Source organism: Hydrogenophaga sp. RAC07 (assembly GCF_001713375.1).
In the GTDB taxonomy this organism is placed as follows: domain Bacteria; phylum Pseudomonadota; class Gammaproteobacteria; order Burkholderiales; family Burkholderiaceae_C; genus Hydrogenophaga.
The window spans coordinates 1,682,493-1,738,771 of record NZ_CP016449.1 but is presented as its reverse complement, the minus strand read 5'-3'; the positions used below and the strand labels follow the sequence as shown (position 1 = coordinate 1,738,771).

General features: G+C 65.5%; 53 protein-coding genes, 1 tRNA gene, 1 other RNA gene and 1 pseudogene (2 of these 56 cut by a window edge). 31 read left to right on the top strand and 25 right to left on the bottom strand.

From position 1 onward, the window contains the following. Positions 1–1,209: the 3' portion of an amino-acid N-acetyltransferase gene (argA, locus tag BSY239_RS08135; RefSeq protein ID WP_069046398.1), read on the top strand. The gene continues 132 nt to the left of window position 1, outside the view; 1,209 of the gene's 1,341 nt are visible here — the last part of the coding sequence; its start codon lies beyond the left edge, outside the window; it ends in the stop codon at positions 1,207–1,209. Positions 1,210–1,224: 15 nt separating this feature from the next. Here the strand turns inward: argA and BSY239_RS08130 are convergent, their stop codons facing one another. Beyond that, positions 1,225–1,746, bottom strand: coding sequence for a disulfide bond formation protein B (locus tag BSY239_RS08130; protein ID WP_236944191.1), 522 nt, complete (start codon positions 1,744–1,746; stop codon positions 1,225–1,227). 54 nt (positions 1,747–1,800) lie between these two features. Beyond that, positions 1,801–2,574, bottom strand: a complete 774-nt coding sequence (locus tag BSY239_RS08125) for a ferredoxin--NADP reductase (protein ID WP_069046397.1) — start codon at positions 2,572–2,574, stop codon at positions 1,801–1,803. Between the two features lie 247 nt (positions 2,575–2,821). On the opposite strand from BSY239_RS08125, the gene BSY239_RS08120 reads away from it, so the two are divergent. Further along, entirely contained in the window at positions 2,822–3,097 is a 276-nt protein-coding gene (locus BSY239_RS08120) for an oxidative damage protection protein (RefSeq protein ID WP_069046396.1), read from the top strand. Between the two features lie 31 nt (positions 3,098–3,128). Beyond that, positions 3,129–4,328: an FAD-dependent oxidoreductase gene (locus BSY239_RS08115; protein WP_069046395.1), complete on the top strand. Its 1,200-nt coding sequence runs from the start codon at positions 3,129–3,131 to the stop codon at positions 4,326–4,328. On the opposite strand, the gene BSY239_RS08110 is transcribed toward BSY239_RS08115, so the two are convergent. Next, complete coding sequence (locus BSY239_RS08110) at positions 4,315–5,115, bottom strand: hypothetical protein (protein WP_069046394.1); 801 nt, start codon at positions 5,113–5,115, stop codon at positions 4,315–4,317. The two genes, BSY239_RS08115 and BSY239_RS08110, sit on opposite strands and share 14 nt — an antisense overlap. A 164-nt stretch (positions 5,116–5,279) precedes the next feature. Between BSY239_RS08110 and BSY239_RS08105 the strand changes: the two genes are divergently transcribed. The 13 genes from BSY239_RS08105 to BSY239_RS08045 all read left to right on the top strand — a co-directional run bounded on the left by BSY239_RS08105 (position 5,280) and on the right by BSY239_RS08045 (position 15,829). Next, positions 5,280–6,071 carry a sulfite exporter TauE/SafE family protein gene (locus BSY239_RS08105; protein ID WP_069046393.1) on the top strand — a complete coding sequence of 264 codons (792 nt, stop codon included), beginning with the start codon at positions 5,280–5,282 and terminating at the stop codon, positions 6,069–6,071. 28 nt (positions 6,072–6,099) lie between these two features. Next, the gene (locus BSY239_RS08100) at positions 6,100–7,875 is read left to right on the top strand and encodes a nitrite/sulfite reductase (RefSeq protein WP_069046392.1); all 1,776 of its coding nucleotides are present in this window, start codon (positions 6,100–6,102) and stop codon (positions 7,873–7,875) included. 11 nt (positions 7,876–7,886) lie between these two features. Continuing rightward, positions 7,887–8,276, top strand: coding sequence for a DUF934 domain-containing protein (locus BSY239_RS08095; RefSeq protein WP_069046391.1), 390 nt, complete (start codon positions 7,887–7,889; stop codon positions 8,274–8,276). Positions 8,277–8,296: 20 nt separating this feature from the next. After that, on the top strand, positions 8,297–9,046 hold the full coding sequence (locus BSY239_RS08090) for a phosphoadenylyl-sulfate reductase (RefSeq protein ID WP_069046390.1): 750 nt from the start codon (positions 8,297–8,299) through the stop codon (positions 9,044–9,046). Next, entirely contained in the window at positions 9,043–10,002 is a 960-nt protein-coding gene (gene cysD / locus BSY239_RS08085; protein ID WP_069046389.1) for a sulfate adenylyltransferase subunit CysD, read from the top strand. Before BSY239_RS08090 ends, cysD begins: the two co-directional genes overlap by 4 nt. Continuing rightward, on the top strand, positions 10,002–11,327 hold the full coding sequence (locus BSY239_RS08080) for a sulfate adenylyltransferase subunit 1 (RefSeq protein ID WP_069046388.1): 1,326 nt from the start codon (positions 10,002–10,004) through the stop codon (positions 11,325–11,327). Before cysD ends, BSY239_RS08080 begins: the two co-directional genes overlap by 1 nt. Positions 11,328–11,449: 122 nt before the next feature. Continuing rightward, positions 11,450–11,779 (top strand): ferredoxin FdxA, encoded by a 330-nt coding sequence (gene fdxA, locus BSY239_RS08075; RefSeq protein ID WP_069046387.1) that lies wholly within the window; start codon positions 11,450–11,452, stop codon positions 11,777–11,779. Between the two features lie 5 nt (positions 11,780–11,784). Next, positions 11,785–12,846 (top strand): NAD(P)/FAD-dependent oxidoreductase, encoded by a 1,062-nt coding sequence (locus tag BSY239_RS08070; RefSeq protein ID WP_069046386.1) that lies wholly within the window; start codon positions 11,785–11,787, stop codon positions 12,844–12,846. Positions 12,847–12,918: 72 nt separating this feature from the next. After that, a tRNA-Asn gene (locus BSY239_RS08065) sits at positions 12,919–12,994 on the top strand. Between the two features lie 71 nt (positions 12,995–13,065). Further along, a complete protein-coding gene (locus BSY239_RS08060; protein WP_069046385.1) occupies positions 13,066–13,425 on the top strand; it encodes a VanZ family protein in 360 nt (119 codons plus the stop codon). A 21-nt stretch (positions 13,426–13,446) separates the two neighbouring features. Then, a complete protein-coding gene (aat, locus tag BSY239_RS08055; protein ID WP_069046384.1) occupies positions 13,447–14,217 on the top strand; it encodes a leucyl/phenylalanyl-tRNA--protein transferase in 771 nt (256 codons plus the stop codon). Continuing rightward, complete coding sequence (locus BSY239_RS08050; RefSeq protein WP_069046383.1) at positions 14,214–14,951, top strand: arginyltransferase; 738 nt, start codon at positions 14,214–14,216, stop codon at positions 14,949–14,951. The genes aat and BSY239_RS08050 overlap by 4 nt, the downstream gene beginning before the upstream one ends. An 80-nt stretch (positions 14,952–15,031) precedes the next feature. Beyond that, a complete protein-coding gene (locus tag BSY239_RS08045) occupies positions 15,032–15,829 on the top strand; it encodes an IclR family transcriptional regulator (RefSeq protein WP_069046382.1) in 798 nt (265 codons plus the stop codon). A gap of 67 nt (positions 15,830–15,896) precedes the next feature. On the opposite strand, the gene BSY239_RS08040 is transcribed toward BSY239_RS08045, so the two are convergent. The 6 genes from BSY239_RS08040 to BSY239_RS08015 form a co-directional block, all read right to left on the bottom strand. Then, positions 15,897–17,012 (bottom strand): serine hydrolase, encoded by a 1,116-nt coding sequence (locus BSY239_RS08040; RefSeq protein WP_442905797.1) that lies wholly within the window; start codon positions 17,010–17,012, stop codon positions 15,897–15,899. 251 nt (positions 17,013–17,263) lie between these two features. Further along, entirely contained in the window at positions 17,264–18,805 is a 1,542-nt protein-coding gene (locus BSY239_RS08035; protein WP_069046380.1) for a 2-isopropylmalate synthase, read from the bottom strand. Positions 18,806–19,042: 237 nt separating this feature from the next. Beyond that, on the bottom strand, positions 19,043–19,855 hold the full coding sequence (gene pssA, locus BSY239_RS08030) for a CDP-diacylglycerol--serine O-phosphatidyltransferase (RefSeq protein WP_069046379.1): 813 nt from the start codon (positions 19,853–19,855) through the stop codon (positions 19,043–19,045). 146 nt (positions 19,856–20,001) lie between these two features. Further along, entirely contained in the window at positions 20,002–21,018 is a 1,017-nt protein-coding gene (ilvC, locus tag BSY239_RS08025; RefSeq protein ID WP_069046378.1) for a ketol-acid reductoisomerase, read from the bottom strand. 55 nt (positions 21,019–21,073) lie between these two features. Then, positions 21,074–21,565, bottom strand: coding sequence for an acetolactate synthase small subunit (gene ilvN, locus BSY239_RS08020; protein WP_056274670.1), 492 nt, complete (start codon positions 21,563–21,565; stop codon positions 21,074–21,076). Between the two features lie 112 nt (positions 21,566–21,677). Next, positions 21,678–23,453: an acetolactate synthase 3 catalytic subunit gene (locus tag BSY239_RS08015; RefSeq protein ID WP_069046377.1), complete on the bottom strand. Its 1,776-nt coding sequence runs from the start codon at positions 23,451–23,453 to the stop codon at positions 21,678–21,680. Between the two features lie 362 nt (positions 23,454–23,815). Between BSY239_RS08015 and BSY239_RS08010 the strand changes: the two genes are divergently transcribed. Genes BSY239_RS08010 through BSY239_RS08000 form a run of 3 tightly spaced genes read left to right on the top strand, consistent with a single transcriptional unit; the run spans position 23,816 to position 25,323 of the window. Continuing rightward, positions 23,816–24,316, top strand: a complete 501-nt coding sequence (locus BSY239_RS08010; protein ID WP_069048866.1) for an RDD family protein — start codon at positions 23,816–23,818, stop codon at positions 24,314–24,316. A gap of 4 nt (positions 24,317–24,320) precedes the next feature. Beyond that, the gene (locus tag BSY239_RS08005; RefSeq protein WP_069046376.1) at positions 24,321–24,719 is read left to right on the top strand and encodes a diacylglycerol kinase; all 399 of its coding nucleotides are present in this window, start codon (positions 24,321–24,323) and stop codon (positions 24,717–24,719) included. A gap of 16 nt (positions 24,720–24,735) precedes the next feature. After that, positions 24,736–25,323 (top strand): TIGR00730 family Rossman fold protein, encoded by a 588-nt coding sequence (locus BSY239_RS08000; RefSeq protein ID WP_069046375.1) that lies wholly within the window; start codon positions 24,736–24,738, stop codon positions 25,321–25,323. Between the two features lie 13 nt (positions 25,324–25,336). Here BSY239_RS08000 and BSY239_RS07995 read toward each other — a convergent pair whose 3' ends face one another. Further along, entirely contained in the window at positions 25,337–25,675 is a 339-nt protein-coding gene (locus BSY239_RS07995; RefSeq protein WP_069046374.1) for a P-II family nitrogen regulator, read from the bottom strand. A 105-nt stretch (positions 25,676–25,780) separates the two neighbouring features. On the opposite strand from BSY239_RS07995, the gene BSY239_RS07990 reads away from it, so the two are divergent. Further along, positions 25,781–26,803, top strand: a complete 1,023-nt coding sequence (locus BSY239_RS07990) for an asparaginase (RefSeq protein WP_069046373.1) — start codon at positions 25,781–25,783, stop codon at positions 26,801–26,803. Here the strand turns inward: BSY239_RS07990 and BSY239_RS07985 are convergent. Then, positions 26,800–28,494: an NAD+ synthase gene (locus BSY239_RS07985; RefSeq protein WP_069046372.1), complete on the bottom strand. Its 1,695-nt coding sequence runs from the start codon at positions 28,492–28,494 to the stop codon at positions 26,800–26,802. The two genes, BSY239_RS07990 and BSY239_RS07985, sit on opposite strands and share 4 nt — an antisense overlap. 56 nt (positions 28,495–28,550) lie before the next feature. Between BSY239_RS07985 and BSY239_RS07980 the strand changes: the two genes are divergently transcribed. From BSY239_RS07980 to BSY239_RS07970, 3 genes are read left to right on the top strand one after another with little or no spacing between them, the layout of a single operon-like run. Beyond that, positions 28,551–29,768, top strand: a complete 1,218-nt coding sequence (locus BSY239_RS07980) for a GNAT family N-acetyltransferase (protein WP_069048865.1) — start codon at positions 28,551–28,553, stop codon at positions 29,766–29,768. A 28-nt stretch (positions 29,769–29,796) separates the two neighbouring features. Further along, positions 29,797–30,162: a hypothetical protein gene (locus tag BSY239_RS07975; protein WP_069046371.1), complete on the top strand. Its 366-nt coding sequence runs from the start codon at positions 29,797–29,799 to the stop codon at positions 30,160–30,162. Beyond that, a complete protein-coding gene (locus BSY239_RS07970) occupies positions 30,153–30,599 on the top strand; it encodes a bactofilin family protein (RefSeq protein ID WP_069046370.1) in 447 nt (148 codons plus the stop codon). Before BSY239_RS07975 ends, BSY239_RS07970 begins: the two co-directional genes overlap by 10 nt. An 11-nt stretch (positions 30,600–30,610) precedes the next feature. Here the strand turns inward: BSY239_RS07970 and ppa are convergent, their stop codons facing one another. Beyond that, entirely contained in the window at positions 30,611–31,147 is a 537-nt protein-coding gene (ppa, locus tag BSY239_RS07965; RefSeq protein ID WP_069046369.1) for an inorganic diphosphatase, read from the bottom strand. Positions 31,148–31,451: 304 nt separating this feature from the next. On the opposite strand from ppa, the gene BSY239_RS07960 reads away from it, so the two are divergent. Beyond that, positions 31,452–33,515: a sodium-translocating pyrophosphatase gene (locus BSY239_RS07960; protein ID WP_069046368.1), complete on the top strand. Its 2,064-nt coding sequence runs from the start codon at positions 31,452–31,454 to the stop codon at positions 33,513–33,515. 16 nt (positions 33,516–33,531) lie between these two features. Here the strand turns inward: BSY239_RS07960 and BSY239_RS07955 are convergent, their stop codons facing one another. Next, positions 33,532–34,167: a TetR/AcrR family transcriptional regulator gene (locus BSY239_RS07955; protein WP_069046367.1), complete on the bottom strand. Its 636-nt coding sequence runs from the start codon at positions 34,165–34,167 to the stop codon at positions 33,532–33,534. Between the two features lie 109 nt (positions 34,168–34,276). On the opposite strand from BSY239_RS07955, the gene BSY239_RS07950 reads away from it, so the two are divergent. From BSY239_RS07950 to moeA, 4 genes are all read left to right on the top strand, one after another. Continuing rightward, positions 34,277–35,098: a metal-dependent hydrolase gene (locus BSY239_RS07950; protein WP_069046366.1), complete on the top strand. Its 822-nt coding sequence runs from the start codon at positions 34,277–34,279 to the stop codon at positions 35,096–35,098. 48 nt (positions 35,099–35,146) lie between these two features. Continuing rightward, complete coding sequence (gene moaA, locus BSY239_RS07945; protein ID WP_069046365.1) at positions 35,147–36,262, top strand: GTP 3',8-cyclase MoaA; 1,116 nt, start codon at positions 35,147–35,149, stop codon at positions 36,260–36,262. A gap of 117 nt (positions 36,263–36,379) precedes the next feature. Continuing rightward, the gene (gene mobA, locus BSY239_RS07940) at positions 36,380–37,003 is read left to right on the top strand and encodes a molybdenum cofactor guanylyltransferase MobA (RefSeq protein ID WP_069046364.1); all 624 of its coding nucleotides are present in this window, start codon (positions 36,380–36,382) and stop codon (positions 37,001–37,003) included. Positions 37,004–37,007: 4 nt separating this feature from the next. Then, entirely contained in the window at positions 37,008–38,285 is a 1,278-nt protein-coding gene (moeA, locus tag BSY239_RS07935) for a molybdopterin molybdotransferase MoeA (RefSeq protein WP_069046363.1), read from the top strand. Positions 38,286–38,363: 78 nt separating this feature from the next. On the opposite strand, the gene BSY239_RS07930 is transcribed toward moeA, so the two are convergent. The 4 genes from BSY239_RS07930 to BSY239_RS07915 all read right to left on the bottom strand — a co-directional run bounded on the left by BSY239_RS07930 (position 38,364) and on the right by BSY239_RS07915 (position 44,083). Next, the gene (locus BSY239_RS07930) at positions 38,364–41,441 is read right to left on the bottom strand and encodes an efflux RND transporter permease subunit (RefSeq protein ID WP_069046362.1); all 3,078 of its coding nucleotides are present in this window, start codon (positions 41,439–41,441) and stop codon (positions 38,364–38,366) included. Between the two features lie 23 nt (positions 41,442–41,464). After that, positions 41,465–42,628: an efflux RND transporter periplasmic adaptor subunit gene (locus tag BSY239_RS07925; RefSeq protein ID WP_069046361.1), complete on the bottom strand. Its 1,164-nt coding sequence runs from the start codon at positions 42,626–42,628 to the stop codon at positions 41,465–41,467. Between the two features lie 155 nt (positions 42,629–42,783). Continuing rightward, positions 42,784–43,218: a ribonuclease HI gene (gene rnhA / locus BSY239_RS07920; protein WP_069046360.1), complete on the bottom strand. Its 435-nt coding sequence runs from the start codon at positions 43,216–43,218 to the stop codon at positions 42,784–42,786. Positions 43,219–43,255: 37 nt separating this feature from the next. Next, entirely contained in the window at positions 43,256–44,083 is an 828-nt protein-coding gene (locus tag BSY239_RS07915; protein WP_069046359.1) for a class I SAM-dependent methyltransferase, read from the bottom strand. A gap of 109 nt (positions 44,084–44,192) precedes the next feature. Here BSY239_RS07915 and gloB point away from each other — a divergent pair, with 109 nt between their 5' ends. Both gloB and BSY239_RS07905 read left to right on the top strand, forming a co-directional pair. Continuing rightward, complete coding sequence (gloB, locus tag BSY239_RS07910) at positions 44,193–44,966, top strand: hydroxyacylglutathione hydrolase (protein ID WP_069046358.1); 774 nt, start codon at positions 44,193–44,195, stop codon at positions 44,964–44,966. Next, positions 44,963–46,633: a transglycosylase SLT domain-containing protein gene (locus BSY239_RS07905; protein ID WP_083239875.1), complete on the top strand. Its 1,671-nt coding sequence runs from the start codon at positions 44,963–44,965 to the stop codon at positions 46,631–46,633. Before gloB ends, BSY239_RS07905 begins: the two co-directional genes overlap by 4 nt. Positions 46,634–46,644: 11 nt before the next feature. Here the strand turns inward: BSY239_RS07905 and BSY239_RS07900 are convergent, their stop codons facing one another. The 5 genes from BSY239_RS07900 to dnaX form a co-directional block, all read right to left on the bottom strand. Next, on the bottom strand, positions 46,645–47,676 hold the full coding sequence (locus tag BSY239_RS07900; protein WP_236944159.1) for an ABC transporter substrate-binding protein: 1,032 nt from the start codon (positions 47,674–47,676) through the stop codon (positions 46,645–46,647). Between the two features lie 193 nt (positions 47,677–47,869). After that, entirely contained in the window at positions 47,870–48,274 is a 405-nt protein-coding gene (locus BSY239_RS07895) for an MAPEG family protein (protein WP_069046356.1), read from the bottom strand. A 35-nt stretch (positions 48,275–48,309) separates the two neighbouring features. Beyond that, complete coding sequence (recR, locus tag BSY239_RS07890) at positions 48,310–48,924, bottom strand: recombination mediator RecR (protein ID WP_069046355.1); 615 nt, start codon at positions 48,922–48,924, stop codon at positions 48,310–48,312. 15 nt (positions 48,925–48,939) lie between these two features. After that, entirely contained in the window at positions 48,940–49,272 is a 333-nt protein-coding gene (locus BSY239_RS07885; protein WP_056274724.1) for a YbaB/EbfC family nucleoid-associated protein, read from the bottom strand. A 37-nt stretch (positions 49,273–49,309) separates the two neighbouring features. Continuing rightward, complete coding sequence (gene dnaX / locus BSY239_RS07880) at positions 49,310–51,217, bottom strand: DNA polymerase III subunit gamma/tau (protein WP_069046354.1); 1,908 nt, start codon at positions 51,215–51,217, stop codon at positions 49,310–49,312. A 73-nt stretch (positions 51,218–51,290) separates the two neighbouring features. Here dnaX and ffs point away from each other — a divergent pair. Beyond that, an RNA gene (gene ffs, locus BSY239_RS07875) (signal recognition particle sRNA small type) lies at positions 51,291–51,387 on the top strand. Between the two features lie 38 nt (positions 51,388–51,425). Here ffs and BSY239_RS07870 read toward each other — a convergent pair. The 3 genes and pseudogenes from BSY239_RS07870 to BSY239_RS07860 all read right to left on the bottom strand — a co-directional run. Continuing rightward, positions 51,426–52,738 (bottom strand): annotated as a pseudogene (locus tag BSY239_RS07870) (TIGR03862 family flavoprotein). Next, complete coding sequence (locus BSY239_RS07865) at positions 52,735–56,085, bottom strand: UvrD-helicase domain-containing protein (RefSeq protein WP_069046353.1); 3,351 nt, start codon at positions 56,083–56,085, stop codon at positions 52,735–52,737. The pseudogene BSY239_RS07870 and the gene BSY239_RS07865 overlap by 4 nt, the downstream one beginning before the upstream one ends. Beyond that, on the bottom strand, positions 56,082–56,279 hold the 3' end of the coding sequence (locus BSY239_RS07860; protein WP_236944158.1) for a PD-(D/E)XK nuclease family protein. It continues 2,448 nt past the right edge of the window; the window shows 198 of its 2,646 coding nt (coding positions 2,449–2,646); its start codon lies beyond the right edge, outside the window; its stop codon occupies positions 56,082–56,084. Before BSY239_RS07860 ends, BSY239_RS07865 begins: the two co-directional genes overlap by 4 nt.

Below are 56,279 nucleotides of genomic sequence, written 5' to 3'. Positions count from 1 at the left end.
GTGGCGCAAGACCTCGCGCTCATCCAGAGCATGGGCGTGGAGATCGTGCTGGTGCACGGCTTTCGTCCGCAAGTCAACGAGCAGCTGCGCGCCAAAGGCCACGAGCCCAGGTACTCCCACGGCATGCGCATCACCGACTCGGTGGCTCTCGATTGCGCCCAGGAAGCCGCCGGCCAGCTGCGTTACGAGATCGAAGCTGCCTTCAGCCAGGGCCTGCCCAACACGCCCATGGCCGGTGCCACGGTGCGGGTGATTTCGGGCAACTTCATCACCGCACGTCCGGTGGGTTTGATGGACGGTGTGGACTTCCAGCACTCGGGCCTGGTGCGCAAGGTCGACACCGAAGGCATTCAGAGGACGCTGGACATGGGCGCGCTGGTGCTGCTCTCACCCTTCGGCTTCTCGCCCACCGGAGAAGCCTTCAACCTGACCATGGAAGACGTGGCGACCTCGGTGGCCATTGCACTGCAGGCCGACAAACTGATGTTCCTGACCGAAGTGCCCGGCCTGCGCGCCGACGTCGCCGACCCCGACAGCGACATCGACACCGAGATTCCCCTCGCTGACGCGAAAAAGCTGCTGGCCGGCTTGCCTGCACCCACCCAGCCCACCGACCCGGCGTTTTATCTGCAGCACTGCATCCGCGCTTGCGAAGGCGGCGTGGAGCGCAGCCACATCCTGCCGTTTGCGGTGGACGGTGCGCTGCTGCTGGAGATCTACACCCACGACGGATTCGGCACCATGGTGGTGGACGAAAAACTGGAGAGCGTGCGCGAAGCCACCATGGACGACGTGAGCGGCATCGTGGCGCTGATCGAGCCGTTCGAGAAAGACGGCACGCTGGTCAAGCGCGACCGCACCGAGATCGAACGCGACGCCGGCAACTACACCATCATCGAACACGACGGCGTGATCTTCGGCTGCGCTGCGCTCTATCCGTACCCGGAAGCACGCACGGGCGAAATGGCCGCGCTCACCGTGTCACCCGACACGCAGAGCCAGGGTGACGGCGAGCGGCTGCTCAAGCGCATCGAGGTGCGGGCCAAGGCCCAGGGCCTGCAAAGCATCTTCGTGCTCACCACGCGCACCATGCACTGGTTCATCAAACGGGGTTTCGTGCAGGTCAATGCCGACTGGCTGCCCGAAGCCCGCAAGCGCAAGTACAACTGGGACCGCAAGAGCCAGGTGCTGGTGAAGAAGCTGAGCTGACCGCCCAGCCCGGGTTCAGGCTGGCGCGCGCTTGAACCAGAGTGCGAGCGCTGCCAGCGCGATGGCCGTGAAGCTGATGAACGACCAGTTGGCGATCGACAGGCCCAAGAAGGTCCAGTCGATCACCGAGCAATCGCCGCTGCCGCGAAAAATCATGGGGATGGCACGCCGCAGCGGAAAGGATTCGATCATCCCGAAGAGGTCGCGCCCGCAGCTCATGATTTCGGGCGGGTTCCACTGCAACCAACTCTGACGGGCGGCCACGAACGCACCGAACAGGGCAAGCACGCCCATCTTGATGATGCCCCCCAACACCCAGAAGCGGCTGCGCAGAAACGCCGACACACCGGCCACCAGTGCCACCGCGATCAGCGCATAACGCTGCACGATGCACATGGGGCAAGGCTCCAGCCCCACCACATGCTGCAGGTACAGGCCAAACGCCAGCATGCCGATGCACACCAGGGCGATCAGGCCCAGGATCTGGCGGGGGTAACGTTCAAAAAACGAGGGACTGACGGTCGGGATGGTGGTGATCAAGGCGGGACCTGTGGTGAAGGAAAGCTTCGGGACTGAGCCGACAAGCCCGGATCAAGTTCCGGCGAACGCCCGTTCGATCACGAAAGCGCCCGGGCGGCTGGTGTTGCCTTCTTCAAAGCCCAGCTTCTCGGCCAGCGCCTTGAGGTCGCGCAGCATCTCGGGGCTGCCACAGATCATGATGCGGTCTTCCGCGGGGTTCAGCATGGGAATGCCCAGGTCTTTGGCGACCTGACCCTCGGCCAGCAGTTGCGGAATGCGGCCCTGGTGCACGAACGGCTCGCGCGTGACCGTGGGGTAGTACAGCAGCTTCTGCTGGACCATCTCGCCCAGGAACTCGTCGTGGGTCAGGGTGTCGCTGAGGTACTCGCGGTAAGCCAGCTCCTTCACTTGCCGAACGCCATGGATGAGCACCACCTGTTCGTAACGCTCGTAGGTTTCCGGGTCGCGGATGACGCTGAGGAAAGGCGCCAGGCCGGTGCCGGTGGCCAGCAAATACAGGCGTTTGCCGGGCAGCAAATAGTCGATCAGCAGCGTGCCGGTGGGCTTGCGACCCACGATGATGGTGTCGCCGACCTGGATGTGTTGCAGGCGCGAGGTGAGCGGGCCGTCGGGCACCTTGATGCTCAGGAACTCGAGGTGGTCGGCGTAATTGGGGCTGACGATGCTGTAGGCGCGCAGCAGCGGCTTGTCGTTCACGCGCAGGCCGATCATGGTGAAGTGGCCGTTGGAGAAGCGCAGCGACGCGTCTCGCGTGGTGGTGAAGCTGAACAGCCGGTCGGTCCAATGGTGAACGCTGAGCACGCGCTCTTCCTGAAATGCACTCATGGGGGGTCCTGTGGAGGCGAAGGGGTCTATTGTAAAAAGGCGCCGAGGCAACACGCCCACCATGGGCTTGGCACTCGGTCGATCATGCGGGCTGCGGCCCTGAAGTCTTTGCGGTCGATCAAAGGTTGCTACAGTCGCCCTCTGCCGCACGAAGCCCGCATCATGCCGGCCTTCGCAAGCCACTGGAACGAATAATTTCTTCCATTCGATATAACCAAATCATCTGACCCCTACCCAAGGACACCCCATGGCACGCACCGTCAACTGCATCAAGCTCGGCAAGGAAGCCGAAGGCCTGGACTTCCCGCCCTACCCCGGCGAGCTGGGCAAGCGCATCTATGAAAGCGTGAGCAAGGAAGCCTGGGCCGCCTGGCTCAAGCACCAGACCATGCTGCTCAACGAGAACCGCCTGAACCTGGCCGACGCGCGCGCGCGCCAGTACCTGGCCCGCCAGATGGAAAAGCACTTCTTCGGCGAAGGTGCCGACGCGGCGGCCGGCTACGTGCCGCCGCCCGCGGCCTGAGCGCCCGTCCCTGCCTTCGCACCGCACTTCCATGCCTGACGCCCTTCGCCATGCACTGGTGATCGGCGCCGGTCTGGCGGGTGCGGCGGTCACATCGGCGCTGGCGCAGCGAGGCTGGCGCGTCACGCTGCTGGACGCAGCCAGTGGCCCGGCCCACGGCGCCTCGGGTCTGCCCGTGGGCATGCTCAGTCGCCACGTCACGCGCTCCCCCACCCCGCTTTCGCGCTTGTCAGCCCTCGGCGTGGCGCACACGCTGGCCGAACTGCGGCGGCTCGTGCCGCAGGGCGCTGGCTGGCAGGCCTGCGAGGTGGACAACCTCGGACACGATCCTGGCCGCTGGCCCGCCACGCTGGTGCGTCCGGCTGCGCTGGTGCACGCCATGATCCGGGAATCCGAGGCCCTGGGCGCGCTCACCCAGCAATGGAACGCGCCGGTGCAGCGCCTGATCAGCGTGCCGAGCGACGACTCAACCCCCCTTTGGCAAGCCTGGGACGCGGAGGGCCGCTGCATGGGCGAGGCACCTGTCGTTGTCGTGGCCGCCGCGCTGGGCAGCGTGGAGCTGCTCACCGGCAACACGGGCTGGATGTCGATGGACGACCTGCCGTTGAACCCGGTCAAGGGTCAGATGAGCCTGGGTCCGCAGGCAGGTGAGGCCTTGGCGGAATGGCCCCGGCGCAACGATGGGGTGTTTGTTCCGCAATACCGTGACGAAGGCCTTCCGCCGACCTGGCCGGGTGCGATCTGGGCCATGGGTTCAAGCTTCGAGCGTGGCCTGCGCGACACCAGGGTCACCACCGAGGCCCACGAGCGCAACGCCCGCAGCCTGCAGACCATCCACCCGGCGGCAGCGCAACACCTGCGCAGCGAGCTGGCGCAAGGCAGATTGTTGGGCTGGTCACAGGTGCGTTGCGCTTCGCTCGACCGGTTGCCGCTGGTGGGCGCCGCACCGGACGCTCGGGCACTGAGCCAGCAGTTGTCAGCAGGTCGCGCCCAGCGTCAGCGCATGGCGCTGGCCGAAGTGCCTCGCTGGCCGGGGCTGCACTTGCTGTGCGCCATGGGTTCGCGCGGCATCACGCTGGCGCCTTGGTGCGCCACGCAATTGGCCATGCAGATCAACGGAGAGGCCTCTGACGTGGACCCGGCGCTGATCGCGGTTCTTGACCCGGCGCGGTTTGCGATCAAGAACGCGCGGCGCCAGGTCGGCGCGCCGGAGCGGTCTACAGCAGGTTGAGCCAGACGGAAATCTCGGGCGGCTGAATCGGCCGCGCCAGCAAGGCGGAAATGCCGGCGCGCTGGGCGTTGCGCCGCACCCGCCGTCGGCTCCACCAGCCCGCCAGCGGGCCGGCCAGTTCACTGGTGGCCAGCGTCAGCGCTTTGGGGTTGTGCTCGGCAAAGAGGCGCATCAAGGACCAGACATCCAGTTGCGGGTCGTCAAGGTTGAACACACCGCAGATGTAGTCGTTGCGGACAATGATGGAAATTGCCGCTTCTGTGGTGGTCACCTCGTCCACCTGGGCCACGCCCGCCAGCGCCAGCCGGGTGCGCAGGTAGGTGCGCTCCTGCTCGTCGGCACCCACCACCAGGGCGCGGCGCACGCCGATCACGTCTTCGCCAAAGGCCGGATCCAGCGGCGCGGGCGCCGTCACGTCCAGGTCGAGCAGTCCGGAGTCGGCCTGGTTGGCCGCGTACACCGCGTCCAGGTCGTGCAGCACGGCGGCCCAGTCGATCGGGCGGTCCATCACGCGCCAGGCGTGTTCCGGCGCATCCTTGCCGACCCAGATCAGTCGCTGTCCGGTCGGCATTTCCTTGGCGTGAGACAGGACCGCTTCGGCACTTTCGCCGTCCACCAACGCCACTTCCGACACACCCTTGGGCGCGGCCACACCGGGCGCAGTCAAGGGGACATAAGGTGCGTACGACAGATCGCGGGATTGGGAGAGGCGAAACACCGTGTTCAAGGCGTGGCGCTCCACATCGGAGAAGCCCACCACACTGACCAGAACACGCTGTTTTTGCATGGCGGCGATGTTACGTCACTGCATGCTGATGGAGCAGCACTTGCGTCGCCTCAGCGCCCGGGTCGTGTGATGCCACACGCGCGGCCTTCTATATTCGTCTGGGGCATACCCCCATGAAGAAAAAATCGTTTGGGATATATGCACGGCTCCGTACAGTCGCGCCCATGCCTGACATCGCCATCATCCTGGCCGGATTCGCCGTGGGACTCATCGTGGGTCTCACCGGTGTGGGTGGCGGTTCGCTCATGACGCCCATCCTGATCTTCTTCTTCGGCGTCAAACCCTACCTTGCGGTGGGAACCGACCTGCTGTTTGCGGCCTTCACCAAGATGGGCGGTACCGTCAGCCTGGCGCGCCAGAAGCTCGTCCCCTGGCGCGTGGTGGGCCAGCTCTGCGCGGGCAGCATCCCTGCGGCAATGATCACCCTGGGCGCCCTGCACCAGCTCGGCCCGGCCAGCCCGCTGGTGCAGTCGCTCATGACCACCACCCTGGGCGTGGCCCTGCTGCTCACGGCCGCCGCCATGCTCTACAAAGCTGCGCGCGGCAAACAACTGCCCCGCACCCTCGCAGAAGGCCAGCTCGAGAACGCCACCCACGCCCGCCACTGGAGCTTGCCGGTCCTGTTTGGCGCGGTGATCGGCACCCTGGTCACGCTCACCTCGGTCGGCGCGGGCGCCATCGGTGTGTCGGTGCTGCTGCTGTTGTTTCCTTTGCTGCCGCTGCCGCGCATCGTGGCCGCCGACATCGCCTACGCCGTGCCGCTCACGCTGGTGGCCGGCCTGGGCCACGCGAGCATGGGCTCGGTGGACTGGCCTTTGCTGGGCAAGCTGCTCGCGGGCTCGCTGCCCGGCATCTGGCTCGGCACGCGCCTCATGCGTCACACACCCGAGCGCCTGGTGCGCTCGGCGCTCTCGGTGTTGCTGGCCTACGCCGGCTTCAAATTGATCGCTCTCTGATTTTTCCGCCCACGACGACGTACCCACGATGTACCAATATTCCGACTTTGACCGCCAGTTCGTCCAGTTGCGTGCCGACCAGTTCCGCGACCAGCTCACCCGCTGGCAGGCCGGCACGCTGAAGGAAGACGAGTTCAAGCCGCTGCGCCTGCAAAACGGCTGGTACGTGCAGCGCTTCGCGCCCATGCTGCGCGTGGCCGTGCCCTACGGCGAGATCAACAGCGCCCAGCTCAAGGTGCTGGCGAAGATCGCTCGCGACTTCGACCACAAGGAAGAGCACGACGTGTCCAAGGCCAACGCCGGCCTCTCCGAAGTGCCCACCCTGCCCGACCGTTGCGGCCACTTCACGACGCGCCAGAACGTGCAGTACAACTGGATCCCGCTGGCGCGCTCGGCCGACGTGATGGACCTGCTGGCCAGCGTGGGCATGCACGGCATCCAGACCAGCGGCAACTGCATCCGCAACATCACCACCGACGCACTCGCCGGCATCGCCGTGGACGAGGTCGCCGACCCGCGGCCGTTTGCCGAAATCATGCGCCAGTGGAGCACACTGCACCCCGAGTTCGCCTTCCTGCCGCGCAAGTTCAAGGTCGCCATCACCGGTGCACGCGAAGACCGTGCCGCCACCGCCTGGCACGACGTGGGCCTGCGCCTGCTGCGCGATGTGGACGGTGAGCTGGGCTTTCAGGTGCGCGTGGGCGGCGGCATGGGCCGCACACCCATCATCGGCAGCGTGATCCGCGAGTTTTTGCCCTGGCACCAGATCCTCAACTACCTTGAAGCCGTGGTGCGCGCCTACAACCGCTTCGGCCGCCGCGACAACATCTACAAGGCCCGCATCAAGATCCTGGTGAAGGCCGAGGGCCAGGCTTTCACCGACCAGGTGGAAGCCGAGTACCGCGACATCATCGAGAAAGACGGCGCGCCTCACACCATCAGCCAGGCCGAGCTCGACCGCGTGAGCGCCTTCTTTGTGCCGCCCCAGCTCAAGTGCGATCGCAAGAGCGCCGACGCGAAAATTGCCCACATCCTCAAGGCTGCGGCCGAGGACGACATGGAGTTCAGCCGCTGGCTCACGCAGAACGTGAAGCCGCACCAGAACCCCGACCTGCGCGCGGTCACCTTGTCGTTCAAGCGCTTCGGCCAGGCCCCCGGCGACGCCACGGCCGAACAACTGGAGCGTGCGGCGGACCTGGCCGAGCGCTTCTCGGCCGGCGAGGCCCGCGTGACGCACGAGCAAAACCTGCTGCTGCCCTGGGTGCGTTGCGACCAGCTGCCAGAACTCTGGCGCGAAGCCCGCCGCCTGGGCCTGGCCAAACCCAACATCGGCCTGCTGACCGACATGATCGCCTGCCCCGGTGGCGATTTTTGCGACCTCGCCAACGCGCGTTCGCTCCCCTTGGCACAGGCCATCCTGGGCCGCTACAAAGACCTCGACGAACTGCACGACCTGGGCGAAATCGACCTGCACATCAGTGGCTGCATCAACAGCTGCGGCCACCACCACAGCGGGCACATCGGCATCCTGGGCGTCGACAAGGACGGCCAGGAGTGGTACCAGGTCACGCTCGGTGGCTCGGACGGCACGCGCCTGTCGGGCGAGTCCACCCCGGGCAAGGTGATCGGCCCGTCGTTTGCCGCGAGCGAAGTACCCGACGTGATCGAGGCGCTGCTCGACACCTACCGAGCACAACGCACTGGCACCGAAACCTTCGTGGCCACGCTGCGCCGCACCGGCGCCGATCCGTTCAAGACCGCCGCCAACGCGGTGCGCACGAGCACGGCCCGCGCCGCCGCCTGAGGACCGAGACCATGAGCACAACCCTTCAACTCTTCAGCGCAGACGCATTCGTGGCCACCGAGGACGAGGCTCAGCGCCTCTCTTTCGCCAACGACACCGACCCGCGCGAGGCCGACCTCGGCGGCGTAACCGTGATCGAGCTGCACTTTCCCAAGTTCAACGATGGCCGCGCGTTCAGCCAGGCTTTCCTGCTGCGCCGCCGCCTCGGCTTCACCGGCGAGATCCGCGCCACCGGTGATGTGCTGATCGACCAGCTGGTGCAGATGCAGCGCAGCGGCTTCACGCAAGCTGTGTTGCGAGCCGACCAGAACCTGGCCCACGGCCAGGCGCTGCTGGCGCACTACCCCGCCTTCTACCAGGGCGATGCGGTGCACACCGCACCCCATTTCGCCACCGCCTGAAAGCGAAAAGAGCCGTTGCCATGACCGCTTTAGCCCTCTACGACAAGCCCTCGCCCGACTTTGCTGCCAAGGTCGCGCGCAGCATCGGTCTGCTGCGCGAAACCGCCGCCAGCCACCCCAGGTTGACCCAGGCCTCCAGCCTGGGCGCCGAAGACATGGTGGTCACGCACCTGCTGCACCTGGCCGACATCGAGGCCAGTGTGTTCGTGCTCGAGACCGGCAAGCTGCACGCCGAGACGCTTGCGTTGATCCCCCGGATCGAGCGGCGCTACGGAATCAGCGTTCAGGTTTTCCGTCCCCGGCAGGAATCGGTCATCCACTTCGTGCGCAAGAACGGCGAAGAGGCGATGTACCAGAGCATCGAGCTGCGCAAAGCCTGCTGCGACATCCGCAAGATGGAGCCGCTGGCGCGTGCACTCGCCGGGCACGACGGCTGGATCACCGGTTTGCGCCGCGAACAATCCAACGCGCGCGCCGAGGTGGGTGAAGTCATCCAGGAAGTCGAGCGCGTCAAGATCAGCCCCATCGTCGAGTGGACCTGGGGCGACGTGTGGCACTTCATCGGCTTGCACGGCCTGGACTACAACTCCCTGCACGACCAGTTTTTTCCCAGCATCGGCTGCGCGCCCTGCACCCGCGCCATCAGCGTCGGCGAAGACTTCCGCGCCGGCCGCTGGTGGTGGGAACAGGAAAGCGCCAAGGAATGCGGCCTGCACGTGCAGCCCGCCACGTCTTCCCTCGTGTCATCCATCGAACGGACCCCCTCATGAACGCCCGCACCGAAACCGCCGTGATCCAGACCGCCCTGCAACACGCCGGTGATCACCACCTGAGCAACGCCCACCTGGACGCGCTCGAAGAAGAAACCATCTTCATCCTGCGCGAAGTCGCGGCCGCCTTCGAGCGCCCGACCCTGCTGTTCTCGGGCGGCAAGGATTCGCTGGTCATGCTCAAGTGCGCCGAGAAGGCCTTTGGCGCGGGCCGCATCCCTTACCCGCTGTTGATGATCGACACCGGTCACAACTTCCCCGAAGTCACTGCCTTCCGCGACCAGCGCGCCAAAGAGCTCGGCGCCGAGTTGATCGTGCGCAACGTCGAAGACTCGATGGCGCGCGGCACGGTGCGTCTGGCCCACCCGGGCGAAAGCCGCAACGTGCACCAGTCGGTCACCTTGCTGGAAGCCATCGAAGAGTTCCGCTTTGACGCACTCATTGGCGGTGCTCGTCGCGACGAGGAAAAGGCCCGCGCCAAGGAGCGCATCTTTTCTCACCGCGACGGCTTCGGCCAGTGGCAGCCCAAGGCCCAGCGCCCCGAACTCTGGACCCTGTTCAACACCCGGCTGCAACCCGGCGAGCACTTTCGCGTGTTCCCCATCAGCAACTGGACCGAGCTCGATGTGTGGCAGTACATCGCCCGCGAGAACATCGCCCTGCCCTCGATCTACTACACGCACCAGCGCGAGGTGGTGGACCGCCGCGGCCTGCTCGTGCCGGTGACCGAACTCACGCCACCACGCGACGGCGAGACCGTGCAGCTGCGCGACGTGCGCTTTCGCACCGTGGGTGACATCACCTGCACCTGCCCGGTGGAGAGCCTGGCCGCCACGGCCGACGACATCGTGATCGAGACGCTGGCCGCCGAGGTGAGCGAGCGCGGCGCCACGCGCATGGACGACAAGACGTCCGACGCCTCCATGGAAAAACGCAAGAAAGATGGGTACTTCTGATGACCACCGCCTCCAACACCGCTGCTCGAACCGAGCCAGTCAAAGCCCTCGTGGGGGACACGCGCTCCGCCCTGCGCCTCATCACCTGCGGTAGCGTCGACGACGGCAAGAGCACTCTCATCGGACGCTTGCTGGTCGACAGCAAGGCCGTGCTGCAAGACCACCTGGCCGGCGTGCAGCGCCATGGCCAGACCGATCTGGCCCTGTTGACCGACGGTCTCTCGGCCGAGCGCGAACAAGGCATCACCATCGACGTGGCCTACCGGTACTTCAGCACCGAAGCGCGCAAATTCATCATCGGTGACGCGCCCGGCCACGAGCAGTACACACGCAACATGGTGACCGCCGCATCCAGCGCCGACGCTGCCGTGGTGCTGGTCGACGCCACCAAGCTGGCCTGGGCCGATGCCGCGCTCAAACTGCTGCCGCAGACGCGCCGCCACAGCCTGCTGCTCAAGCTGCTGCGCGTGCCCTCGGTGGTGTTCGCCATCAACAAGCTCGACGCGGTTGAAGACAGCGCCGTGGCGTTTGAACACATCGGCGCCGCACTGCGCACATTCGCCGCGCAAGCCGGCATCCCTGTCACGGCCGTGGTCCCCGTGTCCGCCCTCAAGGGCTGGAACGTGGTCGACGCCAGCGAACAGGCTGACTGGTGCGGATACAGCGGCCCCACGCTGCTCGAGATCCTCGAAGGTCTGCCCGTCACGCCGGCCGACAGCACGCTGCCCTTCGCCTTCGCCGTGCAGTGGGTGGAAAAATTCAGCAGCTCGGCCGACACCTCACAGGGCCGCCGCGTGTTCTGGGGCCGCGTGGCCACCGGTGGTGTGCAGGCCGGTCAGAACGTGCGCATCATGCCCAACGGCCAGACCGCCGTGGTCGCCCAGGTGCTCAACCATGTGCGCCATCCGCAGGCCGTGCTCGCGGGCCACAGCGCCGGCATCGTGCTGGACCGCGAGGTTGACGTCTCGCGTGGCGACTGGCTGCTGGCCGAAGACACCGAAGGGTCGCTGCCCGGCAACCGCGAAATCCGCGCCACCGTGGCCTGGCTGGACGACGAGACCCTGGTGCCCGGGCGCGTGTACTGGGCGCTGCATGGCCACCGCTGGGTCAAGGCCAAGATCAAGCGCATCGTGCACCGCCTGGACATCCACACCCTGGCGGAAGAAGACGCCACCCAGCTGGAGCCCAACGCCATCGGCCACATTGAACTGACACTGCAGGAGCCGCTGGTCACGCTGCCGTTTGCGCAGTCCCGGGCCCTGGGATCGCTGGTGCTGGTGGACACCGCGAGCCACCGCACGGCGGGCGCGTTGCTGGTGCAATGAGCCTCGCGCGAAAGCGCACGCGACCCGCTTCCCCTTAACTTGTGTCACGGCAAGGGCCATGGCCCGGCCCGCCCTCGCCGGAAACCCTAAAATCACGGCTTCCACCGATTCCCAAGACCACCATGACCCACGTTGTCACCGAAGCCTGCATCCGCTGCAAATACACCGACTGTGTCGACGTCTGCCCCGTGGACTGCTTCCGCGAAGGCCCCAACTTCCTCACCATCGATCCCGATGAGTGCATCGACTGTGCGGTGTGCATTCCTGAATGCCCGGTGAGCGCCATTTACGCAGAAGAAGACCTGCCCAAGGACCAGCTGCACATGACCCAGCTCAACGCCGATCTGGCGCAGTTGCCGGGCTGGAAGAGCATCACCAAACGCAAGGCACCGCTGCCCGATGCCGACGACTGGAAAGACCGCACCGGCAAACTGCCCGAGCTGCTGCGCTGAGCGGCATGGTCAGCGACGGTCCCATTGAAGCCGATGCGGTCGTCATCGGTGCAGGCCCGGTGGGTCTGTTCCAAGTGTTCGAGTTGGGCCTGCTGGAGATCAAGGCCCATGTGATCGATGCACTGCCCTTCCCGGGCGGTCAACCCGCAGAGCTCTACCCCGACAAGCCGATCTACGACATTCCGGCCATCCCGGTCTGCACCGGTCAGGAACTGGTCAACAACCTGCTCAAGCAGATTGAGCCCTTCGGCGCCACGTTCCACCTCGGACAAGAGGTGAGCACCGTTGAACAGCAGGTCGATGGCCGCTTCTTTGTGGCCACTTCCCAGGGCACACGCCTGCTCACCAAGACCTTGTTCATCGCGGCGGGAGTGGGGGCGTTCCAGCCGCGCGCGCTCAAGCTCGACGGCATCGAAGCGTTTGAACAGAAACAACTTTTCTACCGGATCACGTCGCCCGACGCTTGTGCCGGCCAGAACACCGTCATCTTGGGCGGTGGCGACACTGCGCTGGAGTGGGCCGCAACCCTCTCCATGCCAGGTCCCGGCAAGGCCAAAAGCGTGACCTTGATCCATCGACGCGATGCCTTTCAGGCCGCGCCCGCGAACATCGCGCGCATGCGCGAACTCTGCGAGCACGACAAGCTGCGCTTCATGGTCGGTCAGCCCACGGGGTTCACAACCGATGGCGATCGGCTCACCGCATTGCAGGTCACCGACCCGCAGGCCCAGACGCACAACGTGCCTGCCGATGTGTTTCTGGTCTTCCTGGGCCTGTCACCCAAGCTGGGACCCATTGCCGACTGGGGCCTGGACATCGAGCGAAAACAACTGGTGGTGGACACCGAGAAGTTCTCCACCAGCGTGCCCGGCATCTTCGCGGTGGGTGACATCAACACCTACCCCGGCAAGAAGAAGCTCATCCTCTCGGGATTTCACGAAGCCACACTCGCGGCCTTCGGTGCGGCACCCATCGTGTTCCCAGAGAAAAAGGTGATGCTTCAGTACACGACCACCAGCACGCAGTTGCACCGGGTGCTCGGCGTCACGCCTCCTGCGCTCGACTGAACGCGAGATATTTTTCGCAACTGAAGCCTCAGCTCAGAAAACGAAAAATTCAACGCTATAATTCGAGGCTGTTCCCTGATAGCTCAGTCGGTAGAGCGACGGACTGTTAATCCGCAGGTCCCTGGTTCGAGTCCAGGTCGGGGAGCCACCCAACATCCACTCAAAGGCCTTCTTGCGAAGGCCTTTGTTGTTTCTGCCTCTCTCGTTCTTGCATCTTCCATGCGCCCCTCCGGCCTTCATCTGATCCGAACCGCCTTCTGGTGCAGCGCCACCGTGCTGGCGATCGCCTCGCTGGTGCCGGTGGATCTGTTGCCGCAGCAAGCGGCAACCATCTGGGACAAGGGGCAACACACCTTCGGCTTTGGCTGGTTGGCGCTGGTGGGCCTGCTGGCCTACAGCCACAGGCCCTCGACCATGATCATTGCGTTGCTGGCGTATGGCGGCGTCATCGAACTCCTGCAGGCGGCCACAGGCTGGCGCTACGGCGAATGGCTCGACTTCCTGGCCGACGGCGTCGGCGTCCTGATCGGCGCAGCACTCTGGCTCCTGGTGCGGCGCCTCGCAACACCGCAGACCTGAGGCCAGCCGCACAATAGCGGCATGTCACACGCACCCCCGAACCGCGCCTTGCCCTGGCTGGAGCCCGGCGAGGCCTTTCCACCGGTGGAATCGGCCTGGGGCCCCAGCGACCCCGCACCGGGCCTGTTGGCCGCGGGTGGTGTGCTCGATGTGCCGTCACTGATCGCGGCCTACTCGCGCGGCATCTTCCCCTGGTTCAGCGCCGGACAGCCCATCCTGTGGTGGAGCACCGACCCGCGCATGGTGCTTCAGACACATGCGTTCCGCCTGCACCGGTCGCTGCGCAAGTCGATCCAGAAACTGCGCCTCGAAGGCCGACTGGACATTCGTTTTGACCACGACTTTGAGCGTGTGATCCGCGCCTGCGCGCACACCCCGCGCGACGGGCAGGACGGCACCTGGATCCTGCCGGCCATGGTGCAGGCCTACACGCGGCTGCACCACGCCGGCGTGGCGCACAGCGTGGAAACCTGGATCGATGGTGAACTGGCCGGCGGCTTGTATTGCATCAACCTCGGCGGCATGGTCTATGGCGAATCCATGTTCAGCCGCCAGAGCGATGCCTCGAAGATCGCGCTGGCCGCGCTCGTGGCCTTCTGCCGGGCCAAGGACCTGCCTCTGATCGATTGCCAGCAAAACACGCCGCACCTGGCCAGCCTGGGCGGGCAATTGATGCCGCGCGAGGCCTTCTGCCGACACGTGGGCGAGGCCATGTCGCGCCCCGCTCCCCGGTGGGAATTCCAGCCCATATACTGGCAAAACGTCATCCCTGAACACCGTCGGCCAGCGTGACCCACCTCAAAGAACTTCCGCTCCAGGCACTGCAGTTTTATGCGACGGCGCCCTATCCCTGCAGCTATCTGCCGGGACACCAGGCCCGCTCGCAGGTGGCCACGCCCAGCCACCTCATCCACAACGACGCCTACTCGGATCTGGTCACGCACGGCTTTCGACGCAGCGGCATGTTCACTTACCGGCCCTACTGCGACGGTTGCCAGGCCTGCGTGCCCTTGCGGGTGCCGGTCGCCAGTTTCAAACCCAGCCGCAGCCAGCGCCGGTCAAGGCTGCAGCATGCGCACCTGCAAACGCGCGTGCTCAAGCTGTGTTTCGTGCCTGAGCACTACCAGCTCTATCTGCGCTACCAGAACAGCCGGCACGCGGGTGGCGGCATGGACCACGACAGCATCGACCAGTACACGCAGTTTTTGCTGCAGAGCCGGGTCAACTCGCGCTTGATCGAATTCCACGAGCCTGGCGTCGATGGGCAGCCCTCGCGCCTGAAGATGATCTCCATCGTCGACGTGCTCAACGATGGCCTGTCGGCGGTCTACACCTTTTACGAACCGGAAGACAAAGCCAGCTACGGCACCTACAGCGTGCTGTGGCAGATCGAGCAGGCCCGGGCGCTGGACCTGCCGAACATCTACCTGGGGTACTGGATCGCCCAAAGCGGCAAGATGAGCTACAAGGCCGGTTTCCAGCCGCATGAATTGCTGCTGGACGGGCGCTGGGTTCCAGGCGTTTGAGTTGCACGGATCGGCACGCGTGACGCGTGCGCAACACGGCTTCTGATTTCACCTCGTAAAATTTCGGTCACACTTGCGCCATGACCAAACGTTCCGACTCCCTCCCCGCCACGCCCACGGTCCAGGTGATTGAACGCATGTTCAACCTGCTGGAGGTGCTCGCTTCCAAAGAGGAACCGGTGTCGCTGAAAGAGATCAGCGAAAAAACCGGGCTTCACCCATCCACGGCACACCGCATCCTCAACGATCTGACCATTGGCCGCTTCGTCGACCGACCCGAGGCCGGCAGTTACCGCCTCGGCATGCGGTTGCTGGAGTTGGGCAACCTGGTCAAAGCGCGCCTGAGCGTGCGCGATGCGGCCTTGCTGCCCATGCGCGAACTGCACAAACAGATCCAGCAACCCGTCAACCTGAGCGTGCGCCAGGGTGACGAGATCGTGTACGTGGAGCGCGCGTACAGCGAACGCTCCGGCATGCAGGTGGTGCGCGCCATTGGAGGACGAGCACCATTGCACCTCACGTCGGTGGGCAAGCTCTTCCTCGCCGACGACGAACCCCAACGCGTGCGCGCCTACGCCACGCGCACCGGGTTGGCGGGCAACACGCGCAACAGCCTCACCCAATTGCCGAGCCTGGAGCGCGAACTGGCGCAATGCCGCCAAGCGGGCCTGGCCCGCGACAACGAAGAGCTCGAATTGGGCGTGCGCTGCATGGCCGCAGGCATCTACGACGACCAGAACAAACTGGTGGCGGGGCTGTCCATCTCGGCGCCGGCGGACCGCATCGACGAGAGCTGGGTATCGAAACTCCGGAGCACCGCCGCTGAAATATCTTCGGCGCTGGGGTGTTCGCGTCCCGCGGGCTTGCCCGGTCGTTGAAGCGGCAAGCACCAACGCAAAACGGTCCGCAGAGGACCGTTTTTTGCGTTGGAAGCGTGGCGCTTGATCAGCCCTGAGGACGCACAGCCGGGCGTGCAAGCTCGGTCTGCACCTCGACCCAACGACGCACACGCTCGGCGTCCTGCAGGCGGCTCAGCTTGCCGGTGGAGTCCAGGAACACCATGATCAGTTGACGACCCGCCACCTTGGCCTGCATCACCAGGCAGCGACCGGCTTCGGAGATGTAGCCGGTCTTCTGCAGACCGATTTCCCACTCCGGATTTTTGATCAGGCGGTTGGAGTTGTTGTAGTGCAGCGTGCGACGGCCCAACTCGACTTCGTGACCAGGCGAGGTGGACAGACTCCGCAAAATCGGCCGGTCGTGCGCCACCGACACCAGCGTGGCAAGGTCGCGCGCGCTGGACTGGTTCAGGCTCGACAAACCCGTGGGCTCAACATAACGGGTGTCGGTCATGCCGAGCTGCTTGGCTTTGGAATTCATCAAGCGCACGAACTCGCTCAGACCACCCGGGTAGGTGCGTCCCAGCGCATTGGCCGCCCGGTTCTCGCTCGACATCAAGGCCAGGTGCATCATTTCGCCGCGCGACAAGGTGCTGCCCACCGCCAGCCGCGAACTGCTGCCCTTGTAAGTGTCGACGTCGTCCTGGGTGATGGTGATGGGTTCGTTCATGTCCAGGTTCGCATCGGCGATCACCAGACCGGTCATGAGCTTGGTCAACGAAGCAATCGGCAGCACGGCCGCGTCGTTCTTGCTGAACAGCACTTCGTTGGTTTCCTGGTCAATGACCAGCGCGACGCTGGAGTTGAGGTCCAGGCGGTCGCTGCTCGTGCGCAGACCGAGTTGCTCGCCCATGGACAAGCGTGCCGGTGCGGCCACGCGCTCCACGGCGGATTTCACATTCTTCCGGCTCTGGCTTCGAGCGGCCAGCTGGCGGACGGTGGGTTTTTTGCCCGAAGCCATTTGAACCTTGACGCGCGATGAGCTCGTTTTGGCGAGAACTGCCTGTCTGGTGCTGCTCTTGGCCGCCACCACTTTGCGGGTGGGACTCTTGGCCGATGCGGATGTGCGTTTGGCCGGCGCCTTGGCGGACGTCGACTTATGCACTTTTTGCGTCTTGGCGACCTTGGCCGCACTGGTGGCTGCGCTCACCACGGTGGGCAACACGCTCATGCCCACCCAGGCGACGACTGTGGCCGCCAGAACCAGTTTTCGAATGCGAACAACGCCTTGGATCATCACTTCACTCCAGCAACAGGAATTGCGCTGGAGTGAAGTGTATGCACAAAGAAAAAAACTAGCAATATCAATTGCTTGGGAAATTCTCTTAAATGATCGGTCGAACAGGTGCTACTTTTGGTGTCATTTCCAAGGATCAAGACACAGTTTGTCCCAAGCCATTGATTTGAAACAACTTATCCTTGAGCCGCAACCCGGTCGAACTTGCTGTGCAGTTTGTTCAAGGCACTCAAGTAGGCTTTGGCGGAGGCCACGACGATGTCGGGATCGGCCCCCACACCGTTGACGACCCGCCCGCCGTGCTGCAAGCGCACTGTCACCTCACCTTGGCTCTCGGTCGAACCACTTGTGATGGCATTGACCGAATAAAGCACCAACTCGGCGCCGCTCTTGACGTGGTTCTCGATGGCCTTCAGCGAGGCATCCACCGGGCCATTGCCGTCGCTCTCGACCTGCACCTCCTGGCCATCCGCCGTGAACACGACGCTGGCATGCGGGCGCTCACCGGTTTCGCTGCGCTGCTTGAGCGACACGAGACCGTACTGCTCCTTCTCGGCGGTCACGCTCTCATCGCTGCACAACGCCAGAATGTCCTCATCGAAGATCTCGCTCTTTCGGTCGGCCAATTCCTTGAAGGCCGCGAACGCGGTGTTGATCTCGCCTTCGGACTCCATCTCGATGCCCAGATCCTGAAGGCGTTGCTTGAACGCATTGCGGCCACTGAGCTTGCCCAGCACGATCTTGTTGGCAGCCCAGCCCACGTCTTCGGCACGCATGATTTCGTAGGTGTCGCGCGCCTTGAGCACGCCATCCTGGTGGATGCCGCTGGCGTGCGCAAACGCGTTGGCGCCCACCACCGCTTTGTTGGGCTGCACGACAAACCCCGTGGTCTGGCTGACCATGCGGCTGGCCGGCACGATCTGCGTGGCGTCCACGCCCACATCAAGGCCAAAGTAGTCGCGCCGCGTGCGCACCGCCATCACGATCTCTTCGAGCGAGCAGTTGCCGGCGCGCTCACCCAGGCCGTTGATGGTGCACTCCACCTGCCGCGCGCCGCCGATCTTCACGCCAGCCAACGAGTTCGCCACGGCCATGCCGAGATCGTTGTGGCAATGCACGGACCAGATCGCCTTGTCGGAGTTCGGCACACGCTCACGCAAGGTGCGGATGAAGTCGCCGTACAGCTCGGGCACGGCGTAGCCCACGGTGTCAGGGATGTTGAGCGTGGTGGCGCCTTCCTTGATCACCGCTTCCAGCACACGGCACAAATAGTCCATGTCGCTGCGGTAGCCGTCTTCGGGGCTGAACTCGATGTCGTCCACCAGGTTGCGCGCAAAACGCACCGACTGCTTGGCCTGCTCCAGCACCTGCTCGGGTGTCATGCGCAGCTTCTTCTCCATGTGCAGCGCGCTGGTGGCAATGAAGGTGTGGATGCGGGCGCGTTGCGCACCCTTGAGCGCCTCGGCGGCCCGCGAGATGTCGCGGTCGTTGGCGCGGGCCAGCGAACACACGGTGGAGTCCTTGATCACATCGGCAATGGCCTTGACGGACTCGAAATCACCGTTCGAACTGGCGGCAAAACCGGCTTCGATCACGTCCACCTTCAGGCGCTCCAACTGGCGTGCGATGCGCAGCTTTTCGTCCTTTGTCATGGACGCGCCAGGCGACTGTTCGCCATCGCGCAAGGTGGTGTCAAAAATGATCAGTTTGTCGCTCATCTCAATGCTCCAGTGGGATGCCTCGTGGGCAGCGCTTCAAAAAACCCGCAGTCCAAAACAAAAACGGCCCGCTGCGGGTGCAAACGGGCCGTTGTAAGGGAATCGCTCTCGCGTTACCGAACCTGCCCGTGAAGGACACCCAGTAGTAGCGAGATCGAAAATTTGGACATGTGTGGCAATGTAGCACAAAGCCCTCTCACAGGGCCATTGGCATTGGTGATCGGGCCGATGCGCAACTCAATCGTCGTGCAGACCACGCTCGTCTGGTTCGTCGGTGGACGTGCTGATCACGCTGGTCGGGCGTCCCTTGGCCTTGCGCCAGAAATACACCGCATAGCCCGACAAGCCGTAGACCACAAACAGACCGAACAGCACAGTGGGCGGATGGATGTTGATCACCGCGATGGCCAGCGCCACCAGCACGATGGCCGCGAACGGCACGCTCTTGCGCAGGTTCAGCTCCTTGAAACTGTAGAACGGCACGTTCGTCACCATGGTCAGGCCGGTGTAGAGCGTGAGGGCGAACATGAACCAGGTCACGTCCTGCGCTGGAATCTCGAGCTCGGTCATCAGCCAGATGAAACCGGCGACAAGGGCGGCGGCAGCGGGCGACGGCAGCCCCTGGAAGTAACGCTTGTCCACCACGCCGGTGTTGACGTTGAAGCGCGCCAGGCGAAGGGCGGCGCAGGCGCAATACACGAACGCTGCAATCCAGCCCCAGCGGCCCAGGTCCCGCAGAGTCCATTCGTAGGCAATCAGAGCAGGCGCAGCGCCGAAGGACACCATGTCGGAAAGCGAGTCCATCTGCTCGCCAAAGGCACTCTGCGTGTTGGTCATGCGGGCCACACGACCGTCCAGGCTGTCGAGCACCATGGCCACAAAGATGCCCACCGTGGCCAGGTCGTAGCGGCCGTTCATGGCCATCACCACCGAGTAGAAACCGCCGAACAAGGCTGCCAGCGTGATCATGTTGGGCACCATGTAGATGCCTTTGGAACGCTTGGGCCGGTCTTCGTGGTGGGTGTGCTGGGGGTCTGTACCGTCGTGCATGGGGATGTGTTTGGAAGGGTGCCCGAGGACACCCTTGCATGGTGCAAAGGTGCAGTGTACGGCAGTGACCTGGCATGCAAAAACGACAAAGGCCACCGAAGTGGCCTTTGCAGAAGCTGCAACTCGCCGGGGCGAGCGTGCCTACATCAGTTGCGCGTCTGATCCACCAGCTTGTTCTTGGCAATCCAGGGCATCATGGCGCGCAGCTGGGCGCCGACCACTTCGATCTGGTGATCGGCGGTCAGGCGACGACGGGCCGTCATGCTCGGGTAGTTGGTGCGGCCTTCGGAGATGAACATCTTGGCGTACTCACCCGACTGGATGCGCTTCAAGGCGTTGCGCATGGCTTCGCGGCTCTGGGCGTTGATCACTTCAGGACCGGTCACGTACTCGCCGTACTCGGCGTTGTTCGAGATCGAGTAGTTCATGTTGGCAATGCCGCCTTCGTAGATCAGGTCCACGATGAGCTTGAGCTCGTGCAGGCATTCGAAGTAAGCCATCTCGGGCGCGTAGCCGGCTTCCACCAGCGTCTCGTAGCCCATCTTGATCAGCTCGACCGCGCCGCCGCACAACACGGCCTGCTCACCGAACAGGTCGGTCTCGGTCTCTTCCTTGAAGTTGGTCTCGATGATGCCGGCCTTGCCGCCACCGTTGGCCATGGCGTAGCTCAGCGCGAGGTCACGGGCCTTGCCGCTCTTGTCCTGGTGAATGGCGACCAGGTGGGGCACGCCACCACCCTGGGTGTAGGTGTTGCGCACGGTGTGGCCGGGGGCCTTGGGCGCGACCATCCACACGTCCAGATCGGCACGGGGAACGACCTGGTTGTAGTGCACGTTGAAGCCGTGGGCGAAGGCGAGCGACGCGCCCTGCTTGATGTGGGGCGCCACGTTCTGATGGTAGACCTCGGCGATCTGCTCGTCGGGCAGCAGGATCATGACCACGTCGGCCGATTTCACGGCGTCATTGACTTCCATCACGGTCAGGCCGGCTTTGCCGACCTTGTCCCACGAGGCGCCGCCCTTGCGCAGGCCGACCACGACCTTGACGCCGCTGTCGTTGAGGTTCTGTGCGTGTGCGTGGCCCTGGCTGCCGTAGCCCAGGATGGCCACGGTCTTGCCCTTGATCAGGGACAGGTCACAGTCTTTGTCGTAGAAAACTTTCATGGGTTGCTCCGGTTGAAATGTGTTGTTCGGGGGAAGTGAAAACTGGGGGATTGTCTTACACGCGCAGGATGCGCTCGCCACGCCCGATGCCGCTGGCACCGGTGCGCACCGTCTCGAGGATGGCGGAGCGGTCGATGGCTTCCAGGAACGCGTCGTTCTTGGTCTGGTCGCCCGTGAGCTCGATGGTGTAGCTCTTCTCGGTCACGTCGATGATGCGGCCACGGAAGATGTCGGCCATGCGCTTCATCTCTTCGCGCTCCTTGCCCACCGCGCGCACCTTCACCATCATGAGCTCGCGCTCGGTGTAGGAGCCCTCGGTGAGGTCCACCACCTTCACGACTTCGATCAGGCGGTTGAGGTGTTTGGTGATCTGTTCGATGACGTCGTCCGACCCGGTGGTCTGGATCGTCATTCGGGACAGGCTGGGGTCTTCGGTCGGCGCCACGGTGAGCGACTCGATGTTGTACCCACGGGCGGAGAACAGGCCGACCACACGGGACAGGGCCCCGGGTTCGTTTTCCAGCAAGACAGCGATGATGTGTTTCATGTTCGATTCCTCTTTTCGCCGCCCTCCCCCGCGCACGGTAATGCGCAGGCTTGGCGGGCAATAGATTCGTCTGAGGGGATGAAGCAACGGCAGGCCGCCGCTTCGCGGGGGATCAGAGGTCTTCGGAGCCCAGCAGCATCTCGGTGATGCCCTTGCCGGCCTTGACCATGGGGAAGACGTTCTCGGTCGGGTCGGTGCGGAAGTCCATGAACACGGTGCGGTCCTTGAGCTTGCGCGCCTCGCGAAGAGCGCCTTCCACGTCCTGCGGACGTTCGATGAGCATGCCGACGTGGCCATAGGCCTCGGCCAGTTTCACGAAGTTCGGCAGTGCGTCCATGTAGCTGTGGCTGTAGCGACCTTCGTAGTCGATTTCCTGCCATTGGCGAACCATGCCGAGGTACCTGTTGTTCAGCGCCACGATCTTGATCGGGGTGTTGTACTGCAGGCAGGTCGAGAGTTCCTGAATGCACATCTGCACCGAGCCTTCGCCGGTCACGCAGAACACCTCGCTGTCGGGCTTGGCGAGCTTGATGCCCATGGCGTAGGGAATGCCCACGCCCATGGTGCCCAGGCCACCCGAGTTGATCCAGCGGCGCGGCTCGTCAAAGCGGTAGTACTGCGCAGCCCACATCTGGTGCTGACCCACGTCGGACGTGACGTACGTGTCGGCGTCCTTGGTCATGTTCCAGAGCGTTTCCACCACGTACTGCGGCTTGATCACGTCGGTGTTGCCACGGTCGTACTTCAGGCAGTCCTTGGAGCGCCAGGTCTCGATGGTGTCCCACCAGGCGGCCAGCGCCTTGCCGTCGGGCTTGGTGGCGCTCTCGCGCACCATGTTGATGAGCTCGGTGAGCACATCCTTCACATCACCCACGATCGGCACATCCACTTTCACGCGCTTGGAAATGCTCGACGGGTCGATGTCGATGTGGATGATCTTGCGTTCGTTCTGCGCGAAGTGCTTGGGGTTGCCGATCACGCGGTCGTCAAAGCGCGCGCCCACGGCCAGCAACACGTCGCAGTTCTGCATCGCGTTGTTGGCTTCGATCGTGCCGTGCATGCCCAGCATGCCGAGGAACTTGCGGTCCGATGCCGGGTAGGCACCCAGGCCCATCAGCGTGTTGGTGACCGGGTAGCCGAGCATGTTCACCAGCGTGCGCAGCTCTTCGGTGGCGTTGCTCAGCAACACGCCACCGCCGGTGTAGATGTAGGGCCGCTTGGCCGCCAGCAACAGCTGCAACGCCTTGCGGATCTGACCGCCGTGACCTTTGCGCACCGGGTTGTAGGAGCGCATCTCGACCGACTCGGGATAGCCGGTGTAGGGCACCTTGTTGAACGACACGTCTTTCGGGATGTCCACCACCACGGGGCCGGGACGGCCGCTGCGCGCGATGTGGAAGGCCTTCTTCATCACCATGGCCATGTCGCGCGCATCCTTGACGAGGAAGTTGTGCTTGACGATGGGGCGCGTGATGCCGACGGTGTCGCATTCCTGGAAAGCGTCCAGGCCGATCGCGGCTGTGGGCACCTGGCCGGTGACGATCACCATGGGGATGCTGTCCATGTAGGCGGTGGCGATGCCGGTGATGGCATTGGTGACGCCGGGACCCGAAGTGACCAGCGCCACGCCCACGTCGCCGGTGGCACGCGCATAACCGTCGGCCGCGTGAACGGCCGCCTGCTCGTGGCGCACCAGCACGTGCTGGATGGTGTCCTGCTTGTAGAAAGCGTCGTAGATGTGCAGCACAGCACCGCCGGGGTAGCCCCAGATGTACTTGACGCCTTCGGCCTGGAGGGCCTTGACGAGGATTTCTGCGCCGCGGAGTTCTTGGGTGGCGGTGCCGGTGGCGGCAGCGGCCGAGGCCAGTTCGGCCTTGTTGATTTCCATGATGAACCTTTCGAGAATTTCTCTGACGAAATACCTTGGGTGCCTCTTGACCAACCCTTGTGGGGTGGTGTCGAGACTTGAGACCAGTGGACATGAGCGGGCACATACCCCGCCGGACCCTGATCCGTTTGCCGTGTTTTGAAGTGCAGCGCGAATTATCGCACTGCAACACGGGCTTGCGGCTGTGGCCTGGACCGAACGCCCTGAAAAAGTGCAAGCCATGACCGCAATGAGACAATTCAGCCCTGCGCCCCTCGGGCCGAACACCTCACTTCTGCATGTCCGCCACCCTTTCCGATCCGTCCCGCTCCCCCGATGCAGCGTCTCCACCCGAGCTCATGGCGCCTTCGTTGCGCCGGCGCATGGCCTGCTGGCTGTACGAGGGCACCTTGATGTTCGGCGTGGTGTTTCTTGTCGGCGTGCTGTTCACCACCAGCTATCTGCTGTCCTCGTTCACCCAATCCGGCAATGCGCTGGACAACCGCTACCTGCAACAAGCCCTGGTGTTCGTGGCCTTCGGCATTTATTTCGGCTGGTTCTGGGCCAAGGGCCAGACCCTGGCCATGAAGACCTGGCACATCCGCGTGGTCGATCGACACGGCAACGCCTTGACGCAGGGTCGCGCCCTCTGGCGCTACGTGCTTTCGTGGCTGTGGCTGCTGCCACCACTGGCCGTGGCGGGGTGGCTGCAACTGTCGGGGCAGCAACTCTCCGTGCTGCTCGTCGGCTGGGTCGTCATCTGGGCGCTGCTGTCGCGCTTTCATGCCCAGCGCCAGTTCCTGCACGATGCGCTGGCGGGCACCCGCCTCGTGCACTTCAAGCCGGTGGAAGACACCAGCAAACCCCGACGCTGGTGGAGCTGAAACCGTGAGCAACCCTCCCGAGCGTGAACCGGTCAATGCGCAAAAGCTCCGCACAGGCGCGTCCCGCATGTGGCACGCCTTCGGCTATTCGTTGGCCGGCTTGCGTTCCGGCTGGGGCGAGACCGCGTTCCGCCAGGAGGCGCTTGCTGCCGTCGTGATGGTCCCGTTGGCGTTCTGGCTCGGACAGTCCTGGGTGGAAACCGCCCTGCTCGCCGGCTCGGTGATGCTCGTGATGATGGTCGAGTTGCTCAACACCGGTATCGAGACCGCCATCGACCGCATCGGCCCGGAGTGGCACGACCTCTCCAAACGCGCCAAGGACATGGGCAGCGCTGCGGTATTGCTCAGCCTGCTGCTGTGCGCGGGCATCTGGCTGGCGGCGGCCTGGGCCCGCTGGCATTGAACCAACCAGACACGCCATGACAATGCCCGCCTTTTCGCTGTGTGTTTATTGCGGCTCCCGACCTGGAGCCACGCCTGCCTTCGCAGACACGGCACGCGCGGTCGGCCGATGGATCGGCGAACACGGCGGCCAGCTGGTGTACGGCGGTGGGCGCAACGGCCTCATGGGCATCGTGGCCGACGCCACCATGGCGGCGGGTGGCCAGGCCGTCGGCATCATTCCGAAAGCGCTGGTCGAGCGGGAGTGGGCGCACCACGGTTGCACCGAACTGCATGTGGTGGACAACATGCACGAGCGTAAACGGATGATGGCCGACAAGGCCGACGCTTTCCTGGCTTTGCCCGGTGGCATCGGCACGTTTGAAGAATTTTTTGAAGTCTGGGCCTGGCGCCAGCTGGGCTACCACGACAAACCAGTGGGCCTGCTCAACGTGGCGGGCTACTACGACGGCTTGATGGCCTTCATGCGCACCGGGGTGGAGCAGCAGTTCATGAGCGATGCCCAGATGGAATTGATCCGTGTCGGCAGCGATGTTCACGACCTGCTGCCTGAGCTCGTGCAGGCCGCCGGCATGGCGCCGCAAGCCCGCATCGAAGCGATCTAGAACCCGGACCGGGTCAGACCGCGGTTTCGTCTTCCTCGCCGGTGCGGATGCGCACCACACGCTCGACCGAGGTCACGAAGATCTTGCCGTCGCCGATCTTGCCGGTGCGCGCCGCCCGGATGATGGCGTCGACGCAGCGTTCCACGTCGTCGGTCTTCACCACCACCTCGACCTTCACCTTGGGCAGAAAGTCGACCACGTATTCGGCGCCGCGGTAGAGCTCGGTGTGGCCTTTTTGCCGACCGAAGCCCTTGACCTCCGTCACGGTGAGACCGGTCACGCCCTGCTCGGCCAGCGCCTCGCGCACCTCTTCGAGCTTGAACGGTTTGATGACGGCGGTGATCTGTTTCATGCAATGTCTCCAGGGCGGGGCTTGTGGGAAGGTCGTTCCCGATTCATTATGCCCAAGGCCCTCGGCGCTGTTCGTACACTGCGTGCTCAACCCGGACGCACGCTCATGAATACCCACGCCCTGCCCCACCACGTTCCCGTCACCGTCGCGTACCGCGGCGGTCATCCCGAAAACATCCACCATGGTTCGCTGGCCGTGGTGAACGCGCAAGGCCAACTGCTGGCCAGCGTGGGCGACGTGGAGTCGCCGCTCTTCACACGTTCGTCGCTCAAGCCCTTTCAGGCCATGCCGCTGATCGCGCATGCCGCCGAACGTTACGAACTCGGCGACGCCGACGTGGCCCTGCTGTGCGCCAGCCACAGCGGCGAGCCGATGCACGTGGAGCGCGTCGCGGCGCTGCTGGCCAAAATCGGCGCGGGAGAATCCAGCCTGGCGTGCGGCAGCCATGTGCCCTTCTTCTTCGGGGTCAACGGGATCCTGCCGGAGCCCGGTGCCCGCTTCAACCGGCTGCACCACAACTGCTCGGGCAAACACACCGGTATGCTCTTGCTGGCCCACGCACTCGGAGCACCGCAAGGCGGCTATCTCGACAGCGGGCACGCGGTGCAGTTGGAAATCGCCCGCAGCGTGAGCCACTTTTCGGGCGTGCCGGTGGACCAGCTCGTGCGCGGCACCGACGGCTGCAGCGCGCCCAATTACGCCCTGCCCCTGCGCTCGTTGGCGCACGCCTTTGCCCGCCTGACGCTGGAGGAACTTGACCCGGTCTACGGCAAGGCACCGCTGCGCATCGCCCGCGCCATGAGCCGGCATCCCGAGCTGGTGAGCGGCCAGGGCCGAAACGACCTGGCGCTGATGCGCGCCGGACGTGGCGACTGGGTGAGCAAGGTGGGGGCCGACGGCGTGCAGGTGCTCGCGAGCTTCAGCCGCGGCATCGGCATCGCGGCCAAGGTGAGCGACGGGATGTTGCCGCCCTTGATGGTTGCCTTCGTCTCGGCCATGGAGCAGCTGGGCTGGCTTGATGACGACAGCCGCACGGCCCTGGCCAGCCTGATCCCCCCGCCCCTGAAGAACGCCGCCGGCATTGAAGTCGGCGAGATGCGCGCCGTGCTGCAACTGCGCGCGACCTAAGCTCTGTATTTGCTGGTGATGGGATAGCGCCAGTCCTTGCCGAAGCTGCGGTGGGTCACGCGGATGCCCACCGGCGCCTGGCGGCGCTTGTATTCGTTGATGCGGATCAGGCGCACGACCTTGTCCACGTCCGCGCGATCAAACCCGGCGGCCACAATGCTGTCGGGGCTCTGGTCGTTCTCCATGTAGCGCTCGATGATCGCATCGAGCACCTCGTAGGGCGGGAGGCTGTCCTGGTCGACCTGGTCGGGCCGCAACTCGGCGCTCGGCGGGCGCACGATGATGCGTTCGGGAATCGGGTTGGCGCCAGTGCCATACGGGTCGTGCGCATTGCGCCAGCGAGCGAGCTTGAAGACCATGGTCTTGGCTACGTCCTTGATCACCGCAAAGCCGCCCGCCATGTCGCCGTACAGCGTGCAGTAGCCGGTGGCCATCTCGCTCTTGTTGCCGGTGGTCAGCACGATGCTGCCGAACTTGTTGGACAAGGCCATGAGCAGTGTTCCGCGGATGCGCGCCTGCAGGTTCTCTTCCGTCGTGTCCTCGGGCAGGCCGGCAAACTCGATGGCCAGGCTGGCCTTGAAAGCCTCGAACTGTGGCGCGATGCCGATCTCGTCGTAGCGCACGCCCAGGCGCGTGGCCATGTCGCGCGCGTCGATCCAGGAGATGTCGGCCGTGTAGGGCGAGGGCATCATCACCGTGCGCACGCGGTCCTTGCCGAGCGCATCCACTGCGATCGCCAGCACCAGGGCCGAGTCGATGCCACCCGACAGGCCGAGGATGGCGCCGGGAAAGCCGTTCTTGCCCAGGTAGTCGCGCACGCCCAGCACCAGCGCGTGCCACAGGTCGGCCTCGGGGCTGTGCGCGCGGTCGGTATCGGCGGTGATCTGCCAGCTCGCACCCTGCCGCAAGAAGGCAGCGTCGAACAGTGTTTCTTCAAAACTCACCGCACGACCGGCCAAGGCGCCGTCGGCCGCCAGCACGAAGCTGCGGCCTTCGAACACGATCTCGTCCTGACCGCCCACCAAATGCGCGTACACCAGCGGCAGGCCGGTGGCCTGGCAACGCACGCGCATGGCGGCTTCGCGGTCGCCGCCCTTGCCGGCGTGGAACGGCGAGGCGTTGATGACCGCCAGCACCTCGGCACCCGCCGCTTTTGCATCCGCCGCGGGTGCGTCGAACCAGGCGTCTTCGCAGATCAGCAGGCCCACGCGCACGCGCTGGCCGTCGCTGCCGGCCACGTCGAACACGCAAGTCTCGTGACCGGGAACGAAGTAGCGGCGCTCGTCGAACACCTGGTAGTTGGGCAGCTCGCGCTTGGCGTAGGTGTGGGTCACGGCGCCGGCGTGCAGCACGCTGGCGGCGTTGTGCAGATGGGCCACCGACACGCTGCGTTCGCGCCGCTGGCCGGCGGCCACTGCGGGCCTTGCCGGGTGTCCCACCACGATGTGCAGGCCTTTGAGGTGGGCTGTGCCGGTCGCCACGGTTTTGAGGGCATCATCACAGGCATCGATGAATGCTGGCCGCAAATACAGGTCTTCGGCGGCGTAGCCGCACAGGGCCAGCTCCGGGGTCAGCAGCAGGTTGACTCCGCGGGCGTGGGCGGCTTCGGCGGCATCGATCATCTTCCGGGCGTTGCCCGCCATGTCGCCCACCACAAAGTTGAGCTGGGCCACGCAAATGGAAAGAGTCATGGGGTCTGAAATCGTTGCGAAATGGGCCTTGCGCTCGCTGTGTGTCGGAGCTGCAGGTGGGTGAAATCGATTATGTCACCCGGGTCTTTTCGTCCCCGTCGCAGATCGCAGAGTCCGCATGGAACACCCTGCTGGCGCAGGAAGCCGACCCGAGCCCGTTCATGCGCCACGAATACCTGTTGGCCATGCACGAGAGCGGAAGCGCGAAACCCCGCGCGGGCTGGCAAGCGCAGTTCATGACGCTCTGGCGAGGCAACGAACTGCACGCCGCCTGCCCCATGTACCTCAAGAACAATTCCTACGGCGAATACGTGTTCGACTGGGCCTGGGCCAACGCCTATGCGCAGAACGGACTGGACTACTACCCCAAGGCACTGGTGGCGGTGCCGTTCACGCCGGTGCCGGGCGCGCGGTTGCTGGCGCGCGACGCGGCGGCTCGCGCTGCCTTGGTGAAAGCACTGATCCAGCAGGTGCGCGACGAGGACTTGTCATCGGTCCACCTGCTGTTTGCACAAGCACAAGACGTGAAGGCGTGCGAAGACGCCGGCATGATGCTGCGCCACACGGTGCAGTTCCATTGGACAAACGAAGCACTTTCCGCCGAGGGCCTGCCCTCACCCTTCAAGAGCTTCGACCATTTCCTCGCCAGCCTCCAACAAGAAAAACGCAAGAAGATCCGCCAGGAGCGGCGCAAGGTCGCCGAGGCGGGTGTCACGTTTCGCTGGTCGCGCGGCGCCGATATCTCGGATGCAGACTGGGACTTCTTCTACCGCTGTTACGAGCGCACCTACCTCGAACACGGCAACGCGCCCTACCTCAACCGCGACTTCTTCCGGCGCATGGCGCAGACCATGCCGCAGCACTGGCTGCTGTTCGTGGCCGAGCGCGAAGGGCAGGCCATCGCCTGCAGCCTGATCGGCATCGACGAGGTGCAACGTGTGGCGTATGGGCGCTACTGGGGCGCGCTGGAGCGCGTGGATTGCCTGCACTTCGAAGCTTGTTACTACGCGCCGCTGGCCTGGTGCATAGACCACGGCTTCCAGCGCTTTGAAGGGGGCGCCCAGGGCGAACACAAGATGGCGCGCGCCCTGCTCCCGGTCAAGACCACCAGCGCGCACTGGCTGGCCCACCCGTCGTTTGCCGATGCGGTGCAGCGCTTCCTGGAGCGCGAGAACCAGGGCATCGGCCAGTACATGGACCACCTCGCCCAGCGCACCCCGCTCAAGACAGGCCTCGCCGTGCGGGACGTGGCCCCACCCGTGACCGAACTCTGATCCGTCGGTCTGGCTAAACTCGGTCGCCATGGACGAAACCGACGCCTTCTTCACACACAGCATCGTGGGTGCGCCCTTCTCGGTGCTGCTGGGACGCCGTCAAGGCGCCTCGAACGCGTCGACACAAGGACTGGAAGTGTCGCTCGCCAAAGGGAGCGTGGGCCTGAGCGAGGGCTGGCGGAGCTGGGCCGTGCTCGACCACCTCGACACGCCGGCGGGAACACCCCGCCGCAGACCCAAGCGCCTGCGCCGCTGGCTGGAGCGCCACTCACTGATCATCGCCCTGCTGGGCTTGCTGATGTTGCTGGGCAGCGCGGTTTTCTGGGCCATCGTGTGGCTGCCCTCTTCCGGCTGGGTGCCGGCCGCCTGGATGGAGCGCTGGCCATGGAACTGAACACACCGCAGGACACGCTGACCATCGACCCGGTGGCGATGAACGTGGTCAACCGCGTGGCGGTGGGTGGCAGGCTGCACGGCGAACTGGAATTCAACGGCGGGCTGCTGGCGCAGGGTGAGGTGTCGGGTCACATCCGCGTGAATGGCCCACTGATCATCTGGACCGGCGCCGTGGTGCGCGGACGCATCCGCGTGCTGGGCGATCTGTACCTGTTTGGCCACCTGGGCGCTGTCGGCGGCAGCGCGGTGGAGACCAGCCTGGAATGCCAAGGCATGGCCTACGTGGCCAGGAGCGGGGTGTCCACCGGCTCGCTCGCGGCGCGGCGGATGCAACTCTACGAAGGGGCGAGCCTGCGGGGCCCTTTCAAGACCCTGGGACCCGGGGACAACCTGCCGGTGTTGAACGACGTGTTGCCCGACCCCTCGGCGGGCTGATCAGCGTAGGTTCAGCCCTTCTGGGCTTCGTAGGCGGCCATGCCGTCGACGATTTCCTTGTGGGCGGCGTCCTTGCCTTCCCAGCCGATCACCTTGACCCACTTGCCCGGCTCCAGGTCCTTGTAGTGTTCGAAGAAGTGCTGGATGGTGTTCAGGCGCATTGGGTTCAGGTCTTCGGGCTTCTGCCACTGGGTGTAGATGGACAGGATCTTGTCGATCGGCACCGCCAGCACCTTGCCGTCTTCACCGGCTTCGTCCTGCATTTTCAGGATGCCGATGGCGCGGCAGGGCACCACGACACCGGGAATCAGCGGCACGGGTGTGATCACGAGCACGTCGACCGGATCACCGTCGCCCGAGATGGTCTTGGGCACGTAGCCGTAGTTCGTCGGGTAGTGCATGGCCGTGCTCATGAAACGGTCCACGAAGATCGCGCCGGTTTCCTTGTCCACCTCGTACTTGATCGGGTCGGCGTTCATCGGGATTTCGATGATCACGTTGAAGGATTCGGGCACGTTCTTGCCAGCGGTGACGTTGTCGAGGGACATGTTGTTGGAGGAGGTTGGTTGAAAACTGAAGCAGCCGGTGCAGGCCCGCTGCCTTCTGGAGAGGCATCTGGCGTGTCTCATGCGATCTGCACGCCTAGGATTTACCCTGATTTTACTGATTCGAAGCTGACTTACCGGCCCACTTTCACATGCACACCGTGAATTGCCGCTAAATTCGCCGTGTTGGCCAATCGCCCTGTTTCAACGCTGTGCAACGCAGCGCAACCGGCAGCGAGGAAGCAACGCAGCGGGGGCACCCCGGAGGCGTTGCCCCTTCCAAGTCGAAACAACGAGGAGCGATTCAATGGTTGGTCAATCAGCGCTGATATTCGTGTTGGTCTGTGGGCTTGTGGCCGTGGCGTACGGCTTCTGGTCGCGCAGCTGGATTCTTTCGCAGGACGCGGGCAACGCCCGCATGCAGGAAATTGCCGGGGCGATTCAAACAGGTGCTGCGGCGTACCTCGCCCGGCAGTACAAAACGATCACGATCGTGGGCGTGGTGCTCGCGGTCCTCATTGGTCTTTTCCTGGATGGGCTGAGCGCCATCGGTTTTGTGCTGGGCGCGGTGCTCTCCGGGGCGTGCGGCTTCATCGGCATGAACATCTCGGTGCGCGCCAATGTGCGCACTGCGCAAGCCGCCACCAAGGGCATTGGCCCGGCACTCGACGTGGCCTTCCGCGGCGGCGCCATCACCGGCATGCTGGTGGTCGGCCTGGGCTTGCTGGGTGTGGCCGGCTTTTTCTGGTTTCTGGTGGGCAATGGCAACCTGACGCCGGTGAAGAGCCTGGCCACGCTGCTCAACCCCTTGATCGGCTTTGCCTTCGGTTCATCACTGATTTCCATCTTTGCGCGCCTGGGCGGCGGCATCTTCACCAAGGGCGCCGACGTGGGCGCCGACCTGGTGGGCAAGGTGGAAGCGGGCATTCCCGAAGACGACCCACGCAACCCGGCCGTGATTGCGGACAACGTGGGTGACAACGTGGGCGACTGCGCCGGCATGGCGGCCGATCTGTTCGAGACCTACGCGGTCACGCTGATCGCCACCATGGTGCTCGGCGCGCTGATGGTTGCGGCCGCACCCATGCAGGCGGTGCTTTACCCGCTGGTGCTCGGTGGCGTGTCCATCCTCGCGTCGATCGTGGGCTGCTTCTTCGTGAAGGCCAGCCCGGGCATGAAGAACGTGATGCCGGCGCTCTACAAGGGCCTGGCCATTGCCGGCGTGTTGTCGCTGATCGCCTTCTGGTTCGTCACCGCCTGGATCATGCCGGACAACGCCATCACCGCCACCGGCAGCCAGTTGCGCCTGTTCGGTGCCTGCGCAGTTGGTTTGCTGCTGACCGCCGCACTGGTCTGGATCACCGAGTTCTACACCGGCACGCAGTACTCGCCGGTCAAACACATTGCGCAAGCCTCCACCACCGGCCACGGCACCAACATCATTGCCGGCCTGGGCGTGTCCATGCGCTCCACCGCCTGGCCGGTGCTGTTCGTGTGCATGGCCATCGTTGCTGCCTACCAACTCGCCGGCCTCTACGGCATTGCCACCGCCGCCACCGCCATGCTGAGCATGGCCGGCATCGTGGTCGCGCTCGACGCTTACGGGCCCATCACCGACAACGCCGGCGGCATCGCCGAGATGGCCGAGCTGCCCAGCAGCGTGCGCGATGTGACCGACCCGCTGGACGCCGTGGGCAACACCACCAAGGCGGTGACCAAGGGCTACGCCATCGGATCGGCCGGTCTGGCCGCGTTGGTGCTGTTTGCGGACTACACCCACAAGCTGGAAACCTACGGTCACCAGGTCAGCTTCGATCTGAGCGACCCGATGGTGATCGTCGGCCTGTTCATCGGCGGCATGATCCCCTACCTGTTCGGTGCCATGGCCATGGAAGCCGTGGGCCGCGCCGCGGGTGCGGTGGTGGTGGAAGTGCGCCGCCAGTTCAAGGAGATCCCCGGCATCATGGAAGGCACGGCCAAGCCCGAGTACGGCCGCGCGGTCGACATGTTGACCACCGCCGCCATCAAGGAAATGGTGATTCCGTCGCTGCTGCCGGTCGTGGTGCCGATTCTGGTGGGCGTGTTCCTCGGCCCCAAGGCACTGGGTGGTTTGCTCATGGGCACCATCGTCACCGGCCTCTTCGTGGCCATCTCCATGTGCACCGGCGGCGGTGCCTGGGACAACGCCAAGAAGTACATCGAAGACGGCCACCACGGCGGCAAGGGCAGTGAGGCACACAAAGCCGCCGTGACCGGCGACACCGTGGGCGACCCCTACAAGGACACCGCCGGCCCGGCCGTGAACCCGCTGATCAAGATCATCAACATCGTGGCGCTGCTGATCGTGCCGCTGCTGCCGATGGCGGCCTGATCCCGGCCTGCTCGGTTCAAACGGCTCGCTTCGGCGGGCCGTTTTTCTTTTTGACGGCCTCAGCTGGAGCGCTCGCGAGCAGGCGCACCACCGCGCTGGCACTTGACGTGAGCCGCTCCAGTTGCGCGGCGTCGCCCCGCTCGATGGCCTGCAACACCAGTTCGTGGATGCCTCCCACGGCCGCCATCGCCATGGTGGGCGTGAGCACCGATTCCTGCGCGTTGATCGTCTCCAGCATGTAGTCGGCCAGGTGCTGCATCACTTCGCGGCGCACGGTCGCACCGGCGGGGCCGAGGTGGTGGATTTCAACGAACAGCATGCGGATGAGTTGCGGCCCGGCCGCGAGGTGCGCGAGGTAAGCGCCCAGTGCGTGCTCCACCTGGTCTTGCCAGGGCCGCCCGGGCTGCACCGACTCGCGCAGCGTGCGCAGGGCCGAGGCGCTGGCGGCTCGGTAGAGCTCGAGAAAGCACGCATCCTTGTCGGGAAAGTGCTCGTAGAAGGTGCGCTTGGACACCCCTGCTGCGGCCACCACCGCGGCAATGGAGGTGGCCGCGAGCCCTTGCTCGGCAGCCACGCGTGCCATGGCCTGCAGCAGGCGCGCCCGGTGTTCGGTCGAGGCGTCATGGGCGCCGGGGGTGTTCTTCAACTTCATGTGCCGCAATCTTAGGCGCTCAGCCTTGACAGACGTCGCGTCGGCGCGCAATATCGACGCTCTTGGTACCGTCCCGTACCAACTCGCTCACACCATCCCATCCTGCCCCATGACCACCCTCACCGTCCGCCGACTGCTGATCGATCTGGAACAACCAGTGGCGCGCCACTGGTGCGCCAACGACCCGTTTCTCACCGCGTGGTTCAACGCCCTGTCGATGAGTTTTCCGGTCGGTGAGCAGTTTTTCCTGGACTCGGTGCGCCACGGCGCCAAAGGCCTGCCGCCAGAGCAGCAGGCCGCATGGCAAGCCGAGGTGCAGGGGTTCGTGGGCCAGGAGGCCACGCACCGCCGCATCCACGCCTTGTTCAATGCGCAGATCGAACAGCACGGGCTGGTGAACCACTGGGGGCCACGCATCGAGAAACGCATGAAGGTGCTCGATGGCGCCGACCCGCGCCACCACCTGGCCATCACCGCCGCCAACGAACACTTCACCGCCCTGTTCGCCGAGTGGATGCTCTCGCACGCCGACGTTTTCAAGGACACCGAGCCGCGCCTGAAGAACCTCTGGCTCTGGCACAGCGCCGAAGAAGCCGAGCACAAATGCACTGCGTTCGACCTCTACCAGGCCCTGGGTGGCAGCCACAGCTGGCGCGTGAGGTGGATGCGCCGCGTCACCGTGTTCTTCCTCACCGATGCCATGCGCCAGACGGTGCACAACCTGCACAAGGACGGCACCTTGTGGCAGTGGTCCACCTGGCGCAGCGCGGCCCGCCATTTGCTCGGGCGCGACGGTCTGCTCAGCAGCAGCTTCAAACCCTGGCGCGCGTATTTCCGGCCCGATTTCCACCCCAACCAGCAGTCGAGCGAACTCTCGAGCAACTGGCTCGACAACAACGCCGGGCAGTACACGCGCGTTGGGGCGGGTTGAGCCCACGGCCCCCGCGCTACCCCGAGGGGTGTCGCCGATAATGGAGACATGTCCGAACGTGTCATTCCCCTGATCGATCAGCGCCTCGTCAACACCGTGGCGCGCATCCCTTCCACACCGGTGGCACCCACAGGCCTGCTCGGCGATGCGCTGGGCCGCCCGCTGCGCGACCTGCGCATCAGCGTGACCGACCGATGCAACTTCCGCTGCAGCTATTGCATGCCCAAGGAAATCTTCGACAAGGACTATGCCTACCTGCCGCACAGCTCGTTGTTGACCTTCGAGGAAATCACCCGTGTGGCCACCCAGTTCGTGGCACACGGCGTGCAGAAGATCCGCCTCACGGGTGGTGAGCCGCTGCTGCGCAAGAACCTGGAAATCCTGATCGAACAACTGGCGGCGTTGCGCACCCTTGAGGGACAGCCGCTCGACATCACGCTCACCACCAACGGCTCGCTGCTCAAGCGCAAGGCTGCAGCGCTCAAGGCCGCGGGCCTTCAGCGTGTGACCGTGAGCCTGGACGCACTGGACGACACCATCTTCCGCGCCATGAACGACGTGGACTTTCCCGTGGTCGATGTGCTGGAGGGCATTGAGGCCGCGCAGGCCGCGGGCCTGGGGCCGATCAAGGTCAACATGGTGGTCAAGCGCGGCACCAACGACCATCAAATCCTGCCGATGGCGCGCCATTTCAAAGGCACGGGCATCGTGTTGCGCTTCATCGAATACATGGACGTGGGCGCCACCAACGGGTGGCGCATGGACGAGGTGCTGCCGAGCGCCGAGGTGGTGCAGCGCATCCACCGTGAGATCCCCCTGGTGCAACTCGGTGCGGCTGCGCCGGGCGAGACCGCCGAGCGCTGGGGCTATGCCGACGGCTCTGGCGAAATCGGCGTGATCAGCAGCGTGACCCAGGCCTTCTGCAGCGACTGCAACCGCGCGCGCCTGTCCACCGAAGGCCAGCTCTATCTGTGCCTCTTCGCCAGCCAGGGCCACGACCTGCGCCCGCTCATTCGCGGCGGCGCCACCGACGAACAACTGGCCGGTGCGATCGCGGCCATCTGGCAGGGGCGCAGCGACCGGTACTCGGAACTGCGCGCCAGCCTTCCCCCCGACTCCTCCACCGGAACCCGACGCGTCGAGATGAGCTACATCGGCGGTTGATCAAATGCCCCCCTGCGCCGCTTCGCGTCTTCCCCCCGGGAGGACCACGCCTGTGGCCCGGCAAAGCCGGTTCCACGGCGTGTGCCGGGCAAGACACCACTTTGATCGGAACGACTTTTGATCCACACCAACGAAATCACAGGCTTGGTCCTGGCCGGGGGCCGCGGCTCCCGCATGGGCGGGCTCGACAAGGGCCTGCAGAACTTCAACGGCACGCCGCTGGCGCTGCACACGGTCTTGCGCCTGCAGATGCAGGAAGGCGAGCTGGTGGGCGAACTCATGCTCAACGCCAACCGCAACCTGGCCGCCTATGAAGCGTTTGGTGCGCCGGTGTGGCCCGACACCATGAGCGACTTCGCCGGACCCTTGGCGGGCTTCATGACCGGTCTGGAGCGCTGCGAGACGCCCTACATGCTCACCGTGCCTTGCGACACACCGCTGTTCCCGTTCGACCTCGCCCGGCGACTGGCCAAGGCTTTTGATGACGAGGGCACCGAGATCGCCATGGCGGCTGCGCTGGAAGAGGATGGACAGTTGCGCCCGCAGCCTGTGTTCTGCCTGATGCGCGTCGAGTTGCTGGAGAGCCTGGTGGCCTTCACGCAGGCTGGTGGTCGCAAGATCGACAAATGGACCGCGCAGCACAAGACCGTGATCGTGCCGTTCAACCAGCCCGGCGACGACCCACGCGCCTTCCACAACACCAACACCCTGGCCGAACTGCACACGCTGGAAAAAGGCTGACGCCATGAAGACGATCGAACAGATCGCGGCCAAACTGCAGGGCTACGACCCACAGGCCCTGAGCGCCGACCGCGTCAACGAATTCCTGGCCCAACTGGTGCAGCCCGTCACCGCCACCGAAGAAGTGGGCGTGTTCGACGCACTCGACCGCGTGCTGGCCGTGGATGTGACCTCACCCATCAGCGTGCCACCCCACGACAACTCGGCCATGGACGGCTTCGCGTTCGACAGTGCGCTGCTTCAACCTGGCCAGACTCTGAAGCTGCGCGTTGCCGGCACGGCCTTCGCCGGCAAGGCCTGGGCGGGCTCCCTGCAAGCCGACCAGTGCCTGAAGATCATGACCGGCGCCATCATGCCGGCCGCGCTCGACACCGTGGTGCCACTGGAGTTTGTCAAAGTTGATGGCGACATGGTCGAGATACCTCCCCGTGTGGTGAAGGCGGGCGACAACCGCCGCCTGCTCGGCGAAGACCTGATGGCCGGACAAGCTGCATTGCGCAAAGGTCAAACCCTCGGCCCCGCCGCGCTCGGCCTGATCGCCAGCCTGGGCTTGCCCACGGTCACCGTGTTCCGCCGTATCAAGGTGGCCTACTTCTCCACCGGTGACGAGATCCTGACGCTGGGCGAGCCGATCCGCGAAGGCGCGGTGTTCGACAGCAACCGCTACACCGTCTTTGGTCTGCTCAAGCGAATGGGTGTGGACGTGATCGACATGGGCGTGGTGCGCGACGAACCCGCCTTGCTCGAAGCCGCCTTCCGCAGCGCTGCGCAACAGGCCGACGCGATCATCACCAGCGGCGGCGTGAGCATGGGCGAGGCCGACCACACCAAGGCCATGATGAAGCAACTGGGCGACGTGGCCTTCTGGCGCATCGCCATGCGACCCGGGCGTCCCATGGCGGTGGGCCGCATCACGGAGAACGGGAAGTCGTCGGTTCTTTTTGGACTGCCCGGCAATCCGGTGGCGGTGATGGTCACCTTCCTCGCGTTCGTGCGCCCTGCCCTGCAACGGCTCATGGGCGGCACGGCCACGCCGCCGGTGTTGTTGCAGGCGCACTCGCTCGAGCCACTGCGCAAGAAGCCCGGGCGCACCGAATACCAGCGCGGCACCGTCAGCCGTGCGGCCGACGGTTCGCTCGCGGTCCGCACAACCGGCAATCAGGGCTCGGGGGTTTTGAGCTCCATGGTGGAGGCCAATGGTCTGATCGTCCTGCACCACGCTCAAGGCAACGTTGCTGTTGGCGACGCGGTGGATGTGATGATGTTTTCCGGGGTGGTCTGAGTCTTCTCCCACCTGTGGTTGCGGTCATCGTCGACCCTGGGGCGCTTGGCGGAACTCACTCACGAGCCCTCGAAAACCTCACTTGGCAGGCACAGCCTCAACATGCCCATCCACAGGCACAGGAGGTTGATGCGACTTCATGCGCGACAACAGCGAATACATGGTCGGCACCACAAAGATGGTGAGCAAGGTGCCCACGCTCATGCCACCCACGATCACCCAGCCGATCTGCTGACGGCTCTCGGCACCCGCGCCGCTGGCCAGCGCCAACGGTATCGCGCCCAGCACCATGGCGCCAGTGGTCATGAGGATGGGGCGCAAACGCAGCGCCGCCGAGCGCTTCACCGCCTCCAGTTTCTCCACACCCTGCTCGCGCAACTGGTTGGCGAACTCCACGATCAGGATGCCGTGCTTGGTGATCAGACCCACCAGCGTGATCAGTCCGATCTGGCTGAACACGTTGAGCGTGCCTCCGGTGAACTTGAGCGCCAGCAAGGCCCCCAGCATGGACAACGGCACGCTGAGCATGATGATGAAAGGATCCACAAAACTCTCGAACTGGGCTGCGAGCACCAGGTAGATGAACAGCAGCGACAGCACGAACACGATCGCGAGTGAGCCGGACGAATTGCGGAACTCGCGGCTCTGGCCGTTGAGGTCGGTCGTGTAGCCCGCGGGAAGCAGCTCGCGCGCCGTGGCGTCCATGAAGTCCAGCGCCTCGCCCATCGAGTACTCGGGCGACAGGTTGGACGTGATGGAGGCGCTGCGGCGCTGGCCGAAGTGGTTGAGCTCGCGCGGCACCACCACCTCGCGCGTGGTCACCAGCGAGGCCAGCGGGATCATGGCGTCGCCACGACCTCGCACGAAGAGGCGGTCGATGTCTTCGGGCGTGCTGCGGTTGGCCGAGACCATCTGCACCACCACGTCGTACTGTTCACCATCGCGCTTGTAGCGCGTCACGGTGCGCCCACCCAGCATGGTTTCCACTGTTCGGGCGATGGCGTCCACCGTCACACCCATGTCGGCTGCTCGCTCGCGGTCCACGTCCATGCGGATTTCGGGTTTGTTCAGGCGCAGGTCGGTGTCCACCTGCACAAAGCCCGGGTTCTGCGCAAGCTTGTCCTGGAACTGGCGCACCACGCGCGAGAGGTTTTCATAGCTGTCGCCGGTCACGATCACATAGTTGATCGGCCGCTCGCGAAAGCCCTGGCCCAGCGAAGGTGGCGTGATGGGAAACGCGCTGATGCCGGGCAAGGCGGCAATCCTGGGGGCGAGTTCGCGGGCGATGTCCATGGTCGTGCGGTCCCGCTCTTCCCACGACTTGCCACGCATGATCACACTGCCCTGCGCCACCGAGGGGTTGCCCACGATGGTGAAGATGCGCTCGAACTCGGGGATGTCCTGGCCCATGCGTTCGATGGCTTCGGCGTACTTGCGGGTGTAGGCCAGCGTGGCGCCGTCGGGCCCGTTGATCGAGGCCAGCACCACGCCACGGTCTTCCATGGGCGCGAGTTCCTGGCGCGTGCTCTGCAGCAGCAACCAGCTGCCGGCCGCACTGGCCAGCATCACCGCCACCACCAGCCATCGCACGGTCAGCGTCCATCCCAGCAGTCGGGTGTAGCCGTCGCTCAGCGCGGTGAGGCGGCGCTCCATGAAGCTGTCGAAACGTCCCGGGCTGGGGTTGTGCCTGAGCAGCTTGGAACACATCATCGGCGAGAGCGTGAGCGCAACGAAGCCCGACACCACGACCGCACCCGCCAGCGCCAGCGCAAACTCGGCAAACAGCCGACCGGTGCGCCCGGGCGTGAAGGCCAGCGGCGCGTACACCGCGGCCAGGGTCAGCGTCATGGCCACCACGGCAAAACCGATCTCGCGCGCGCCCTTGATGGCGGCCTCGAAGGGTTTCATGCCCTCTTCGATGTGGCGGTAAATGTTCTCCAGCACCACGATGGAGTCGTCCACCACCAGGCCAATGGCCAGCACCAGCGCCAGCAGCGTGAGCGTGTTGATCGAAAAGCCGAACAGCGCCATCAGCGCGAAGCAGCCGATCAGACTGACCGGGATGGTCACCAAGGGAATGATGGACGCCCGAAACGTCCGCAGGAACACGAAGATCACCAGCGCCACCAGCACCGCGGCCTCCGCGATGGTGGTGTACACGGCCTTGATCGAGCGATCGATGAAGATCGAGTTGTCGTTGGCCACTTCCACCTGCACGCCTTCGGGGAGGTCGGCCACGATGCGCGGCAGCATGGCCTGCACGCCGGCCGACAACTCCAGCGGGTTGGCGGTGGACTGGCGGATCACGCCCAGCGAAATGGCCTCGCGCCCGTTGTAGCGCACCGAAGTGCGCTCGTTTTGTGGCGCCTGCTCGACGCGGGCCACATCGCCGATGCGGATGGTCTGGCCGTTCACGGTGCGCACGCCGATCTCTCGAAACTGCTCCGGCGTCTGCAGGTCGGTCGCCGCGGTCACATTGAATTCGCGCTGCGCACTCTCGATGCGGCCGGCCGGCACCTCGAGGTTGGAGCGGCGCAAGGCATCTTCCACGTCCTGCACGGTCAGGTTGTAGGCGGCCAGCCGGTCGGCATCGAGCCAGATGCGCATGGAGTAACGCCGCTCGCCGAAAATGCGCACGTCCGCAGCACCCGGCGCCGTTTGCAGGCGCGGTTTGACCACCCGGTTGGCCAGGTCGCTGAGTTCCAGCGAGGTCATGGCGTCGGAGGTGAGCGCGAGCCAGATCACCGGCTGCGCATCGGCCTCCACCTTGGCGATCACCGGTTCGTCCACATCCTGCGGCAGGCGCTGGCGCACGCGGCTGACCTTGTCGCGCACGTCGGCCGCGGCCGAGTCGGGGTCGCGCTCCAGCTTGAAGCGCACCGTGATCTGGCTCTGCTCCTGGCGGCTGATGGACGTGATGATGTCCACCCCCTCGATGCCCGCGAGCGAGTCTTCCAGCACCTTGGTGACCTGGGTTTCAATGACTTCACTGGACGCTCCGCCAAACGTCGTGCTCACCGTGACGTTGGGCTCGTCGATGCGCGGGTACTCGCGCACGGTCAGGCCGTTGAAGGCGACAAACCCCACCAGCAGGATCAGCAGCGACAACACGGTCGCAAACACCGGACGCCGGATGGAAATTTCAGGCAGTTGCATGGGGTGTCCCTCGGCTCAGGGTGTCAGGGCGTGGCGGGCTTGGGCGCCGGTGCGGCGACATCGTTGGTGCTGGCCATGTTGACCACGCGCACCGCGGTGCCGTCGCGCTGCAGGCGCTGCTGGCCGGCCACCACCACCGTGTCGCCCGCGGCCACACCCTTGACGATCTGGACCTCGGCCCCCCGGCGCACACCGGGTTCAACCTCGACGCGGCGCGACACCAGTTTCTTCGCGTCGCCCTGGCCCTGCTCGTCGAGCAGAAACACATACTGCTTGCCACCCTGGGGCACCATGGCCTCTTCGGGCACCACCAGCGCTGCATCGTTCACCGAGAAGACGATCAGCACCCGTGCAAACATGCCTGGGCGCAGGTCGGCGCCCGACGTGCGCGGCATGACCGCACGCACCGAGATCGAGCGCCCGTTGGCATCCAGCAGCGGGTCGACCGCGAGCACCTGCGCCTCGAAGGTCTTGCCCGGCAAGGCGTCGAGCTGCACCTGCACGCCTTGCCCTGAAGCGATGTTGCTCTGGTAACGCTCGGGCAGGCGGAAATCCACCGTCAGCAGCGAGGTGTCTTCCAGGTTCACCAGGTCGTCGCCATCGCCCACAAACTGGCCCAGGTTGATGCTGCGCAGGCCGACGGTGCCGTTGAACGGTGCGGTGATGCGCATGCGCTGCATGCGCGCCGTGGCCAGTGCCACTTGCGCTTCAGCCACCTGCAGGTTGGCCTGGCTTTCTTCCACCACCCGCGTGGCCACGAAGTTCTCGGCCACCAGTTCCTGGTTGCGTTTGAGGTTGGCGCGGGCGATCGACAACTGGGCCTGCGCCTGGCTGAGCTCGGCGCGCTGCAAGGTGTCATCGAGCTGCACCAGCAACTGTCCGGCCTTGACCTGCGCACCGTCGGCAAACGCGATGCGGGCCACACGGCCGCTCACCTCGGGTTTGAGGGTGACACTCTGGCGCGAGCGCAGCGTGCCCACCGCCTGGGCATCGTCCTGCAGCCGAACAGCCTTGACCCGGGTGACCTCGACGCCAGGCGTATTGCCACCGGCTCGCGCGCCCCCGGTGGGAGCGGCGCCCGCCGTTGCGGTGGGCGCTGCGGGCTTGTTCTGCAGCCACCAGGCCGCGCCGGACGCCAGGCCGATGCCTGCGATCGCCACCAGCACATAGATCGATTTCTGGGCCATGGTTGTTTCTGAAGAGGGTCAAACGAGGCATGTGGCAGGCCAGCAATCCACATGCCAGCCCATCGATCGCATGCTCACAATCCGACAATGTAGCAGTGCAGAGCGGGGGTCAGGGCGCGAAGTTCCCTTCGCCCCTCACCCCGGTCGGACCTTCTTCACGAAGGCACGCCCCGGTTGGCCAGGGCGTCCGCGCGCTCGTTGCCCGGGTCGCCGGCATGGCCTTTCACCCAGTGCCATTCGATCTGGTGGATGCCGCCGTGCACCAGCGCGTCCAGCCGCTGCCAGAGGTCGGCGTTCTTCACCGGCTGTTTGGCGGCGGTGGTCCAACCCTTGCGCTTCCAGCCGTGGATCCATTCGGTGATGCCTTTGCGCACGTACTCGCTGTCCAGAAACAGCGACACGCGGCACGGCCGCTTGAGCGCCGTCAGGGCTTCGATCACCGCGGTCAGCTCCATGCGGTTGTTGGTGGTCTCGCGCTCCCCGCCCCAGAGTTCCTTCTCGTGCCCCTCGGACTTCAAAAAAACGCCCCAGCCGCCAGGCCCGGGATTGCCTTTGCAGGCACCGTCGGTGTAGATCACCACATGGTTCAAAACGCTCACTCCAGACAACAATTGAAAGAGAAAAATTTCAGCGCCGGTTGGCCACCGGCACAGGCGCGGGCGACGGGGAGCGCCGGGGCTTCCAGGCCGGACCCAGCAGGCGCATGCCGCGCACGCGCTTGACCGCGACCACAAAGTACACCGCACCGAAAATGGGCCACCAGCGGGCACCGGCGCGGTCCATCCACGCGGTGCGCTGCAGCCACTTGTCGGTCTTCATCGCCGGGCGGTAGCAGCCGTAGCGGTCGGACTCGAGTTCAAAGCTCAACAGCTGGAGCCAGTCGCGCAGACGCCAGGGACCGATGAAGTCGCCCGCATCGGGCAGGAACAGGTTGGAAGCACCCAGCACCGACAAGCCCATGCGCTCGCACAGCCTCGCCCGGCCCTGACGCAGACCCCACAGGCTGCCAGGGTTGAAACCCGAGATGACCACGCGGCCTTCGGGCACCAGCACACGCTCCACCTCGCGCAGCACCTGGTGCGGATCGGCGCTGAGTTCCAGCGTGTGAGGCAGCACCACCAGGTCGAGGCTGGCGGCGGGAAAAGGCAAGGCCGCCGCGTCGGTGATCAGCGCAACCTTCATCGCTTGCAGTGCCTCAGCATCACCGCCGACACGGTTGCCGCCCGGCGCCCAGGCCTCCACCTGCGTGGGCAGCAAGGCCTCGGGCAAAGCCAGCCAGCGGTGCGGCATGCGGTTGGCCTGCAGGGCCTGCAACTCGGGCAGACCAAGTTGCAGCGCGTTGTAGCCAAACAGATCGGCCACCGCCAGGTCGAACTGGGTCTGCTCCCAGCCCAACAGGTACTGGCCTGGCGGGGTCTGGAACCATTCGGTCAAACCTGTCAATTTTTCGGGCATGGGAGGTGTCAAGCGGGCAATGAAACAGGCGAAGTCTGCGACACTGCAAGCCTTCGGGCAAACCCCCGCACTCTACACGCCAGAACCCCTGCGACGCACCCTTCGATCCATGGAACTCTTTCCTCTGCCGGCCTTCAGCGACAACTACATCTGGACCCTCCACAACGGCCAGCGCGCGCTGGTGGTGGACCCCGGCGAGTCCGACGGTGTGCTGGCCTGGCTCGCCCAGCACGGCCTGCAGCTCGACACCATCCTGATCACCCACCACCACGCCGACCACACCGGCGGCGTGGCCGCGCTGCGCGAGGCCACCGGCGCCCGCGTGATCGGCCCGGCGTACGAGCCCATGCCCGAGCCGCTGGAGCGTGTGGGCGCCGGCGAACACGTGGACGTGCTGGGCCTGCGCTTCGAGGTGATCGAGGTGCCGGGCCACACCGCCGGGCACATTGCCTTTTACGCGGCCGAAGCCGAAGGCACACCGTTGCTGTTCTGTGGCGACACGCTGTTTTCGGGTGGTTGCGGCCGCTTGTTTGAAGGCACACCGGCGCAGATGCTGGACTCCCTGACCCGGCTGGCGGCCCTGCCCTCGGACACGCGGGTGTGCTGCACCCACGAGTACACGCTGTCCAACCTCAGGTTCGCGCAGGCCATCGAGCCCGACAACATCGACCTCACCGCTTACACACGGCGCTGCCAGGAGCAGCGTGCACTGAACTTTCCCACCCTGCCCAGCTCCATCGGGCTGGAGAAACGCATCAACCCCTTTCTGCGCACCGCAGAAGCGGCCGTGGTGCGGTCGGCCCGGGCCCACGAGCCGGCCACCACCACCGACGCTGTGTCGGTCTTTGCCACCTTGCGGACCTGGAAAAACAACTTCAAATGACCCAAGCCTGCGCCTCGCCTCCCTGCTCTCTTCCTTCCATCCGCCAGCCACGCTGGCATGTCGCCGCAGCACTTGCCCTTGGCCTTTTTCTCGCCGGTTGCGCCACCGTGGACACCGGCTCGACCGGCGGCCCTTCGTCGGCGGGCGAGCCCGTGTCGAGTGCCCCCAGCGCCCCACGCCTGCCCTCGTACCGCCTGCCGGGCAACATTCCGCTGAGCGACATCGGCGTGGCCGACACCAGCGTGCCGCCGGTGGCGTCGCTCGCCGCACCAGCCGACCTGTGGGAGCGCATTCGCCGTGGCTTCGCCATGACCGACCTGGACAACGACCTCGTGCGCGATCAGGAGCGCTGGTACGCCACGCGCCCCGACTACATCCAGCGCATGACCGAGCGCTCCAGCCGCTACCTGTTCCACATCGTCGAGGAAATCGAGCGCCGCAACATGCCCATGGAGCTGGCACTGCTGCCCTTCATTGAAAGCGCGTTCAATCCACAAGCCGTGTCCAGCGCTCGCGCTGCGGGCATGTGGCAGTTCATGCCCGCCACCGGCCAGTCGTTCGACCTGAAGCAGAACGCCTTCCGCGACGACCGCCGCGATGTGCTGGCTTCCACGCGTGCTGCACTCGACTATTTGCAGCAACTCCACCGCCGCTTTGGCGACTGGCACCTCGCGCTGGCCGCCTACAACTGGGGTCAAGGCAATGTGAACCGCGCGATCACCAACAACCAGCGCCAGGGCCTGCCCACCGGCTACCTGGACATCAACATGCCGCTCGAAACACGCACCTACGTGCCCAAGCTGCAGGCGGTCAAGAACATCATGGCCCGGCCCCAGGCGTACAACGCCACGCTGCCCCTGATCGGCAACCACCCGTTCTTCGACACCGTCACGCTCGACCGCGACATCGATGTGGCCGTGATCGCGCGTCTGGCCGAGGTGAGCGAGGCCGATTTCCGCGCGCTCAACCCATCACTGAAACAGCCGGTGGTGATGGCGTCCGGCACGCCCAATATCCTGCTGCCCTGGGACAACGCGGTCATCTTCCAGAACAAGCTGAGCACCCACACCGGGCCGTTGGCGAGCTGGACCGCCTGGGTTGTGCCCAGCACCATGACGGTGGCGCAGGCCGCCGACCGCGTGGGCATGAGCGAATCCGAATTGCGCGAGGTCAACAACATTCCTCCACGCATGAGCCTGCGCGCGGGCTCCAGCCTGCTGGTGCCGCGCACCGGCCAGCGCAACAGCGATGTGCCGCTGCACGTCGCCGACAACGCCCGGCTCAACCTGGAGCCCGACGTGGTGTTGCGCCGTTCGGTGGTCAAAGCCCGCAAGGGCGACACCCTGGCTCGCCTGGCGCAGCGTTATGGCGTCAGCGCCGTAAGTGTGGCGGGCTGGAACAAACTGGCGGTGAATGCCGCGCTCAAGCCTGGCCAGCAGGTGACGCTGATGCTGCCCAAGCGGGTGTCGTTGGCCTCTGGCGGCTCCAGCTCGAAGAAGCAGGCAGCGACTTCCGGCAACACGCGCAAGGTGGCCAAGAGCGCGAGCAAACCCACCAAGGCAAAGGCCACGGCTGTGGCCAAGAAAAAGTCCACCACCAAGTCGGCTTCATCCAGCAGCGCCAAGACGCGCGTGGCGTCCACCGCCAAGGCCGAAAAGAGGCCTTGATCCAGCGGGCCTCAGGCCCGAAAACGCGCCTTGGCCTTGCGTGCGAACACGTTGGTGTAGGTGGCGAGCAGGTTGAACCGTTCCATCGAGCCAGGCTCGTCGAACTGGGCCACGAGGCGGGCTGCGATCTCCGGCCCTTCCTGAGGCATCACACCATCAGGTGACCACGCCTCGCGCGCCCGGTTGAACGCCGCCACATAGAGCGAGCGATCGCCCTGGAAGAACCGCTCGGGCACCACCTTGATGATGTCGGATGGCCCCGCCGTCTGCAGCCACTTGAGCGCGTGCACCATGGCGTCGGTCATCGACTGGCTGGCGCGCGGAAACTGGCTGAGGAACTCGCTGGTGGCGCACAGGCAGGCCGATGGCATGGGCCCGCCGAACACATCGGCATTGCCGCGCACGCTGCGTGTATCGGCCACCATGCGCAATTCACCCGCCTGCTCCAGCTGCGTGATGGTCGGGTCGGTGTAGCTGATGGCATCAATCGCGCCGTTGCGGAACGCGGAAATGGCGGCCCAGGCATTGGGCATGGCGACAAACTGCACGTCGTTGGTCTTGAGCCCGCCGCGGCTCAAGACCGCGCGCGCCACCCGGTGCGCGGGCGTTCCGAAATCCTGCACACCCACCCGCTTGCCGCGCAGGTCGCGCAGTTCCCGGTAGTGCCCCATGGTTTTGGTCGACACGCCCACCACGATCTGCGGCGTTCGCCCCTGCAACACAAACGACTGCAAGGCCTGGCCCCGCATCTGCCCGGCGATGGTGCTGCTGTAGGTGCCCGACACCGCGTGTGCGGCACCCGAGACGAGCGCCTGCAGGGCCTGCGCTGCATCGGGAAAATCACGCACCTCGACGTCCAGACCCTCGCTGGTGAAATAACCCAGCCGGTCGGCAATGGTCAGGGGCAGGCAGGAGAAATCGAGGCGGTTGTCCACCGCAATCACCAGCTTGGGCGCACTGCGTGGAGCCGGCGCATTGGGTGTGGGCGCCGGCGATGATGCGGGTTGGGCGCGCGCATCCGGCAGCCCCGCCGACAGGGCCATCGCCGCCGCCACTCGCCCCCAATCTCTCCGATTCAACATGCCCGAACATCCTCTCTGTATTGCTTTATGAATACAGAGAGACTAATTTGCGAAGAAACAACCCGCATCGGGACCATTCCCGAGCGGGTTTGTACGGAGCGATTTCAGGGTATTTTTTGCAAGCCGATGTAACGGCTCCAACAGGCGCCGCGCTTCAGGCAAACAGGATGGCGATGTTCGCCACCAGCGCAAGCGTCCACAACACACTGCGCACCGTGGCCAGGTCGGCCACGTACATCATGATGTAGAGCAGGCGCAGCACGATGTAGAGGAAGGCCAGCACGTCCAGCCGCAGCTGCGAGGCGCCGAGCTGGTGCGCAATGATCACCGCGCCGATGAAAAACGGCAGCGCCTCGAAGCTGTTGGCCTGCGCTGCGTTGGCACGGGCGCGCCAGTCGGTCTGTTTGGCGAGCCACTGGCGCGGATGGTGGTTGTCGTAGCCGCCCTTGCTTCTGGGGGTGCCGAACATGCCCCACTTGGCCAGCCCCGCGCACACGATGGGCAACAGCGATGCCACCAGCACGCACCAATAAGCCACGGTCAGTCCCGCCAGTTTCATGGGTTGGTTCTTTCAAGAAAGGGAATCGCTGTGGCTCAGCGCCGATCCACCAGCGCGTGGGCAATGGTGCCCAGATCCACGTATTCGAGCTCACTGCCCACCGGCACGCCGCGCGCCAGCCGCGTCACCTGCACCCCGCGCCCCTTGAGCGCCTGGGCGATCACGTGTGCGGTGGTCTCGCCCTCGGCGGTGAAGTTGGTCGCCAGGATCACCTCACGCACCTCGGACACCCCGGTGGGCGTCTGCGCCGGCGCGTTGATGCGGTCAAACAGCTTCTGCAGGCCGATGTCCTTGGGACCCACGTTGTCCAGCGGGCTGAGTTTGCCCATCAGCACGAAGAACAGGCCCTTGTACGCGCCCGTGCGCTCCATGGCGGCCTGATCGGCCGGCGTTTCCACCACACACAACTGGCTGCGGTCGCGCCGCGGGTCCAGGCAGGTGTGGCAGAGGGTGTCTTCGGTGAAGGTGTGGCACAGCGCGCAGTGCTGCACCGTGGCGGCCGCGTGGTCCAGTGCCCGCGCCAGGGCCAACGCCCCCTCGCGGTCGTGCTGCAGCAAATGAAATGCCATGCGCTGGGCCGACTTGACGCCCACCCCCGGCAGGCGGCGCAACGCCTGAACCAGATGCTCAAGGGAATGGGCTTCGGCCATGCAATGCGGTGGCGATCAGAACGGGAACTTCATGCCACCGGGCAGGCCCGGCATGCCGGCGGTGATCTTGCCCATCTTCTCGGCCGAGGTCTCTTCGGCCTTGCGCACCGCGGCGTTGAAGGCCGCGGCCACCAGGTCTTCGAGCATGTCCTTGTCGTCCGTGAGCAGGCTGGGGTCGATGGTGATGCGCTTGACATCGTGCTTGCAGGTCATGAGCACCTTGACCAGACCGGCACCGGACTCGCCCGTGACTTCAACGAAAGCCAGTTCGTCCTGCGCCTTTTTCAGGTTGTCCTGCATGGCCTGGGCCTGCTTCATGAGGCCGGCGAGTTGTCCTTTGTTGAACATGCTGTGTTTCTTTCTGTGTGGGATGGAATGAGAGAGCTCAGGCGCATACGGCCTTGAGCGTGCCAGGGACGATTCTGCCGCCAAAGTCGCGCATCATGGTTTGCACAAACGGATCGCCCAGGATCTGCGCCTCGGCCTCGCGCTGCAGCCGCTCGGCCTCCAGCGCCAGGCGCCGAGACGGTGAGTCGGACACGGTGCCGATCTCGACCACCAGGCGCACCTGATGCCCGATCGTCTGCAAGGCGGTGGCCAGGCGCTCGCGGCTGTTGCCCTGGTTGAGCGATTCACGCTCCACGCGCAGCACCCAGCGGTCGGTGTCGCGCGCCACCAGTTGCGACTGCAGGCCGAGTTCGCGCACCAGCGCCGAAATCGCCTCGGCGCGCACCAGTTGCATGACGGCATCGAACCAGAAGTCGCCCTCCTCGCTCGGCACGATCGGCGCAAGCCCCGAGGGCGCTGCCGACACGCGGACTTGCGGCTGGTCGGCGCGGCCCGGCTCGCCCGCGTCGCGCACCGGAATCGCCACGGTGCGGCTCGGGGTCGGTGCGGTGTCGGGGATCTCCTCCCACGGCGGGCCGTCGTCGTCGGGCCAGGGTGCCTCGTCCAGCTCGGGTGGTGCCGACGCCGCGCTGGCGGGGGCGGCGACCGGCGCGGATTTTTGCACCGGCGCGGCAACAACGGGAGGCACGACCGGTGCAGGCTTCGGCGCGGATGCCGCCGCAACCGGTGCGTCGGGCGCTGCCGCCGGTGCACTCGCTGGCGCGGCGACAACCGTCGCCGGCGGCCGAGCTTCAGCGACTTTCAGAGTTTTTTTTTCCGCCGCGGCGACCGCCGCGCCCGTGGGCTTGAACGCCAGCAGCCGCAACAGCACCATGGTCAGGCCGGCGTATTCGTCGGGGGCCAGGCCGAGTTCGGCGCGGCCGTGCAGGCACAGGCTGTAGAGCAACTGGGTCTCGTCCGCCGGCAGGCTGCCCGCCAGGCGCTCGATCTCGACCTCGTCGGGATCTTCCAGACCATCGGCCGGCGCGCGACCGGGCACGGCCTGCAGCACCGCCATGCGCTGCAGCACGCCGGTCATGTCTTCCAGCGTGGTGGCGGCGTTCAGGCCGTTGAGGCGCAGGGCGTCGATGGTGTCGACCACCGTCGCGCCATCGGCGCGCGCCAAAGCATCGATCAGCCGCAACACATACGAGCGATCCACCGCGCCGAGCATCTGGCGCACCGTGGACTCCTGCAACTGGCCGCCACCAAAGGCGATGGCCTGGTCGGTGAGCGACAGCGCGTCGCGCATGGAGCCGCGCGCCGCGCGCGATATCAGGCGCAGCGCCTGGGTGTCTGCCTGCACCTGCTCGGCCTGCAGCACCTGCACCAGGTGTTGCTGCACCGTCTCGGGCGCCATCGGGCGCAGGTTGAACTGCAGGCAACGCGACAGCACGGTGACCGGCACTTTTTGCGGGTCGGTCGTGGCCAGCACGAATTTGAGGTACTCGGGCGGTTCTTCCAGCGTCTTCAACATGGCGTTGAACGCCGTGTTGGTCAGCATGTGAACCTCGTCGATCATGAAGACCTTGAAGCGGCCCTGCACCGGCTTGTAGACCGCCTGTTCCAGCAGCGCCTGAACCTCGTCCACGCCGCGGTTGGAGGCGGCGTCGAGTTCGGTGTAGTCCACGAAGCGGCCGCTGTCGATGTCGGTGCAGGCCTGGCACACACCGCAAGGTTCGGCGGTGATGCCGCCCTGCCCGTCCGTGCCCAGGCAGTTGAGCGATTTGGCCAGGATGCGCGAGACGGTGGTCTTGCCCACGCCGCGCGTGCCGGTGAACAGGTAGGCGTGGTGCAGCCGCTGGGTGGTCAGTGCGTTCGAGAGGGCCTGAACCACATGGCCCTGACCCACCATTTCGGTGAAATTGCGCGGGCGGTATTTGCGGGCCAGAACGACATAGGACATGCGGTCGATTCTAAGCGGCGGGTTGTGGGCCCAAGCCCTGCGACACCACAGCGCATCGCCTACAATCACCCTCGACGGGCCTTCCCGCATGGTGAAGCGGCCAACCGGGTCAGGTGGGGAACCAAGCAGCCCTAACTGTGAATCCAGTGCCGGGGTCAAGGCTCGTCACCTTATTCGACCAACGCGCCCCCGGGGCGCGTTTCTATTTTCAGAGTGGGCCGGTCTGATGAAGGTGGCGCGCCACGCCTTCCCCCGCCACCACACCACTGGCCATGCAGGCCGTGAGCAGATAACCACCGGTGGGGGCTTCCCAGTCCAGCATTTCACCCGCGCAAAACAAGCCGGGCTTCGCCTCGACCATCAGGTCCGGGTTCAGGGATTCCCAACGCACACCACCCGCGCTGCTGATCGCCTCATCGATCGGACGGGTTGCGCTCACGGTGATGGGCAAGGACTTGATCGCTTGCGCGAGCCTGACCGGATCGTGCATCGCCTCCTTGTCCAGCCGCTCGTGCAGGATGCCCATCTTGATGCCGTCCAGCCCGAGCCGGCTCTTGAGGTGGCTTGACAAGCTGCGCGATCCGCGCGGGTGGCGCACCTGAGCCAGCACATGCTCGGCGCTGCGGTCCGGCAACAAATCGAGTTCGAAGCTGGCTTGGCCGGTGCGCGCGATCTCGTCGCGCAGCAGGCTGGAGGCGGCGTAGACCAGGCTGCCTTCGACGCCGGTGGCGGTGGCCACGAATTCCCCCTTGCGGTGGAACTGCTGACCTTGGCTGTCGGTGGCGCGGATGGCCACCGACTTGAACGGTTGACCGGCGAAGCGTTCGCTGAAGTGCGTGCTCCAGCCCTGCGCCACACCGTGGGCGGCCGAGCCGGCCACCTCAAAGCCACAGTTGCTCGGCAGCAGCGGGCTCACCGACACGCCGGCCGCTTCAAGCCACGGCAGCCAGGCGCCATCCGAACCCAGGCGCGCCCAGCTGGCCCCCCCAGGGCAAGCACGGTGGCGCGGGCTTGCACCTGCACCTGGCCGGACGGCGCATGGAACACCAGGGGTCCGCCATTGCCGTTGCTCCAGCCTTGCCAACGGTGGCGCATGTGGAACACCACAGGCGCACCACCTTCGCCGGGATGGCGCAGGCGATGCAACCAGGCGCGCAACAGGGGCGCGGCTTTCATGTCGGTGGGGAAGACACGGTGGGATGTGCCCACGAAGGTGCTGATGCCCAGGCCGGTGGCCCAGTCGCGCACGGCTTGTGGCCCCCAGTGCTGCAGCAGGGGCTGCACGCGGTCTTGTGCCGCGCCGTAACGGGTGACGAAGTCGTCCAGCGGTTCGGCGTGCGTGAGGTTCAGGCCGCCCTTGCCGGCCAGCAAAAACTTGCGCCCGACCGAAGGCATGGCGTCGAACAGGTGCACGGCGAGGCCGGCACGGCTCAGCACTTCGGCGGCCATGAGACCGGCGGGACCGCCGCCGACGATGGCCACGTCCACGTTGAGGGATGGCTTTGCGTTGAGGTCGTTCATGAGGTGATCGATGGGTCTTGCAGTTCGATCAGTCGACCGTGCAGGTTGATGAAGGCCAGACGCACCGTGGCGCCCGGCCGAGCGGATTGGACCGCCTGACGATACCGCTGCATTTTCGTCAGCAGGTCTGGCTGCAGCTCCGGGTTCTCCGCGCTCTTGAAATCGAGCACCCACCATTCGCCGGTGTCGGCGCGGCGCACCAGGCGGTCCAGCCGCAGCAGCTCGCCTGCATGAAAGATGTCGACCTCGTTGCCGGTGGTGTCGACCACGGCACCGTCCCAGGCCCACGCGGCTTCGCCTTGCACGATGCGCCGCGCCATGGTTTGCGCCTGAGTGGCCTGGGCGGGGCTGAGCGCGAACTCGCGGGCCACGGCTTGCGTGTGGGCGGCGCTCCAGTCGAAGCCCTGCGCGGGTGTGGGATGCCACTGCAGCAGGCGGTGCAGTGCGAGACCGATGCGGGTGCGCTCGTCGTCGACTGGCAGAGGGTCGACAGGCGCGGGAGTTGCCGTGCCGGCAACCTGCGTCAACGTCGGCAGCGCGAGCAGGCTGAAGGCATCGGTCTTTGACGTGTCGGCCAGCGCGTGCCCTGCTGCTTCAGGCGGTGCCTCCAGCGGTTGTGTGAGCGGCAACAAGCGCTCGTACCAGGTGGTCGCGTTGCCGCGTGCGTGTGGTTCGAAGCTGGAGATCACCAGGCGCGACTCGGCCCGCGTGAGCGCCACGTACAAGGCATTGAGTTCTTCCAGCGAACGGGCTTGCTGTTCCTGCGCAAGCGCACTGGCGGCGCAAGCCGGCGGGTTCTTCTCGCTGGCCAGAAACACGAAGCGCTTGGGCACCGGTGCTTCGCCCGGCCAGTCGATCAGCACGCCCATGCTCTCGGGCCGCGAAGAGCCGGTGTCGGTGTCGAGCATGAGCACGGTGTCGGCTTCCAGGCCCTTGGCGCCGTGAATGGTGAGCAGGCGCACAGCGCCGGGGTTGTGCGTGGGCGTGGCCTTGATGCCGCCGGCCTTGAGCGCGCGCACAAAGCGGTAGGGGGTGAGGAAACGCCCGCCGTCCTGCGCGAGTGCGTTGGCCAGCAGGTCGCGCAGTTGCGCCAGCACGCCGGCGCGCTGGCTGGCGGGCACGGCCTGGGCAAAACGCGCGAGCACGTCGCAGTGGCCGTAAATGGCGGAGAGGGCATCGTGCGGCGGCAGGCTGTGCACCCACTGGCGGTAGCGCAGAAGCCGCGCGGCGGTGTCGGTGAAGTCCTGCGCCATCGGGTCGGGCACCGACGGTACGGAGGTTCTTTCGTGCGCGGGCAAACCGGCGAAGTGCTGCAGCACAGCCCACCACGAGGGTTTGACGGGTTTGGCGTCTGCGCCGGGCCGCACGGTCCAGTGCTGCTGCAAGCGGGCCACCCAGGCCAGCGCCTCGTCGCTCCAGCCGAACAAAGGCGACTTCAGCGCGCGCGCCAGACTCAGGTCGTGGCGGGTCGACACGAGCGCATCCAGCAGCGCCACCACATCCTGCACCGCGGGAGATTCACACAGGTCCAGCTTCTCGGGTTGTTCGCTGGCAATGCCGCGCTCGCGCAGCGCCTCGAACATCCAGGCCAGGCGCTCGCGACGGCGCGCCAGCACCATCAGGCCGTCGGGGCTCAAACGGCCTGAGCCGATCTCGGCGGCGATCCAGTCGGCCGCCTGGCGCGCCTCCAGCGCCGACATGGTGTCTTCAAGCAGCACACGTGGCGTGGTCAGGCTGTCGCGCCAGGTGGCTTCACCGCCAGCGCCGCCGTCGCGCTCGCGTGCGCTGCGCGGCACCTGCGGCAAGGCCACCACTTCACCCGGCTCGTGGCTCTCGGTGGTGTGCTGGCGGAAGTCGCTGCTGTATTCCCCAGCCTGCACGGCAGCGAGCATGGCGCTGTTGAGCGCGTCCACCACGGCGGGTGCGCACCGGCGGGTGTGGTCGCAACTGAGCAGCGCACCCGCGAGACCTTGCACCACGAAGGCCTGCGCGGCCTTGAACACCTGCGGCTCGGCGCGGCGGAAACGGTAGATGGACTGCTTGGGGTCGCCCACCAGAAACACACAAGGCGCCTCGCCCGGGCCGGCACCGGCGTAGGCCGAGAGCCAGCCGTAGAGCGCCTGCCACTGCAGCGGGTTGGTGTCCTGGAACTCGTCGATCAGCACATGGCGCACGCGCGCGTCCAGCCGCTGCTGCAACCAGCCCGAGAGTTCCGCGTCGCCCAGCAGGCGGCGCGCGGCGGACTCCACATCGTTCATGTCGACCCAGCCTCGCTCGTGCTTGAGCGCGGCAAAGCTGGTGAGCAAGACCCGCGTGAGCCTGGCCATGCGCTGGTGGTGCAACCAGGCCTGGTGCTGCGAGCGGGCGGCGAGCACGCGCATGACCAGCTCTTGCGCGGCGCGCACCTGCTCGATGCCGGCGAGCTTGTCGCTGAATTTGCGCGGTTCGTTCTTCTGCGTGAGCAGCGCGTCGATCACGCCGGCGCCGTTCAGGCCGGTGAGGGCTTTTTCCAGCTCGACACCCTTGGCGGCAAAGGTCACGGCGCTGGCCCGGCCAAGTGCGATGGCGGCGCCGGACAGCAGGCTGTGGGAGGGTCCGTGGTCCACCAGCCATTGAAGCGGATCGTCAAAACCGGCGAACTCGGGAAACCGCTCGGCCATCGCATCCACCGAGCTTTGCACCACGCCCGCCGCATCGGCCAACGCGAACTCCACGCGTTTCTGCAAGGCCTTTCGCAGCGCCTGCTGCGTCTGAAAACGTCCGTGCGTTGTCACGGCGTCCACAAAGTCCTGGCGGTCGGCTGCGCTCGCTGCCAGTGCACCGTAGAAACGCGGCCACACCTGTTCCACCGCCTGCGTGTCGTCTTCGAGCAGTTCGTACAGCACGGGCAACTGCAGTTCCTGCAGCACCGACAGCGGCGCGCCGCGCAGCAGGGCCGCGAACCAGCTGTGGAAGGTGCGCACCTGCACCGGCCGGCCCAGGGCCGTGACCCGCGCGTGCAGGCTGCGGGCCTCGGGCACACGGCGCCCGGCGTCGGCGGCGCTCAGGCCGCGTTGCTGCAACACATCGACCAGTTCGGCATCGGACAGGTAGGCCCAGCGCCGCAGCTCTTCGCCCAGGCGCTTGCGCATTTCGCCCGCGGCCTTCTTGGTGAAGGTGATGGCCAGAATGTCTTGCGGTGCGCAGCCGTCGAGCAGCGCGCGCAGGATGCGAGAGACCAGCATCCAGGTCTTGCCCGCGCCGGCGCAGGCCTCCACGGCGATGCTGCGCGCGGGGTCGCAGGCGAGCGCATAGAACGCTTCGCGCGACACCGGTGCGCCGTTGATCTGGTAGGCCGCCCCGCTCATGCCAGGCTCCAGAAATCTTTGCGGCACAGGCCACGCGCCTTGCAGAACTCGCACACGCGGCCTTCGCCCAGCGCGGGCATGGGGTGGCCGGCGGCCACACGGGCCATGTCGTGCGACAGCCCGACGCGCAACTGCTCGCGCGCCTCCAGCACCTCGGTGTGCTCCACCAGTTTCGTGGCGCCGTCGTTCGCGGT

Bases quoted from the DNA above. Each gene is read 5' to 3' on its own strand.
- BSY239_RS08125 (WP_069046397.1), bottom strand. From the start codon at position 2,574: ATGAGTGCATTTCAGGAAGAGCGCGTGCTCAGCGTTCACCATTGGACC.
- BSY239_RS08120 (WP_069046396.1), top strand. From the start codon at position 2,822: ATGGCACGCACCGTCAACTGCATCAAGCTCGGCAAGGAAGCCGAAGGC.
- BSY239_RS08115 (WP_069046395.1), top strand. From the start codon at position 3,129: ATGCCTGACGCCCTTCGCCATGCACTGGTGATCGGCGCCGGTCTGGCG.
- BSY239_RS08110 (WP_069046394.1), bottom strand. From the start codon at position 5,115: ATGCAAAAACAGCGTGTTCTGGTCAGTGTGGTGGGCTTCTCCGATGTG.
- BSY239_RS08105 (WP_069046393.1), top strand. From the start codon at position 5,280: ATGCCTGACATCGCCATCATCCTGGCCGGATTCGCCGTGGGACTCATC.
- BSY239_RS08100 (WP_069046392.1), top strand. From the start codon at position 6,100: ATGTACCAATATTCCGACTTTGACCGCCAGTTCGTCCAGTTGCGTGCC.
- BSY239_RS08095 (WP_069046391.1), top strand. From the start codon at position 7,887: ATGAGCACAACCCTTCAACTCTTCAGCGCAGACGCATTCGTGGCCACC.
- BSY239_RS08090 (WP_069046390.1), top strand. From the start codon at position 8,297: ATGACCGCTTTAGCCCTCTACGACAAGCCCTCGCCCGACTTTGCTGCC.
- cysD (WP_069046389.1), top strand. From the start codon at position 9,043: ATGAACGCCCGCACCGAAACCGCCGTGATCCAGACCGCCCTGCAACAC.
- BSY239_RS08080 (WP_069046388.1), top strand. From the start codon at position 10,002: ATGACCACCGCCTCCAACACCGCTGCTCGAACCGAGCCAGTCAAAGCC.
- fdxA (WP_069046387.1), top strand. From the start codon at position 11,450: ATGACCCACGTTGTCACCGAAGCCTGCATCCGCTGCAAATACACCGAC.
- BSY239_RS08070 (WP_069046386.1), top strand. From the start codon at position 11,785: ATGGTCAGCGACGGTCCCATTGAAGCCGATGCGGTCGTCATCGGTGCA.
- BSY239_RS08060 (WP_069046385.1), top strand. From the start codon at position 13,066: ATGCGCCCCTCCGGCCTTCATCTGATCCGAACCGCCTTCTGGTGCAGC.
- aat (WP_069046384.1), top strand. From the start codon at position 13,447: ATGTCACACGCACCCCCGAACCGCGCCTTGCCCTGGCTGGAGCCCGGC.
- BSY239_RS08045 (WP_069046382.1), top strand. From the start codon at position 15,032: ATGACCAAACGTTCCGACTCCCTCCCCGCCACGCCCACGGTCCAGGTG.
- BSY239_RS08035 (WP_069046380.1), bottom strand. From the start codon at position 18,805: ATGAGCGACAAACTGATCATTTTTGACACCACCTTGCGCGATGGCGAA.
- pssA (WP_069046379.1), bottom strand. From the start codon at position 19,855: ATGCACGACGGTACAGACCCCCAGCACACCCACCACGAAGACCGGCCC.
- ilvC (WP_069046378.1), bottom strand. From the start codon at position 21,018: ATGAAAGTTTTCTACGACAAAGACTGTGACCTGTCCCTGATCAAGGGC.
- ilvN (WP_056274670.1), bottom strand. From the start codon at position 21,565: ATGAAACACATCATCGCTGTCTTGCTGGAAAACGAACCCGGGGCCCTG.
- BSY239_RS08015 (WP_069046377.1), bottom strand. From the start codon at position 23,453: ATGGAAATCAACAAGGCCGAACTGGCCTCGGCCGCTGCCGCCACCGGC.
- BSY239_RS08010 (WP_069048866.1), top strand. From the start codon at position 23,816: ATGGCCTGCTGGCTGTACGAGGGCACCTTGATGTTCGGCGTGGTGTTT.
- BSY239_RS08000 (WP_069046375.1), top strand. From the start codon at position 24,736: ATGACAATGCCCGCCTTTTCGCTGTGTGTTTATTGCGGCTCCCGACCT.
- BSY239_RS07995 (WP_069046374.1), bottom strand. From the start codon at position 25,675: ATGAAACAGATCACCGCCGTCATCAAACCGTTCAAGCTCGAAGAGGTG.
- BSY239_RS07990 (WP_069046373.1), top strand. From the start codon at position 25,781: ATGAATACCCACGCCCTGCCCCACCACGTTCCCGTCACCGTCGCGTAC.
- BSY239_RS07985 (WP_069046372.1), bottom strand. From the start codon at position 28,494: ATGACTCTTTCCATTTGCGTGGCCCAGCTCAACTTTGTGGTGGGCGAC.
- BSY239_RS07975 (WP_069046371.1), top strand. From the start codon at position 29,797: ATGGACGAAACCGACGCCTTCTTCACACACAGCATCGTGGGTGCGCCC.
- BSY239_RS07970 (WP_069046370.1), top strand. From the start codon at position 30,153: ATGGAACTGAACACACCGCAGGACACGCTGACCATCGACCCGGTGGCG.
- ppa (WP_069046369.1), bottom strand. From the start codon at position 31,147: ATGTCCCTCGACAACGTCACCGCTGGCAAGAACGTGCCCGAATCCTTC.
- BSY239_RS07960 (WP_069046368.1), top strand. From the start codon at position 31,452: ATGGTTGGTCAATCAGCGCTGATATTCGTGTTGGTCTGTGGGCTTGTG.
- BSY239_RS07955 (WP_069046367.1), bottom strand. From the start codon at position 34,167: ATGAAGTTGAAGAACACCCCCGGCGCCCATGACGCCTCGACCGAACAC.
- BSY239_RS07950 (WP_069046366.1), top strand. From the start codon at position 34,277: ATGACCACCCTCACCGTCCGCCGACTGCTGATCGATCTGGAACAACCA.
- moaA (WP_069046365.1), top strand. From the start codon at position 35,147: ATGTCCGAACGTGTCATTCCCCTGATCGATCAGCGCCTCGTCAACACC.
- moeA (WP_069046363.1), top strand. From the start codon at position 37,008: ATGAAGACGATCGAACAGATCGCGGCCAAACTGCAGGGCTACGACCCA.
- BSY239_RS07930 (WP_069046362.1), bottom strand. From the start codon at position 41,441: ATGCAACTGCCTGAAATTTCCATCCGGCGTCCGGTGTTTGCGACCGTG.
- BSY239_RS07925 (WP_069046361.1), bottom strand. From the start codon at position 42,628: ATGGCCCAGAAATCGATCTATGTGCTGGTGGCGATCGCAGGCATCGGC.
- BSY239_RS07915 (WP_069046359.1), bottom strand. From the start codon at position 44,083: ATGCCCGAAAAATTGACAGGTTTGACCGAATGGTTCCAGACCCCGCCA.
- gloB (WP_069046358.1), top strand. From the start codon at position 44,193: ATGGAACTCTTTCCTCTGCCGGCCTTCAGCGACAACTACATCTGGACC.
- BSY239_RS07905 (WP_083239875.1), top strand. From the start codon at position 44,963: ATGACCCAAGCCTGCGCCTCGCCTCCCTGCTCTCTTCCTTCCATCCGC.
- BSY239_RS07900 (WP_236944159.1), bottom strand. From the start codon at position 47,676: ATGGCCCTGTCGGCGGGGCTGCCGGATGCGCGCGCCCAACCCGCATCA.
- BSY239_RS07895 (WP_069046356.1), bottom strand. From the start codon at position 48,274: ATGAAACTGGCGGGACTGACCGTGGCTTATTGGTGCGTGCTGGTGGCA.
- recR (WP_069046355.1), bottom strand. From the start codon at position 48,924: ATGGCCGAAGCCCATTCCCTTGAGCATCTGGTTCAGGCGTTGCGCCGC.
- BSY239_RS07885 (WP_056274724.1), bottom strand. From the start codon at position 49,272: ATGTTCAACAAAGGACAACTCGCCGGCCTCATGAAGCAGGCCCAGGCC.
- dnaX (WP_069046354.1), bottom strand. From the start codon at position 51,217: ATGTCCTATGTCGTTCTGGCCCGCAAATACCGCCCGCGCAATTTCACC.
- BSY239_RS07865 (WP_069046353.1), bottom strand. From the start codon at position 56,085: ATGAGCGGGGCGGCCTACCAGATCAACGGCGCACCGGTGTCGCGCGAA.